This is a genomic window from Rhodococcus yunnanensis NBRC 103083 (assembly GCF_001895005.1).
Taxonomy (GTDB): Bacteria; Actinomycetota; Actinomycetes; order Mycobacteriales; family Mycobacteriaceae; genus Rhodococcoides; species Rhodococcoides yunnanense.
On record NZ_BCXH01000021.1, the window covers coordinates 57,672 to 113,505 of the forward strand.

52 protein-coding genes, 4 tRNA genes, 4 pseudogenes and 1 riboswitch (1 of these 61 running past the window's edge) are annotated in these 55,834 nt (G+C 62.2%); of the genes and pseudogenes, 30 read left to right on the top strand and 30 right to left on the bottom strand.

What is annotated here, in order from left to right; translation table 11 throughout:
* The 5 genes from mshD to pstB form a co-directional block, all read left to right on the top strand.
* Positions 1–309 carry the 3' portion of a mycothiol synthase gene (gene mshD, locus RY1_RS25240; protein ID WP_072806802.1) on the top strand. 609 nt of this gene lie to the left of the window's left edge, so only the last 309 of its 918 coding nucleotides appear in the window; its start codon lies beyond the left edge, outside the window; it ends in the stop codon at positions 307–309.
* A 197-nt stretch (positions 310–506) separates the two neighbouring features.
* Positions 507–1,604: a phosphate ABC transporter substrate-binding protein PstS gene (pstS, locus tag RY1_RS25245; protein WP_072806803.1), complete on the top strand. Its 1,098-nt coding sequence runs from the start codon at positions 507–509 to the stop codon at positions 1,602–1,604.
* Positions 1,605–1,698: 94 nt separating this feature from the next.
* A complete protein-coding gene (gene pstC, locus RY1_RS25250) occupies positions 1,699–2,742 on the top strand; it encodes a phosphate ABC transporter permease subunit PstC (protein WP_072806804.1) in 1,044 nt (347 codons plus the stop codon).
* Between the two features lie 3 nt (positions 2,743–2,745).
* Positions 2,746–3,654: a phosphate ABC transporter permease PstA gene (gene pstA, locus RY1_RS25255; RefSeq protein ID WP_072806805.1), complete on the top strand. Its 909-nt coding sequence runs from the start codon at positions 2,746–2,748 to the stop codon at positions 3,652–3,654.
* A gap of 31 nt (positions 3,655–3,685) precedes the next feature.
* A complete protein-coding gene (gene pstB / locus RY1_RS25260; RefSeq protein ID WP_072806806.1) occupies positions 3,686–4,462 on the top strand; it encodes a phosphate ABC transporter ATP-binding protein PstB in 777 nt (258 codons plus the stop codon).
* Positions 4,463–4,770: 308 nt separating this feature from the next.
* On the opposite strand, the gene phoU is transcribed toward pstB, so the two are convergent.
* From phoU to RY1_RS25290, 6 genes are all read right to left on the bottom strand, one after another.
* On the bottom strand, positions 4,771–5,451 hold the full coding sequence (gene phoU / locus RY1_RS25265) for a phosphate signaling complex protein PhoU (protein ID WP_072806807.1): 681 nt from the start codon (positions 5,449–5,451) through the stop codon (positions 4,771–4,773).
* Positions 5,452–5,524: 73 nt separating this feature from the next.
* Positions 5,525–7,495, bottom strand: coding sequence for an LCP family protein (locus RY1_RS25270; RefSeq protein WP_072806808.1), 1,971 nt, complete (start codon positions 7,493–7,495; stop codon positions 5,525–5,527).
* Positions 7,496–7,609: 114 nt separating this feature from the next.
* Positions 7,610–8,749: a tRNA dihydrouridine synthase DusB gene (gene dusB, locus RY1_RS25275; protein WP_072806809.1), complete on the bottom strand. Its 1,140-nt coding sequence runs from the start codon at positions 8,747–8,749 to the stop codon at positions 7,610–7,612.
* A gap of 93 nt (positions 8,750–8,842) precedes the next feature.
* A complete protein-coding gene (locus RY1_RS25280) occupies positions 8,843–9,799 on the bottom strand; it encodes an acyl-ACP desaturase (RefSeq protein WP_072806810.1) in 957 nt (318 codons plus the stop codon).
* A gap of 363 nt (positions 9,800–10,162) precedes the next feature.
* Positions 10,163–10,238 (bottom strand) — tRNA-Lys (locus RY1_RS25285).
* Positions 10,239–10,291: 53 nt separating this feature from the next.
* Positions 10,292–11,536: a lipase family protein gene (locus tag RY1_RS25290; RefSeq protein ID WP_072806811.1), complete on the bottom strand. Its 1,245-nt coding sequence runs from the start codon at positions 11,534–11,536 to the stop codon at positions 10,292–10,294.
* A gap of 801 nt (positions 11,537–12,337) precedes the next feature.
* Between RY1_RS25290 and RY1_RS25295 the strand changes: the two genes are divergently transcribed.
* The 4 genes from RY1_RS25295 to RY1_RS25310 all read left to right on the top strand — a co-directional run bounded on the left by RY1_RS25295 (position 12,338) and on the right by RY1_RS25310 (position 13,493).
* Positions 12,338–13,006 (top strand): TetR family transcriptional regulator, encoded by a 669-nt coding sequence (locus RY1_RS25295; protein ID WP_072806812.1) that lies wholly within the window; start codon positions 12,338–12,340, stop codon positions 13,004–13,006.
* A gap of 79 nt (positions 13,007–13,085) precedes the next feature.
* Positions 13,086–13,158, top strand: a tRNA-Glu gene (locus tag RY1_RS25300).
* Between the two features lie 118 nt (positions 13,159–13,276).
* A tRNA-Asp gene (locus RY1_RS25305) sits at positions 13,277–13,350 on the top strand.
* Positions 13,351–13,416: 66 nt separating this feature from the next.
* Positions 13,417–13,493 (top strand) — tRNA-Phe (locus RY1_RS25310).
* A gap of 120 nt (positions 13,494–13,613) precedes the next feature.
* Here RY1_RS25310 and RY1_RS25315 read toward each other — a convergent pair.
* From RY1_RS25315 to RY1_RS25335, 5 genes are all read right to left on the bottom strand, one after another.
* Positions 13,614–14,669 (bottom strand): site-specific integrase, encoded by a 1,056-nt coding sequence (locus RY1_RS25315; RefSeq protein WP_072806813.1) that lies wholly within the window; start codon positions 14,667–14,669, stop codon positions 13,614–13,616.
* A 3-nt stretch (positions 14,670–14,672) separates the two neighbouring features.
* The gene (locus tag RY1_RS25320) at positions 14,673–14,936 is read right to left on the bottom strand and encodes a helix-turn-helix transcriptional regulator (protein WP_245819947.1); all 264 of its coding nucleotides are present in this window, start codon (positions 14,934–14,936) and stop codon (positions 14,673–14,675) included.
* A gap of 137 nt (positions 14,937–15,073) precedes the next feature.
* Positions 15,074–15,481, bottom strand: coding sequence for a hypothetical protein (locus RY1_RS25325; protein WP_072806814.1), 408 nt, complete (start codon positions 15,479–15,481; stop codon positions 15,074–15,076).
* Positions 15,482–15,494: 13 nt separating this feature from the next.
* Positions 15,495–16,793, bottom strand: coding sequence for an FtsK/SpoIIIE domain-containing protein (locus RY1_RS25330; RefSeq protein WP_072806815.1), 1,299 nt, complete (start codon positions 16,791–16,793; stop codon positions 15,495–15,497).
* Between the two features lie 49 nt (positions 16,794–16,842).
* Complete coding sequence (locus tag RY1_RS25335) at positions 16,843–17,229, bottom strand: hypothetical protein (protein WP_072806816.1); 387 nt, start codon at positions 17,227–17,229, stop codon at positions 16,843–16,845.
* Between the two features lie 677 nt (positions 17,230–17,906).
* Here RY1_RS25335 and RY1_RS29475 point away from each other — a divergent pair.
* From RY1_RS29475 to RY1_RS25350, 3 genes and pseudogenes are all read left to right on the top strand, one after another.
* On the top strand, positions 17,907–18,494 hold the full coding sequence (locus tag RY1_RS29475) for an MbcA/ParS/Xre antitoxin family protein (protein WP_084727839.1): 588 nt from the start codon (positions 17,907–17,909) through the stop codon (positions 18,492–18,494).
* Positions 18,495–19,052: an RES domain-containing protein gene (locus tag RY1_RS25345; protein ID WP_072806817.1), complete on the top strand. Its 558-nt coding sequence runs from the start codon at positions 18,495–18,497 to the stop codon at positions 19,050–19,052.
* Between the two features lie 317 nt (positions 19,053–19,369).
* A pseudogene (locus tag RY1_RS25350) lies at positions 19,370–20,685 on the top strand (IS1380 family transposase); the annotation flags it as partial.
* A 364-nt stretch (positions 20,686–21,049) separates the two neighbouring features.
* Here RY1_RS25350 and RY1_RS25355 read toward each other — a convergent pair.
* The 4 genes from RY1_RS25355 to RY1_RS25370 all read right to left on the bottom strand — a co-directional run bounded on the left by RY1_RS25355 (position 21,050) and on the right by RY1_RS25370 (position 24,798).
* Positions 21,050–21,877, bottom strand: coding sequence for a class I SAM-dependent methyltransferase (locus tag RY1_RS25355; RefSeq protein ID WP_169914830.1), 828 nt, complete (start codon positions 21,875–21,877; stop codon positions 21,050–21,052).
* Positions 21,837–22,379 (bottom strand): hypothetical protein, encoded by a 543-nt coding sequence (locus RY1_RS29855; RefSeq protein WP_072806819.1) that lies wholly within the window; start codon positions 22,377–22,379, stop codon positions 21,837–21,839. Before RY1_RS29855 ends, RY1_RS25355 begins: the two co-directional genes overlap by 41 nt.
* Positions 22,380–22,555: 176 nt before the next feature.
* On the bottom strand, positions 22,556–23,266 hold the full coding sequence (locus tag RY1_RS25365; protein WP_072806820.1) for a tRNA-dependent cyclodipeptide synthase: 711 nt from the start codon (positions 23,264–23,266) through the stop codon (positions 22,556–22,558).
* A complete protein-coding gene (locus tag RY1_RS25370) occupies positions 23,257–24,798 on the bottom strand; it encodes an AMP-binding protein (protein ID WP_218019859.1) in 1,542 nt (513 codons plus the stop codon). Before RY1_RS25370 ends, RY1_RS25365 begins: the two co-directional genes overlap by 10 nt.
* A 657-nt stretch (positions 24,799–25,455) precedes the next feature.
* Here RY1_RS25370 and RY1_RS25375 point away from each other — a divergent pair.
* The 6 genes and pseudogenes from RY1_RS25375 (at position 25,456) to RY1_RS30025 (ending at position 29,782) form a co-directional block, all read left to right on the top strand.
* A complete protein-coding gene (locus RY1_RS25375; protein ID WP_084727843.1) occupies positions 25,456–26,052 on the top strand; it encodes a TIGR03086 family metal-binding protein in 597 nt (198 codons plus the stop codon).
* Positions 26,053–26,292: 240 nt separating this feature from the next.
* Positions 26,293–26,726, top strand: a pseudogene (locus RY1_RS29480) (IS1380 family transposase); the annotation flags it as partial.
* Between the two features lie 52 nt (positions 26,727–26,778).
* A pseudogene (locus RY1_RS29485) lies at positions 26,779–27,554 on the top strand (IS3 family transposase); the annotation flags it as partial.
* 286 nt (positions 27,555–27,840) lie between these two features.
* On the top strand, positions 27,841–29,073 hold the full coding sequence (locus RY1_RS25400; protein WP_072806823.1) for an IS110 family RNA-guided transposase: 1,233 nt from the start codon (positions 27,841–27,843) through the stop codon (positions 29,071–29,073).
* Between the two features lie 22 nt (positions 29,074–29,095).
* A pseudogene (locus RY1_RS25405) lies at positions 29,096–29,605 on the top strand (transposase); the annotation flags it as partial.
* A 36-nt stretch (positions 29,606–29,641) separates the two neighbouring features.
* Positions 29,642–29,782 carry a transposase gene (locus RY1_RS30025; RefSeq protein WP_072806824.1) on the top strand — a complete coding sequence of 47 codons (141 nt, stop codon included), beginning with the start codon at positions 29,642–29,644 and terminating at the stop codon, positions 29,780–29,782.
* Between the two features lie 225 nt (positions 29,783–30,007).
* Here the strand turns inward: RY1_RS30025 and RY1_RS25420 are convergent, their stop codons facing one another.
* On the bottom strand, positions 30,008–30,448 hold the full coding sequence (locus RY1_RS25420; protein WP_084727846.1) for a MarR family winged helix-turn-helix transcriptional regulator: 441 nt from the start codon (positions 30,446–30,448) through the stop codon (positions 30,008–30,010).
* Positions 30,449–30,621: 173 nt separating this feature from the next.
* Between RY1_RS25420 and RY1_RS25425 the strand changes: the two genes are divergently transcribed.
* Positions 30,622–31,164: a maleylpyruvate isomerase family mycothiol-dependent enzyme gene (locus tag RY1_RS25425; RefSeq protein ID WP_072806825.1), complete on the top strand. Its 543-nt coding sequence runs from the start codon at positions 30,622–30,624 to the stop codon at positions 31,162–31,164.
* Positions 31,165–31,359: 195 nt separating this feature from the next.
* Here the strand turns inward: RY1_RS25425 and RY1_RS30790 are convergent, their stop codons facing one another.
* Positions 31,360–31,713 (bottom strand): hypothetical protein, encoded by a 354-nt coding sequence (locus RY1_RS30790; RefSeq protein ID WP_245819949.1) that lies wholly within the window; start codon positions 31,711–31,713, stop codon positions 31,360–31,362.
* A gap of 964 nt (positions 31,714–32,677) precedes the next feature.
* Between RY1_RS30790 and RY1_RS25435 the strand changes: the two genes are divergently transcribed.
* Positions 32,678–33,235, top strand: coding sequence for a DUF6584 family protein (locus RY1_RS25435; protein ID WP_072806826.1), 558 nt, complete (start codon positions 32,678–32,680; stop codon positions 33,233–33,235).
* Between the two features lie 47 nt (positions 33,236–33,282).
* A complete protein-coding gene (locus tag RY1_RS25440) occupies positions 33,283–33,609 on the top strand; it encodes a hypothetical protein (RefSeq protein ID WP_072806827.1) in 327 nt (108 codons plus the stop codon).
* Here the strand turns inward: RY1_RS25440 and RY1_RS25445 are convergent.
* The 3 genes from RY1_RS25445 to RY1_RS25455 all read right to left on the bottom strand — a co-directional run bounded on the left by RY1_RS25445 (position 33,580) and on the right by RY1_RS25455 (position 35,024).
* Positions 33,580–33,876 (bottom strand): ANTAR domain-containing protein, encoded by a 297-nt coding sequence (locus RY1_RS25445; protein WP_072806828.1) that lies wholly within the window; start codon positions 33,874–33,876, stop codon positions 33,580–33,582. The genes RY1_RS25440 and RY1_RS25445 overlap by 30 nt on opposite strands.
* Positions 33,877–33,988: 112 nt before the next feature.
* Positions 33,989–34,570 (bottom strand): helix-turn-helix domain-containing protein, encoded by a 582-nt coding sequence (locus RY1_RS25450; protein ID WP_072806829.1) that lies wholly within the window; start codon positions 34,568–34,570, stop codon positions 33,989–33,991.
* 46 nt (positions 34,571–34,616) lie between these two features.
* Positions 34,617–35,024: a hypothetical protein gene (locus RY1_RS25455; RefSeq protein WP_139279986.1), complete on the bottom strand. Its 408-nt coding sequence runs from the start codon at positions 35,022–35,024 to the stop codon at positions 34,617–34,619.
* A gap of 172 nt (positions 35,025–35,196) precedes the next feature.
* Between RY1_RS25455 and RY1_RS25460 the strand changes: the two genes are divergently transcribed.
* Positions 35,197–36,210, top strand: coding sequence for a hypothetical protein (locus RY1_RS25460; RefSeq protein ID WP_371829509.1), 1,014 nt, complete (start codon positions 35,197–35,199; stop codon positions 36,208–36,210).
* Here RY1_RS25460 and RY1_RS25465 read toward each other — a convergent pair.
* A complete protein-coding gene (locus RY1_RS25465; RefSeq protein ID WP_072806831.1) occupies positions 36,197–37,102 on the bottom strand; it encodes a pseudouridine synthase in 906 nt (301 codons plus the stop codon). The genes RY1_RS25460 and RY1_RS25465 overlap by 14 nt on opposite strands.
* A 41-nt stretch (positions 37,103–37,143) precedes the next feature.
* Between RY1_RS25465 and RY1_RS25470 the strand changes: the two genes are divergently transcribed.
* On the top strand, positions 37,144–37,905 hold the full coding sequence (locus tag RY1_RS25470) for a DUF2127 domain-containing protein (protein WP_072806832.1): 762 nt from the start codon (positions 37,144–37,146) through the stop codon (positions 37,903–37,905).
* Here the strand turns inward: RY1_RS25470 and RY1_RS25475 are convergent, their stop codons facing one another.
* From RY1_RS25475 to RY1_RS25485, 3 genes are read right to left on the bottom strand one after another with little or no spacing between them, the layout of a single operon-like run.
* Positions 37,906–39,153 carry a lipase family protein gene (locus RY1_RS25475; protein ID WP_371829510.1) on the bottom strand — a complete coding sequence of 416 codons (1,248 nt, stop codon included), beginning with the start codon at positions 39,151–39,153 and terminating at the stop codon, positions 37,906–37,908.
* 21 nt (positions 39,154–39,174) lie between these two features.
* Positions 39,175–40,638: an MFS transporter gene (locus tag RY1_RS25480; protein ID WP_072806834.1), complete on the bottom strand. Its 1,464-nt coding sequence runs from the start codon at positions 40,636–40,638 to the stop codon at positions 39,175–39,177.
* A 5-nt stretch (positions 40,639–40,643) separates the two neighbouring features.
* Positions 40,644–42,071, bottom strand: a complete 1,428-nt coding sequence (locus RY1_RS25485) for a condensation domain-containing protein (protein WP_072806835.1) — start codon at positions 42,069–42,071, stop codon at positions 40,644–40,646.
* Positions 42,072–42,276: 205 nt separating this feature from the next.
* On the opposite strand from RY1_RS25485, the gene RY1_RS25490 reads away from it, so the two are divergent.
* Genes RY1_RS25490 through RY1_RS25500 form a run of 3 tightly spaced genes read left to right on the top strand, consistent with a single transcriptional unit; the run spans position 42,277 to position 45,135 of the window.
* The gene (locus RY1_RS25490) at positions 42,277–43,287 is read left to right on the top strand and encodes an alpha/beta hydrolase (RefSeq protein ID WP_072806836.1); all 1,011 of its coding nucleotides are present in this window, start codon (positions 42,277–42,279) and stop codon (positions 43,285–43,287) included.
* Positions 43,284–44,216, top strand: a complete 933-nt coding sequence (locus RY1_RS25495) for a glucosyl-3-phosphoglycerate synthase (protein WP_072806837.1) — start codon at positions 43,284–43,286, stop codon at positions 44,214–44,216. The genes RY1_RS25490 and RY1_RS25495 overlap by 4 nt, the downstream gene beginning before the upstream one ends.
* A 25-nt stretch (positions 44,217–44,241) precedes the next feature.
* Positions 44,242–45,135, top strand: coding sequence for an oxidoreductase (locus RY1_RS25500; protein ID WP_072806838.1), 894 nt, complete (start codon positions 44,242–44,244; stop codon positions 45,133–45,135).
* Between the two features lie 62 nt (positions 45,136–45,197).
* Here the strand turns inward: RY1_RS25500 and RY1_RS25505 are convergent, their stop codons facing one another.
* From RY1_RS25505 to metE, 5 genes are all read right to left on the bottom strand, one after another.
* Complete coding sequence (locus tag RY1_RS25505) at positions 45,198–46,193, bottom strand: NADP-dependent oxidoreductase (protein WP_072806839.1); 996 nt, start codon at positions 46,191–46,193, stop codon at positions 45,198–45,200.
* A gap of 16 nt (positions 46,194–46,209) precedes the next feature.
* On the bottom strand, positions 46,210–46,632 hold the full coding sequence (locus RY1_RS25510; protein WP_072806840.1) for an organic hydroperoxide resistance protein: 423 nt from the start codon (positions 46,630–46,632) through the stop codon (positions 46,210–46,212).
* Positions 46,629–47,075 carry a MarR family winged helix-turn-helix transcriptional regulator gene (locus RY1_RS25515; RefSeq protein ID WP_072806841.1) on the bottom strand — a complete coding sequence of 149 codons (447 nt, stop codon included), beginning with the start codon at positions 47,073–47,075 and terminating at the stop codon, positions 46,629–46,631. Before RY1_RS25515 ends, RY1_RS25510 begins: the two co-directional genes overlap by 4 nt.
* Before the next feature lie 105 nt (positions 47,076–47,180).
* Entirely contained in the window at positions 47,181–48,266 is a 1,086-nt protein-coding gene (locus RY1_RS25520) for an ABC transporter substrate-binding protein (protein ID WP_072806842.1), read from the bottom strand.
* A gap of 342 nt (positions 48,267–48,608) precedes the next feature.
* Positions 48,609–50,864: a 5-methyltetrahydropteroyltriglutamate--homocysteine S-methyltransferase gene (gene metE / locus RY1_RS25530; protein WP_072806856.1), complete on the bottom strand. Its 2,256-nt coding sequence runs from the start codon at positions 50,862–50,864 to the stop codon at positions 48,609–48,611.
* Between the two features lie 124 nt (positions 50,865–50,988).
* Positions 50,989–51,225, bottom strand: a riboswitch (cobalamin riboswitch).
* Between the two features lie 202 nt (positions 51,226–51,427).
* On the opposite strand from metE, the gene RY1_RS25535 reads away from it, so the two are divergent.
* Positions 51,428–52,510, top strand: coding sequence for a 3-deoxy-7-phosphoheptulonate synthase (locus tag RY1_RS25535; RefSeq protein ID WP_072806843.1), 1,083 nt, complete (start codon positions 51,428–51,430; stop codon positions 52,508–52,510).
* Here the strand turns inward: RY1_RS25535 and RY1_RS25540 are convergent.
* Complete coding sequence (locus tag RY1_RS25540) at positions 52,507–53,130, bottom strand: alpha-ketoglutarate-dependent dioxygenase AlkB (protein WP_072806857.1); 624 nt, start codon at positions 53,128–53,130, stop codon at positions 52,507–52,509. The genes RY1_RS25535 and RY1_RS25540 overlap by 4 nt on opposite strands.
* Positions 53,131–53,213: 83 nt before the next feature.
* Here RY1_RS25540 and RY1_RS25545 point away from each other — a divergent pair, with 83 nt between their 5' ends.
* The 3 genes from RY1_RS25545 (at position 53,214) to RY1_RS25555 (ending at position 55,701) form a co-directional block, all read left to right on the top strand.
* Positions 53,214–53,639 (top strand): VOC family protein, encoded by a 426-nt coding sequence (locus RY1_RS25545; protein WP_072806844.1) that lies wholly within the window; start codon positions 53,214–53,216, stop codon positions 53,637–53,639.
* A gap of 77 nt (positions 53,640–53,716) precedes the next feature.
* Entirely contained in the window at positions 53,717–54,010 is a 294-nt protein-coding gene (locus tag RY1_RS25550; RefSeq protein ID WP_072806845.1) for a hypothetical protein, read from the top strand.
* Entirely contained in the window at positions 54,007–55,701 is a 1,695-nt protein-coding gene (locus RY1_RS25555; protein WP_139279987.1) for a WXG100 family type VII secretion target, read from the top strand. The genes RY1_RS25550 and RY1_RS25555 overlap by 4 nt, the downstream gene beginning before the upstream one ends.
* Positions 55,702–55,834 lie beyond the last annotated feature (133 nt).

Here is a 55,834-nt window from a genome sequence, read left to right on the forward strand (position 1 = left end):
CCGGCAGGGGTGTTCCTCGCATTCGAAGAGGGAACCGACCACCTCCTGGGTTTCCACTGGACCAAGGTGCATGCGCCGGAGGCAGCCGAGAACGAGATCGGTGAGGTGTACGTCGTCGGTATCGACCCCGCTGCACAGGGGCGTGGCCTCGGCCGAGTTCTGACTCTCGCCGGTCTGCACTACTTGCACGGACGCGGGCTGGAGAACGTGCTGCTGTACGTCGAAGCAGACAATTCTGCCGCCGTACACACCTACGAACGACTCGCTTTCACGCGCTTCCACGTGGACGCCGCCTACGCGCGAGCGTAGAACCGGACATACAGCCCAGTCTGTTCATCTCCCGTTCACCGTTCCGGGGGTAGCCGTCAACCGGCCCCCCTTACCTTTTCTCCTGGGTGGCGCCGACGCTGCCCGGTGCGAGGGTCATCTCGAGGCCGGCACCTACACCTCGCCGCGCGAGCTTTCCTCGCACGGCGACACGGCACAAGATTCCTCGGAGGAAACAGGTGAAGCTCAAGCGCAGCGCGTCTCTCATCGGCGCAGTCGCGATCGGCGCGATGCTGCTGACCGCATGTGGCAGCGACGCGAATGTCGAGTCGACATCAGGCGCGGACTCGGCAGCGACATGCGAGGGTAAGTCCCCTCTGACCGGCGAAGGATCGTCGGCCCAGCAGAACGCGATGTCCAACTTCACATCCATCTACGCCGGTGTATGCGCAGGCAAGGCCGTCGAGTACACCACCAGCGGTTCCGGCAACGGCCGCACTCAGTTCGTCGCAGGACTCGTCGACTTCGCCGGCTCGGATTCGTCCATCAAGGACGAGCAGGCCGCCGCGGCAGCCGAGCGTTGCGAAGGCAACCCGGCATGGAACCTCCCGCTCGTCTTCGGACCTGTCGCAGTTGCGTACAACCTGGACGGCGTCGACAACCTCGTGGTGACGCCCGACGTCACAGCGCGCATCTTCAACGGCCAGATCACCACGTGGAACGACCCGGCCATCGCCGCTCTGAACGAGGGTGCAACACTGCCGTCGACCCCGATCACGCCGATCTACCGCTCCGACTCGTCGGGCACGAGCGACAACTTCCAGCGCTTCCTCGCGGCATCCGCTCCCGAGGCATGGACCCTGGACCACAGCTCCGACTGGGCAGGTGGCGTCGGTGAAGGTGCCAACGGCTCCTCCGGCGTCGCACAGGCAGTCGCGGCGACCCCGGGATCGATCACCTACGTCGAGAAGGGCTTCGCCGACCAGGAGAGCCTCGGCAAGGCGTCGGTCGACTTCGGTAACGGACCGGTCGAGCTCAGCAGCGAGACCGCAGGTGCTGCTATCGACAGCGCGGCGTTCAAGGGCGAGGGCAACGACCTCGTCATCGACATCGACGCCCTGTACGCCAGCAACACAGCGGACACCTACCCGCTGGTTCTCGCGACCTACGAAATCGTCTGCTCGAAGGGCTACGACGCGGACACCACCGCAGCGATCAAGTCCTTCCTGCTCAGCGCGGCGAACGAGGGCCAGCAGGGTCTGGAGGAAGCCGGCTACGTGCCGCTCCCCGACGCCTTCAAAGAGCGCCTCGTCACTGCGATCAACGCCATCGCCTGATTCAATGAGACGGGAGCTTGCTTCGACGCCACGGCCACGCGCCGTGGCGTCGGGGTAGGACCGTCGCAACCACGACACGAGAGACGTGAGCGGTATGAGCGACACCCACTCGATCACCGGCGTTACGTCCGCGGCGAATTCTCCCGCGGCCCGGTCGCCGCGGAACACGGAAGAACCCAAGCAATTGCCGGACAACAAGGCCAAGGGCGGCACCGTCACTCGCCCTGGTGACAGGATCTTCTCCACCCTTGCCAAGGGCTCGGGTGTCTTCATCATCGTGCTCATCGCCGCGATCGGGGTGTTCCTGCTCTGGCGGGCCATCCCGTCGCTGCAGAACAACACGGTCAACTTTCTGACCTACAACGGTCAGTGGAGTACCTCGGACACCGCGGCAATGGTGTTCGGAATCCGCGATCTGTTTCTCGTCACCGCCACGGTGTCGATCTTCGCGTTGATTCTCGCGATGCCTGTTGCCCTCGGAATTGCCATCTATCTGACCAACTACGCACCCAAGAAGGTCGCCGGTCCCCTCGGATACGTCATCGATCTTCTCGCCGCGGTGCCGTCGATCGTGTTCGGGCTCTGGGGCCTGTACGTTCTTGCGCCCGCCATCAGTCCGTTCGCCGAATGGCTCAACGAGAATCTGTCGTGGTTCCCGCTCTTCGCTACCGGGTCGGTATCCATCGCCGGTGGCGGCACGATCTTCACGGGCGGAATCGTGCTCGCCGTCATGATCCTTCCGATCATCGCAGCGGTCACCAGAGAGGTCTTCGTCCAGACGCCGAGGGGCCAGATCGAAGCGGCTCTCGCACTCGGGGCCACGCGCTGGGAGGTCGTGCGCACGACGGTCATCCCGTTCGGCAAGTCCGGTTTCGTGTCCGGCTCGATGCTCGGCCTCGGCCGCGCTCTCGGTGAGACGATCGCGCTCTACATCATCATCCGCAGCACACAGTCGACCTTCGGCTGGACGCTGTTCGACGGCGGATCGACCTTCGCAACGAAGATCGCTCTTGCGGCAGGCGAATTCAACAATCAGCTCCAGGCCGGTGCATACATCGCGGCGGGCCTCGTGCTCTTCGTGCTCACCTTCGTGGTCAACGCAGGCGCCCGCGCCGCGATCGCTGGAAAGAAGGACTAGGCCATGACCACAACCATGGATCGCCCGGTCAAGGAACCGACCTTCAAGGGCGTCAGTGCTCGTCGCAAATTCTCCAATGCGGCTGCCTCGGTGCTCGTCAGTCTTTCCGTGCTGGTCGCTCTCGTTCCACTGATCTGGGTGCTGTACACCGTTGTCTCGCGCGGTCTTTCGGCCGTCGTCGCACCGGCGTGGTGGCAGAACTCGCAGGCCGGAATCACACAGTTCATCGCAGGCGGCGGCGCCTATCACGCCATCGTCGGAACGCTGCTGCAAGGATTGTTCTGTGCTCTGATCTCGATTCCGATCGGAATCTTCGTCGCGATCTACCTCGTCGAATACGGTGCGGGCACACGGCTGGCCAAGCTGACGACGTTCATGGTCGACATTCTCACCGGTGTGCCGTCGATCGTTGCGGCGCTGTTCATCTACACACTGTGGATCGCGACATTCGGGTTCGACCGGTCCGGGCTCGCGGTATCGCTCGCGCTCGTGCTGCTGATGATTCCTGTCATCGTCCGATCCTCCGAAGAGATGTTGCGCATCGTTCCGCAGGATCTGCGTGAGGCGTCGTACGCCCTCGGTGTTCCCAAGTGGAAGACGATCGCCAAGATCGTCGTCCCGACGGCACTGTCCGGCATCGTCACCGGCATCATGCTTGCTCTGGCTCGCGTCATGGGTGAAACTGCACCGGTACTGATCCTGGTCGGATCTGCAACCGCGATCAACTTCAATCTGTTCGAAGGGCCGCAGACGTCACTGCCGCTCATGATGGTCGACCTGCAGAAAGCAGGAACCGGCGCGCTCACCTCCGAGCGCATGTGGGGAGCAGCACTGACGCTGATCCTGATCATTGCCCTGCTCAACATCGGCGCGAAGTTGGTCTCCAAGTTCTTCTCGCCCAAGAACTTCTGACCCTTTCCCCATAGAACTCCAGGAGCCGACCATGGCAAAGCGTCTCGACCTCAAAGACGTCAACATCTACTACGGCAAGTTCCATGCCGTCTCGAACGTCACCCTCGCCGTCCCGCCGCGCGGCGTGACAGCATTCATCGGACCGTCCGGCTGCGGAAAGTCCACCGTGCTCCGCTCGCTCAACCGCATGCACGAGGTGACGCCAGGAGCCCGCGTCGAAGGTTCCGTCCTGCTCGACGGAGAAGACATCTACGGTTCCGGCGTCGACCCAGTCGGTGTGCGACGCACCATCGGAATGGTCTTCCAGCGTCCGAACCCGTTCCCTACCATGTCGATCCGTGACAACGTGGTCGCCGGCCTCAAACTTCAGGGCGGCAAGAACAAGAAGGAACTCGACGAGATCGCCGAGCGCTCCCTCAAGGGAGCCAACCTCTGGAACGAGGTCAAGGATCGCCTCGAGAAGCCAGGCGGCGGACTGTCCGGCGGTCAGCAGCAGCGACTGTGCATCGCCAGGGCCATCGCGGTGCAGCCCGACGTCCTGCTCATGGACGAGCCTTGCTCGGCACTCGACCCCATCTCCACCCTTGCCATCGAAGACCTCATCGGCGAGCTGAAGAAGGACTTCACCATCGTCATCGTCACGCACAACATGCAGCAGGCTGCGCGCGTGAGCGACCAGACCGGCTTCTTCAACCTCGAAGCCACCGGTAAGCCCGGTCGTCTGATCGAAATCGACGACACGGAAAAAATCTTCTCCAACCCGGCCCAGAAGGCCACCGAGGACTACATCTCCGGACGCTTCGGATAGTTCGATTCCCTACGAAGAACCCCCGGCGCTCCCAGGAGTGTCGGGGGTCTTCCGTGTGCGCGGGGGTTGGGGTTCTCGGTTCTGGTGTGAGCGGATGTCACCTTCGGTCACCGTCGGAGGGTGTGAGCGGATGTCACATTTGGTAACTCTGAGTGGTCCAGGGCGCCATTCGCTCACTGAAAGAGCGCGAGGGTGACATTCGGTCACCCCAGCAGACGAGCGAATGTCACCCTCGGTCCACCCAGATGGGCAGACCAAAGGTGACATTCGCCCCCCACAACGGTGGACCGCCCAGCAGCCGCAGACCGTCAGGCGCTGGGGAGTTTCTTGGGGTTGGAGCTGAGCTCGGTGGGAAGTTCGCCGGTGACGAGGAAGATGACACGACGCCCGACCTCGACGGCGTGGTCGGCGAACCGCTCGTAGAAGCGGCCCAGAAGGGTGACGTCCACGGCTGCAGCTACGCCGTGCTTCCACTCGCGGTCCATCAGAACGGTGAACAGGTGGCGATGCAGATCGTCCATCGCCTCGTCCTCCTCGCGGAGCTTGGCTGCCCGCTCGGGGTCGCGTGTCTCGAGGACTTCGCGGGCGGACGCGCCGAGCTGGACGGCGATGCGGCCCATTTCGGCGAAGTAGCCGTTGACCTCTTCGGGGAGGGTGTGGTTGGGGTGACGACGACGGGTGATCTTCGCGACGTGCAGCGCGAGCGCCCCCATCCGATCGATGTCGGCGACGATCTGAATGCCGGATACGACAGATCGGAGATCGCCGGCTACCGGAGCCTGGAGGGCGAGCAGCGAGAACGCCTTCTCCTCGCAGACCGCGCTGAGGTCGGTGATCTTGTCGTGGTCGGAAATGACCTGCTCGGCCAGGACGAGATCGGCTTGCAGGAGGGATTGGGTGGCTTTGTCCATGGCGGACCCGGCCAAGGTGGCCATCTCACCGAGGAGATCGGCCAACTCGTTCATCTGTTCGTTGTAGGCGACGCGCATAGAAGCGAAGTTTAGTAGGTCACACCCAACCGGTCGTGGGCGCGAGGATGAACGGGGCATGAATGGATCGCGGTCAAGCGCAGGTATCGTCCGCTGCGTTGGTGAAGGCCAGGTCGGTGGGGAGTGCTGCGCCCTCGGTGCTGCCCTGAACCTGGGTCGCGTCGATCGGCTCCCCGAATGTCGTCGGCGCGTTCGTGTACCCGGGGTAGTCGGATCCGAGGACCACCTCGACCAAACTATCCAAGCCCTGGGACTGCTCGATGACGGCTCCAGGAATGGCCGACGCCACAGTCGCGGCTTCGGATTCCTGTCCCTCCGAGTAACGAACGACGGTCTGTGTCGCAGTTCCGACGAAGTTGCCGACGTTCACGATCTGGAACCCGTAGGTCGACAGTTCCTCGGACGCTGTCGCAGCCATGCCGGCGGTCTCGGACGCGTTGGAGACCTGGATCGACACCGTCGTCGGGTCGACGGCCAGCAACGGCGCAGTCTGTTGCGGAGGCGCCGGCGTCGTACTGGTCGTTTCCTCGCGTTCTTCACCGGGCAGCGGGTCGTCGTTGATGATGGCACTGAAGATCGCGGCGATGGCGTCGTCCATCGGGATTTCGTTGCCCCAGTCGTTGGTGCCCGCCGTCGGGAGGGTCAGGAACGTCACAGCGCCCGCGTCGACGTTCTGCAACGAGCGGCCGAGCGTCACCAGGTCCTGAGTCTTGACGTTCTCCACGAAGGTGTCGCTGGTGAAGGCATTGACGAAGCCGTTGAGCTTGCCGGGGTCGAGTAGGACTTTGTTCGACAACGCAGACCTGAGCAGGGAGGACAGGAATCGCTGCTGACGTTTGATGCGTCCGTAGTCGCCGTTGCCCTCGGAGTCCACGTGGCGTGCGCGAACGTAGTTCAGGGCCGTGCGGCCGTCGATACGTTGTTCGCCGGGCTGCGCGAGCACGGTCCCCAACTCGTAGTCGACGAGGGGCTGTGGAGTGCACACGTCGACGCCGCCGACCTCGTCGACCATCGACTCGAACCCCGCGAAGTCCATTCCGACGAAGTGTCCGATTTTCAGGCCCGATATCTTTTGGATCGTCTTCACCAGGCACTTCGGCCCGCCGAGCGCGTAGGTCGCGTTGAGCTTGTCGCCGTCGGCAGCCGGATACATCTCACCCGTGTACGTGTTGGTGTCGTTGTCGAACGCCTCGCATTCGGGCCTGGTGACATCAAGGTCGCGCGGGAAGGACACGGCGACGACGCGGCTGCGGTCGGCCGGAATGTTGACGAGCATGACTGTGTCCGAACGAGCACCTTCGGCGTCTTCGACAGTTCCTGCGCCGATTTCGCCGCTCGCGCCCGCTCGGGTGTCGGTGCCGACGATCAGGTAGGTCTCGTCGCCGTACTGGCCTGCCGCATCGACGACGTCGGTGGAATCGGGATCGAGCGCGGCGACCTGCGCGAATCCGCGGTCGGTGCTGCGCAGGTAACCCCACACCACACCGGTGAGTGCGACGGCCAGGATTGCGATGATGGAGACGAAGCCGCGCGCGACATTGCGGACCCGCTTGCGGCGGCGCACCTTGCTCATGGCAAGACGAGTGAGTGCGGGGCGGTCGTCGGCCGGGGCGCCGACGGCCTCGGGCTGCGCGGACACCGGAGGCGGGGTGTCGTCGGTGATCGGGTCGATCTTCTCGGTGGGGGCTTCGACATCCGGACCGGCGGCAGCGATGGGCGCGGGTGCAGGCGCCTCCGGCGCGCGTTTGTCGTCGTCGGCCATCTTGCCCACGAGCTCGGCCACGGAGACGGAGTCCGTCAGCTTCGGCGAGCGTTTTCCCAACCGGCTCAGCCTGCCACTGTCGCTCGGTGACCGTGGCTGCAACTCGTCGGGCTCGGACTGTCGCGGCGACTGCGGTGCAGCCGGAGGACGGGAAGAACTCGATCGAGGCGTGCTCGTAGACGGCGGTACATCGGAGGAGTGCTGTCGCACTCGGGAGATCGGGCGTTCCCATGGCGCCCGACCTTCGGGCGCAGGCGGGCCCGAATCTCGATCGTCACCCACGAATTCTTGGCCTTCCTGGCGGTGTCTTCACGCCGAGTCAGGCGATCCCAGCCATGATACTGAGGAAACGGTTCCGGTCCACTTCGGACGACCGGTCGAGGCCGTCCCCGCAGGTCAACCGCCGGAGTGCATCAGATCGGCGCCGACGGGAACGCGGTCGTCCTCCGGGTCGTCGAGCCATCCTTCGGGCAACGAGACCGCCCCCGGCGACCCCTGCCGTCCGCGCGGTCCCTCGGCGTCCTTCGGAAACGGAACCGACGGATCGAGACGTCCGAGCAGGTCGTCGAGCTCGGTCAAGGTTTTGACCAGTGCCATCGAGACCCGCAGGTCGGAACCTGCTGGGAAGCCGCGCAGGTACCACGCGACGTGCTTGCGCAGCTCACGAAGGCCCTTGTCCTCGCCATGGTGGTCGGCGAGCAGTTCGGCATGACGACGAATGATGGTTGCGACCTCGCCCAGTGACGGAGGGGTTGGCTCGGGGCGCCCCGCGAACCGTGCACTGAGCTCGGCGAACAACCACGGCCGTCCGAGGCAGCCTCGACCGACGACGACGCCGTCGCACCCCGTCTCGGCCATCATCCGCACTGCATCGGATGCCGAGAAGATGTCGCCGTTGCCGAGCACGGGCACGTCGGTCACGTGCTCCTTGAGGCGGGCGATCTCGTTCCAGTCGGCAGTGCCGGAGTATCGCTGCGATGCAGTTCGGGCGTGCAGCGCGACCGCGGCAGCACCCTCGGCCGCGGCGATGCGTCCGGCGTCGAGGTGCGTGTGATGTTCGGCGTCGATGCCGATACGAAACTTCACGGTGACGGGTACCGAGGTGCCCTCGGTTGCCTTGACGGCCGCAGCGACAATTCGTCGGAAGAGATTTCGCTTGTACGGCAGAGCAGCTCCGCCGCCCTTCTTGGTGACCTTCGGCACCGGGCAGCCGAAGTTCATGTCGATGTGATCGGCGAGGTTGTCGTCGACGATCATCTTGGCGGCGGCATACGTCGTGTCCGGGTCGACGGTGTAGAGCTGGAGCGAGCGAGGCGTTTCGGTAGGACCGAAGGTCGTCATGTGCATGGTCGCCGGTTGGCGCTCGACGAGCGCACGAGCGGTGACCATTTCGCAGACGTACAGGCCGGACGTGCTCCCGGCACGGGCGATCTCCTGCTCGCGGCACAGCGTGCGAAACGCGACGTTGGTCACGCCCGCCATGGGTGCCAGAACGACCGGACTGTGCAGTTCGAGCGAACCGATCCGCAGTGTCATCGAAAAGCCTCGTAATTTCTTGTGGTCGGTACTACAACGATCGAAGCCCGGCACCGACGTCGGTACCGGGCACGATCAGGATATGTCGACAGCTCAGGAAGCCTGACGCTCCGCCTTGGCAGCCTCGCGTGCGAGGGAGCGATCACGCATCTCCTCGAACTTGGTTGCCTGACGCTCCAGGTCCTCGAGGAACACGGCCAGTTCCTCGCGCCGGTTCTCGCCGCGGCCGGTGAAATCCTCGCGCTCGAAGATCCTCCACTTCCGCAGGACCGGCCAGACGACGTCTTCGAGGTGCTGACGCAGGTCGTAGATGCCGTGCTTGGCCATCAGAACACCGTTGCGACGGAAATTCGGCATGCCCGCACCGGGCATCTGGAAGTTCATGACGATGTCCGAGATGGCCTCGAGCGTCTGATCCGGGGCGATGTCGATCGCCGCACCGCAGATGTTGCGGTAGAAGATCATGTGCAGGTTCTCGTCGGCGGCGATGCGCTGGAGCATGCGGTCGGCGATCGGGTCGTCGCAGACCTTGCCGGTGTTGCGGTGCGACACACGCGTCGCGAGTTCCTGGAATGTCACGTACGACACCGAATGCAACAGACCGGTCGTCGAGCCTGCGGGTGATGCGAAACCGTTGGTCATGTGGATCATGCGCGCCTCTTCGAGGGCGACCGGATCTACGCCTCGGGTGACGACGAGGTAGTCGCGCATCACGATGCCGTGACGGTTCTCCTCGGCGGTCCACCGGCCGACCCATGTGCCCCAGGCGCCGTCCTGCGAGAAATTCTCCGCGATCTCGCGGTGATACGACGGCAGGTTGTCCTCGGTGAGCAGGTTGGTGATCATCGCTGCCCGCGCGACCTCGGAGAGCTGACTCTGCTCCGGGTCGTAATCCGTACCACCCAGCGCGGCGAAGTTGCGGCCGGAATCCCACGGGACGTAGTCGTGTGGGTGCCACTCCTTCGCCATGGACATGTGGCGGTTCACGTTGTCTTCCGCAACTGGAACCAGCTCTTGTAGCAGCTCCAGCTGTGTCAGATCCCTCGCCATTACATTGCCTCCATACATTGCGGATAACCGGACCCAGCTTACGGCACCGTAACTTGGCTGCGCACTCTCCTCGAGAGGCACGCCAGGCTCTGGTGATCAGCTGGTACTTCGGAGTATTTCCCCCGTGTCAGTTCGCTCCCCGTTGTCGAACCGTTACCGAGTGTACGACTGCGCCCTCGAAAAGTGGGTGCCCCATAGCTGCCGATCTGCTGTGCATTCGATCGCAGGCTTCCCGGGGAATGCGGCCGACACACCGCGTTGCGACATCTTCGACACACGATCGAGGCGAAACCGTCACCTGGGAAAAATCATTACAGGGTGTCCGATGCCGGGTGCGTGAATGGAACCCTCGAGACGACGACGTGGTGCCCCCAGTAGGACTCGAACCTACGACCTGCGGATTAAAAGTCCGTAGCTCTACCAACTGAGCTATAGGGGCGCGGATCGAAAGTGTAATGGTGCACATTCGGGGTGAGGGGAGGCACCCCCCAGCTATCTTCCGAAGCTGCTGCAGCCGTCGGGGGCGGGGACTCCTGCGAGCCGGTCGTCGATCCAGTCGTGGGAGGCGGGAAGACCCGACACCGCGACGATGACGTGTTCGCCGAGGTATTCCTCCAGCCGTACGTCGGCTCCGTGGGCGCACCACTCGTCGTACAACGTCTCGGCGCCCTGTCTCGGAATCCAGAACTCCTGCTGACCCTGATAGATGAACACCGGTGTCGTCGGGGCGAGGTCCCCGCCCATCCGGGTGTCGGCGATGATGGACTCCGCGATGGGCGAGCGGTCGACGTCGGGAATGTCCGAGAGTGCCTGAGTGGGAATCGGCGCCACCAGGCCCCCCGGTGCAAGTAGGTAGACGCACATGTCCTTAGCGATCTGGGCGAGTCTGAGGCCGTTCGCGTTCATGAGTTGGAACATTTCGGGATATTCGCGGGCAACGCCCATGGCGGCCGACAGGAACAGAGTGGACGACGCATTGCGACCGTTCATGGAGCCGAGCAGTATTCGATAGTCGATCGGGGCGCCGCCGAACGCGGTTCCGACGAGGTTGACTTCCGGCGCGTAAGTGGGGGCGAGTTGGGCGGCCCAGCCGGAGGCGATGGCGCCGCCGGAGTAACCCGTGATCGCGATCGGCGATTCTGCCGGTAGACCCAGCTGTGGGACCCCGACCATTGCTCGTAGTGCATCGAGGACGGCGTGTCCCGCCATGCGGCCGGCAGCGTATGCCTGCCTCGGGCCCTGATGATCGGTGACGACGACGGCATAGTTCTTCGCCAGAAATAGTTGTACCGCAACAATTTCCGGAGCGATTCCGCGCGGAAGCGTCCACGAGGGAGCGCACGTGTTGCCCAGCGAGTCGATCGCCATGTTGTAGGCAACCACCGGGCGAGTTCCATGGCCGGTCCACGGTGAGTTCGGAACTATCACGGTGGTGGCCGCAGCGACCGGCCGATTCTTGGAATCGGTGCTGCGATAGAGAATCTGGGTAGATGTCGTCGGTGTGAGGAGTGGGCCCACCTGTACCGAGCGGGTATTGAGAACACTTCCGGGAGGCAAGGATTCGTATCCGTCGGGCGGGTCGAACCATGGTTCGCCCAGGGGTGTCGCAGCCGCGAGAGCAGGGTCTTGGGCTGGAGTGATGAAATCGGTGACCGGGTCTGCGCCTGCCGTCCACGGTGCAGTCACGATCAGCGTGAGCGCGAGAAGTGTTCCTGCCGAACGAGTGAAGAGTGTCATGCTCTCACCTGGATTCGTAGTCGTGGTCGACCCGATGTGTTCTAGGCCACGTTAGAACTGTGGCGACGCGGATGTATGCAACGTGCTCACGTCGAGTTCGAAACGTTACGAGAGTGCAATGCGAGAATCCGTCGGCAGCAATGGCATAGCGAGCGCGATTCTCCAAGCGGCTCGAAAATCGTTGTAGTGCCGCGAGTTTGAACAGGTATTCAGTCGGACATGATCGGAGCGTCGGGATTCGACGAAAAGTGCTACCTCAGAGAATGATTCGCGGTTCAACTACATATGGATACCGCGTGATGGGATAACGGGAGGGCTATCCGAGGCTTCCACCTCGGATCCGGACCGAATTCGGGCGAACATCCGCTTTGCGTACCGGCAGATGCGGGCGAGTTCGTCGGTGGTGTCATGCGCGGCTCGGAAGGTCGCGAGATTGTGCCCGGGCGTGCGGGGGTGAGTACCCAGCCGTCGTATCGTGAGTACTCAGCCGTCGTATGTCGACGAGTACACCGTGCCGACTGTGATCGCCCGGTACTGTCAGTGGCGAACGATACGACATTCGGATGAAGGTCCCAGATAGCAGGCGACCCGAGTGCGCACCCCCTGCAGCGCACTCGAGCCGTGACGGAGCATACCACTCGGATTGTTTGTTGTGGCGCGTCGAATTGTCCGATTGCTGGTTTTCCCAGCTGTTTCCAAGTCGGAGGACGGTCATTTCGGGCCGAGGTGAAGTAGGCTCGAATAGCGGTATTGCCTGCAGATAGAAGCGGGTCGCGTGGGTTCGGAAGGCACGGAATAGCAATGGCACAACAAGAGCGCGCACGTAGGACCCGAGCAGCGATCGTGGAGGCCGCGGCGTCCGAGTTCGCTCGGCGTGGTTACGCGGCGGCATCGGTCAACACGATCCTCGAGGGCTCCAACGCCACCAAAGGAGCGATGTATTTTCACTTCCAGTCGAAGGAAGACCTGGCCAGGGCGGTGCTCACGTCGGCTCTGGACAAGTATGTCGCGATCACCGAACGCTGGAAGAACTCGACGCTGCATCCGTTCCATGTGATCCACGGCATCATCGACGACATCGCACGTGGGTTCCAGAACGACGTGATCATTCGGGCCGAGTTCCGTCTCATCGTCGAGCCCGAGTTCTACAGCGAAGTGCAGACCGGTGGCGGTCGGGTATGGGGAATGACGGGTCTCGGGCTCGCGCGGAGGGCTCAGGACATGGGCGACCTTCAGCCCGAGTTCGGCCCCGAGAAGTTCATTCGGGTGCTGGTCGCGTCGTTGGCTGGCCAGCGCTACATGGCCGACCTCGTATCGGACAGCAAAGATCTCCGATCGATGTTCGAAGAATCCCTCGAAGTGGTGCTGTTCGCGATGGCGACACCGAAGTGGCTCGATGCCTGGCGCGTCGAAGGATGGCCCTCCGAGTCCGTCGCGGCCGTAGAAAACGCCTCTGACCTGCCGGTTTGAGTTTTTCTCGAAAAGTGTCCTAAGCTATCCCAGCTCCCAACGGAACGCCGTTGAGGGTAACGTCGGAGCAGTTCGGCGGGCCCCCTTCGTCTAGCGGCCTAGGACGCCGCCCTTTCAAGGCGGTAGCGCGGGTTCGAATCCCGTAGGGGGTACGTAGGACAAGGTCGGAATTGACAAACCGACCTGCAGTACAGCAGTCTCTTGCAGGCCGCCGCGGTTCGAAGCAGGGTGATCACCTGCTAGGGTTTGTGTCGGTTGAAATACAAGCAAGGCCCTGTGGCGCAGTTGGTTAGCGCGCCGCCCTGTCACGGCGGAGGTCGCGGGTTCGAGTCCCGTCAGGGTCGCAAATTCGGTACGAAGGTGCCGGCTTGCGAGTGACATCGAGTTGAAATTTGATACCGGTGCCGCCCGGCCAGGTAGCTCAGTTGGTACGAGCGTCCGCCTGAAAAGCGGAAGGTCGCCGGTTCGATCCCGGCCCTGGCCACCACATCTTTGCCCAGTACAAAGGGCCACCGGCCCGGTTTCAGCTATCTGGTCAATCACGGTTCTACTTCTCGGTGGGCCAAAAGTGGGCCAACCGCCTGTTCTACACGGCTACTGTGGCCCTCTAGAGCGAATCCAGAGCCTCGGCCACGGCGTCCAGTTCCCCGTCGTACAGATCCGCGTACGTATGTGCTGTCACTGTGATCGACGCGTGGCCCATCGTCTTCTGCAGCAGTCGTAGATCGGCACCAGCAGAGCGAGCAAGACTGGCGTAGGTATGGCGCAGATCGTGGATTCGAAGTGTCGGTCGACCGATTTCGACAGTTTGAGCCCGCCACGACACGGTTCGAACCCAATTTTCCCGTCCCAGCCGGAAGCCTTTCGGAGACGCTATTGCCGGTTGCGTTCGCGGACGTCCACCGATTCGTGCCTCCAAGATCGGGTCGAGTTTGCGGGGGATCGGGATCGATCTCTTGCCTGCTTTGGACTTGGGAGCACCAACAACCAGCTTGCCACCCACCTGAGTGATCGATCGCCGGACTCGAATCCTCCGAGCGACAAGGTCGACATCCTCAACGTTGAGGCCCATCAGCTCGCCGAAGCGCATACCGGTGTAGGCCAGGATCGTCACGACATCACCCTGAGCTCCACACAGCCCTGCCAAAGCGTCTACTTCGGTGGGAGTGAGGTACACATGTTGCTGGTCGACGAGTGGTGGGAAGATCGTCTTTGCTGCGGGATTCTTGGCGATCCATCCCTCGCTGACCGCGTGATCGAGAACCATCTTGAGGACGCTGTGTCGCCACCTCTGAGTGCGAGGACCAACGTCGGTCATGGCGTTCACGAAGTCTTGGATGCTGCCTCGATCCAACTTGCTGACCGGCCAGCTGGCGAATGTCGACACCGAAAGTCGCCAACAGTCCTCGTAACCGCGTCGCACCTTCGGAGTCAGATCCTGCCGCGTCGCAAACCATGAGGTGTAGGCGTGGGCCAATGTGATCGAGTTTCCGCGTCGAGGGTCGAAGTAGACGCCCTTGCTGTGAGCGGTGAGCTGCTCAGCCTGAAACAGCCGCGCCTCACGCTCAGTCTGGAACGTTCGACGTCGCTTCACTCGGCCTGGCAACCTCCACTCGACAACCCATCTTGTGCCGTTGGTCGTCTGCTTCTTCGTGATGGACACGCGCTACCCCGTCACACGGCGCGAGTTCAAGAAGTCGGATACGTCCGACAGCAACCAACGCCTCCGTCTCGGGCCGAGCCTGACGTGAACCGGGCCGTCGCTGGGAAGAGACGGGTACGCCTCTCTCCGCACTGCAAGGTCATGCAGCGTGCTGACCGGTATCGACGTCATGTGGCTAACTTCCTGCGCAGTCAGCAACGGGTTGTCGGTCCAGTCACCGTTGGGGCGCGGTCCTCCGGCCGACACCGAATCTGCGGTGGTTTTCATTTCGCACTCCTTCTCTTGTGGGCGTTTCGACAGTTCGAGCAGATGACTGGAACTGGTGGAGCTGGTGGGTGAACCGAACCCAGTGGTGTCCCGCATCGGCCGCATTTGATCTTGACGCGAACCTCGCTCCCCATCGACTAACCCGATGGGCACTGAGCGGTTGTCGGGAACTCGCCGTTGTAGATCAGCATCAGAGCCATAGGGCCGCCGTCCAAGTCCCGGATTCCACGAGCGTTGCCCTGGTTGAACCAGCAGTAACCGCGCTCCCAGAATGTTCCCGTCGGACGAGGTAGAGCTGTTGTAGCCCCTGTCTGGGCTTCGATATCGGATGGTGCAGTCGCGAAGAACGGCATAGACGCGCTTTGACTCGCGTCACGGTGGCCGCCGCATGCTGTCAGCACCAGTACCGCGAAGAACGCCACTGCAGCCAGCGCGAGCGCGGTCCGGCGTGCCTTCGCCCGAGCTTGCTCCGCTGCACGAGCTGCGTCGATGCGGATGGTAACGGGCCAACGACCACGCTCGAATACGTTCTCTCCTTGGTGCATTCGCTGAACCTCCCTAGTTCGAAGTAGATATGAGCTGTGGATCGCGAGACTTCTTCGATACGATCGAGGCACTCGCATGTTCCTCGGACATGAACGAGCATCGGACCCGAGCGAAGCCGTTCGCGCCGAGGTCGGTGACGCAAACCCCCCGATCGGTTGGCAGCCGCAGCTCCCACGGCACAGTCCGCGAAGACCTGATCGAATCACCCAGAGCTGCCACGCCTGCATCGTCGGTCGACACGGCGAAACACATTCGGAAACCACAGTTTTCGCGGATTGCACTGGGGATGGAGTCGGTGGTTGGCTTTTGGGTGACAAGCACCGTCAGGTGACCGACGGATCGACCTCGCCGAATGAGATCTGTGACCATTGCGATGATCACTTCGCGGGACTTCTTCTCTGCAGCTCTGGTCGACATCTTCTGGTCGAACAAGAACTGGCACTCGTCGATGAAAGTGACGACCAATGGAAAAGCCTCTGTCGGTGTCGAACCCGCACCCCAAACGTTGGATCTACCCACTCGCTCGCGAATAGTTTGGAGCCGATGCAACATGATCGAGTGAACGTGCTCGATCGACAATCGGATGTCTTCCAAATTCGACTCCTGTGAATCGAATCTGAATGCCCTGTCGCGCAGCCAGTCCCATTCGCTGCCGCCCTTGCCGTCGACTACAGCAAGCTCGACCGACGACGATGCACAGAGTGTTGCCATGATGGCTTGCAGGGAGCCCGACTTTCCGGAGCCTGGGGCACCGGCGATCAACCAGCCGCTACGCTCGCGAAGGTCGAATAGCGCATGTCCGGTATCAGTGACCCCGATTGGCAACATGAAGTCTTCCATCCGATCAGGTGTAACGACCTCGCGGTGAACACCCAACGGATCAGTGGGACTGAGAATCTCGATCCCTACGTGAACAGGGTCGATCGCAACAATCCGAACACCGCGCGGAGCGGCGAGCATGACTGCCAATTCACTTGCCTTACGGGCGTAGCTATCGTGCGTCTGGCCCCGTACGAGGCTGACGATTGCGATCGCACCGCCGGAGGGGGTGGAGAACGCGTCTGAGGGAGTGGGGCAATCGATCACCCCATCCCGAGGATCGAGATGCACCAGCCCGACGCGATTCCAAAAATCGATCCACTCGCCGGACGAGCGAGACGCTTGTAGCAGCGGCTGCAGAAGCATTTCCTGCTCTGGGCGCAACCGGTCACGAATCCGGTGCTCAGCGTCATCGATGGTCGAGTCGATTCCATCGGCCATGCGGACGTAAACCACGGTGGCAACTAAAAGTGCCACCCAGAACGCGAGCATCACCGCTCGACTCGATCGATCTTGCGCACAGTTGGTCCTGAAAGGGCCATCACGCTGCCGCTCCAGTCTTTTTCGGTGCAGCGGTTCCGTCGAGAGGCTCTACGCCCTGCACCTCGTACCAGAATCCGCCGCGCGCACCTCCCTTGCCAGCCGTAGCCCACGGATGAATGACCAACGCGTCCCCGACGAGCCGAATCGGTGCGAAGTCTGGCAAGGCAGGAGTTGCGTGGTCCCAAACAGTGAACTTCATCAGCTTCTTGCCCTCAGGGGTGCTAGCGATGGCCTTGATTTCCCATCCTGGTAGCCCCTCCCTGTTGACCTTGGGAACTGCGTCCTGGCCCATTCCATCCAACTTCTGCGCAGTCTCGATGTGAATCAGGGTCCAGCCCGCCGGCCAGCGTGCCGGAAACGTGTCGAGCTCACCGATGGTTGCCATGAATTTTCTCCTCTGGTTCGACTTGATTCATTGCGATCTACGGAGGTCAAGGCGCTTTGCCCACAGTCGTCGAAAACCACTACTGCAGACTGGGTTTAGTCGTCTGCGACCTTGCATCCAAGGCCCTGCGAGCCTCCTGGTCCAACGGGACTAGCTCGTTGGCCCTCCGCAACCGTAGAGCACAAATATAGATGCTGGCAAGACCAAATATGTTGTGCAGCAACGGATAATGGTGACTCCCCGGCGGAATGGCCACGGGCATCCCACCCTGCTTGCAGGAGTGCCCAGCCGCGGTTGCCCCTCCGTGTAGCCGCGGTGGTTTCCAGTCGTCGGTCCCTGTAGGTTCCCACAGGTCACCCCCCATGGATTCCCCACGTCGCGCCCGGTGGGTTCCCGCACGTCACCCCCGTGATTTCCCCACGTTGTCCCCGGTGGGTTACCCGCACGAATTCCGCGTCCACCTCACCGACCACAACACCCTCCGCCCCCGAGCACTGGCGAATACGCGGCGCGCTGATCGACAGTCGCCAGGACGGTTGCGATGTCCGGTTCCCCAGGTTCCGGCGGTGTCTACGTTGCGGCCGGTTCGATCGGAGTGTGGACACCCTCCATGTCGCGCACGCTCTGCTCACGCGTCGTGTGCCAATGTTGCCCAACGAAAAGATTGGGTAAGATAGATGAATGAACACACCGACACCTCGCGGAGGGCGGGCTACACCGTGACTTCTCGCATCGATCAGACGGGCAGTGACGACGTCGTTACGGGCAAGCCCCCGGTCAGCGGGGCGATCCGAAGCAAGCCTGATGGAGAAACCAAGAAGCGGGTCAAGACCGAGGCCAAGAAGGCGAAGCGTGTCGTTCGGTCGCCTACGAAAGCTGGGTCACGCAGACACACGCCCACTCACTCTCGACAGGGCCTGAAGACTCCTGCGGACGACCCGTTGTCGGTCGATCGTGTGACCTATCTTCTGACCGTATTCACCAGCAAACGACTGGCAGGGTGGCTCGGGGTAAGCCCGTCTCAGACCTCCCGTTGGTCACAAGGGTATGAGCGTCCAGGTCCCGCTGTGGCTCCGGCGCTGATAGACCTCGAGCATGTGTACGCACGAGCTCGGCTTGTGTGGGGGGAAGAAGCTGCTGGGATCTGGTTGGACAGCCCGAACTCATTTCTCGACGGGGCTCGACCGTTGGACGTGCTGTACATCGACGGCCCCGGTCGGGTTCTGGAAAGCCTGGACGCTGAGATATGGGGCGGGGCAGCCTGAGTGCTCGTCCGCCGCATCTTTCCGTACCTCGCATCAGCCAAGGCCGGACAGCCGGGGCATCCTGAGTACGAACACCATCCTCAACGAGGTGGCCGTGTCGATCACCCCGACTACTACACCTGGTACGTCGCACGACAGCCCGAAGCGGCGTGCGGTGAGTCGTTCGGAAACCTCGCACGGTGGGTCGACTCGATGTTCGACTTCCCGATGATTCCGGGTGCACGCCGCGTCCTGGGAACGTACGAGCTTCCGAACGACCTACGGATCTGCGACCTGGACGACCCCCAACGCTTGATCGAACAGAACCTGCGCCCCACCCAAGTGGTGGCGAGAAATCTTTCTGTCACCTCGACGTGGGGCCATCAGATCTGGTCGCAAACGACACCGGCTATCGCCGGTAGGCAGTGGCAAGCGGTGCAGTGGTATTCTTTTCATCGCCCCGCCTGGACGGTGATCGCGAGCTGGCATCGGCCTCGATTCGTGCGCCAGGAGGTCCTCGCTCTCGATCATCCTGCGATTATGGAGGCCGCGTCGGCGCTGTATCGGCCGCTTCCGTAGCTGACCTGCATTTCGGCGACGATCAGGCGGCCGTGCCGTCAGCTGTTCCACCGTGGATGGCTCGCCGCGCAATCTCCGCGTAGGGTTTTTACGAAATACTGGAGGTCTCGAAGCCTGAATGCACCGATTCAGCGACGGTCGGCCGCACGCTGTAAACACGAAATGCCCTGCCGTAGTGAGAGAATTGTTCTTGTCTAAGGAACATTTCAACCACAACGAAGGGCATCTGGCAGATGTAACTATCCCATACCCGACCCGTCGCTGCCGCATCCTTCGACGACCCCATTCTGGTATCCGCGGCCGGATTGGTGCCGGTGATGGCGTTGGCGCAGCGATCAGGCCTGCTCACGCTCTCCGACGACCATCTGTCGGTTCCGGGCGACACGGGATCCAACGCAGGCCGCGAGATCGGATCCCTGGTCGCGGGTGTGGACAGTATCTCCGACATGGCGATCCTGCGGCACGGTGCGATGCACATTCTGTTTCGAGCGGTTTTACGCACCCTCGACCCTGGGATCGTTTCTGCGGCAGTTCCGGTTCGGTCGCGTCCGCCAGCTCGATGCCGTCGCCTCCCGGCTACTGCTGGCACTGACAGATCGCACACCCGCTGCTGGCGGGGATCGACACCAGCCGAGTGATGGTCGACATCGACGATTCCATCATCGAAGTCCACGGCCACAGCAAACAAGGATCCGGCTACGGTTACTCCGGCGTCCGAGGCCTGAACTCGGTGATCACCACCGTCACCACCAGCACGACCGGGCCGGCCATCACCGCCCAACGCCTCCGCGAAGGTGCCTGCGGATCCTCCCGTGGTGCCGCACGCATGATCGCCGACACTCTCACCACCGTCGACCGACTCCGCGACGCAGTCTCGAAAACCGACATAGACACCGTCACCGTGGACGCATCACCGAAGCCGTTGGTGCGGGCAGATTCGGCGTTCTTCGGATACCCCAGCATCGGTGCCGCGCTGCGCGGCGGCGCGGACGTCCCGATCACCACCAGCCTGAACTCGGTGACCAAGACCGCGATCAGCTCGATCGCGGACGACGCCTGGACGCCGATCCGATACACCAACGCCCTCTACGACCACGACACCGAGCAATGGATCTCGGTGGCCGAAGTCGCCGAAATCCCGTTCACCGCGTTCGCGTCCGAGAAGAAGGCCACCACGTCCCCGGCCGGCTGGTCGTGCGCCGCATCCCGGACCTACGACCGAAGAAAGACCAAGGCCAGGGCCAGTTGTTCGACGTCTGGCGCTTCCACGCCTTCTCAACCACCACCGACCCCGGCGTCCTCGACACCGTGACCGCCGATCGAATCCACCGCCGCCACGCGATCATCGAACAAGTCCACGCCGACCTGAAGAACTCCGCCCTCGCACACCTGCCCTCCGGGCATTTCTGCGCCAACGCAGCTCGGCTGGTTTGTGCGGTCATGGCCTTTCAACATCACCCGCGCCGCCGAGACACTCACCAGCGAGCCGACACTCGCGAAGGCCACGACCGGAACCATCCGGCGGACTCTAATCTCGGTCCCGACGCGGATCGCCTACTCCGCGCGAAAACTCACCGTGCACCTACCACAGAAGTGGCCATGGGAGAGAGCCTGGATCACACTGTTCGACAACATGTTCAGACGAAACGCTTACATCGCGACCTTACACCGCGATCCCCGCCCGCCCACAATGCGAAAGACCCAGTGGAACAACCCGATATCCCGCTCGGGCACTCAACCACGCCCACACCTGCGCTGGGACCACACAATTCACCGCCACCGACTCAACCCATCGGTGCATTCAGGCTTAAGCGGCCGAGACCTACCGATCGCCTTGATGCTCTGCAACCATTTCAGTTAGAGCGAGGTCACGAACGCTTTCAATGCCGAGAGCAGTGCTTTCTGCTCCAAGGAGATCTTCCGAGCCGAGTCGACAGACGAGCTAGTCCGACCGCACGAGTAGGGTCCTTACACGCGATGCCAACAACCGGATGCCGCTATGCTTTCAATGCGGTTATTATCAGGCTCGTGGGATTTTCAGCGCAACGCTGGGCTCGATCCATGTCCTCATCTGTCACGAAGTTTGCCACTTTCACTTGCTCCCAAACGACATTTGCGAAGCCGGCCTCTTCAAGTATTCCGACAATCGTCGAGGTTGGCCAATGGTGCACCTCGATTTCCGTTGGCGGGTCAGTCAGCACGGCAACCTTGAACTTATCGCCCTCACGTGGGTTCTCTGGGCGACTAGTTTTGAACCCTGCGGCCGCTTCTGAGCGCGCACTTGAGTCCGCGTTCGCGCTCAAGGCGACCAGACGGCCGCCTGAGACCAGATTGGCGAACATAGTGGCCGCCATCGCAGACATCGACTCTCGGCTGTCGGCGTAGTGCAGGACATGCACAGCAGTAACGACGTCGAACTCCGCAAGCTTTGGCATCGCTCCAAGATCGTGGACGTGATACTTCACTCCCAGAGGATTTGCAGCCTCGGATTGCTCCGCGAGTGCGATCATGCCGGGCGATAGATCCATTCCCACAACGTCTTTGGCTCCCAGCTGCGCGATTCGTCGAGTGAAACTACCCTCGCCGCAACCCACATCGAGCACTCTAAGACCTTCGAGTTGCCCAAGCGCAGCCTCGAACGACGGCCATTCGAGATTCTCTCTGACAAACCGAATAATCGCTTCGACTTCATCGAAACTGGCAGCAATTTGGTCGTACTGGTCGGTGTCATCGGCCATTTCACGTCCCCCGTTGTCGATCATCATGACGCTTGACTGAATATTCTCAGCTTTTGGATTGAGCAAGAATTTTGTCGATGACTTCACTATCAGCATCCGACAAGGTAGCCCCACCATTATCTTTGAGGGCAGCCGTCGCCTCCACCGGTGGTGAGTAATCGTAAAGGCCAAGAGCCTGAGTCACGTCCCATGTAGCGACAAGGGTCTTCTGAAGTTGAATTCTTATCAGGTCTTGAATCTTGACCGTCTGGGCAGTCCCTGGAATCGCCACATTGCGTGAATCTTCCACCGACTCGTATGCCGCCTCCAGCGCGCGGGCAGTCGTACGGTACGCACTCTCGAAACCTCCGCCAGCCAGATTCGCCGACTTAACTAGGTCCGCTTTGGTCGGAGTATCCGACGTTGAGCTTTCTACAGACGATCCTTTAATTCCGGCCGTTACTTGTGTGTTCCACTTCAGTATGTCTGCGAGCAGGTCTCCGATGTCCACCGACTCTTGGTGGGTCGGCCTGCTCAGGTCTCCAACGGTCAGTTCGGAGATGTATCCGGCGAGGTCTTCGTTTGCGGCATACAATGTTGCAATCTCCACAGCTGGTCCTCACTTTTGATCACGGTGTCATTCCGCACCTTACCGGGATGGCGGTAGACATGGGCGTTTCCTTACCAAGTCAAGCACTACCTGTTGCTCCTCAAGCTAACAACATGAATCGATCCCCCGCAAGGGTGTATACGGATACGTTTAGCGTCGCGATGTCACAGAGCGTCTCAGGAAATTCCGGCTGAATTTATTGTGGCATACCCCTGTCCGCGATCAGGCTTCAGCGAAGTCTTGCCAGAAAATATGGCATTCGCCAGTGGTAGTGGCTGGTGGTAGAAGTTGAGCGAGGGACCGACGTCGAAGATTTTCGATGAGGAGATGAAGAACGGTAGTTCCGCAATTAGATACTTCTCTGCTAGTGAGATCTGCTCATCGGATGGGCGTCCGGCCAGCCCTTTCGATGCAAGAATCTCCTTTGTCATGGTTTCGCTCGCTTCACGAAGAACCGGATCTAGCGAAATTTCCCGTGCACAATGCCCCACGCTATTCAAGTAGGTCGCGTTCGTGGACAATTGCGATATCCCATGAAGGCCATCGTTAGCTCGCGGACCCCCAATTTCTTGCCAGGCACGATGGACGCGATTCTTAAGAACGTTTGTCTCAGCGCGAGCCTTCTTCGCTGCTTTCTGCGCGTCATATCCCAAGGCGCGAAATGTGTAGTGAAGTGAGTTGTCAGGAATGACCACGTCTATTTGTCGAAACTCTGAGCGCAGCCAGCCAAGAATCTGCGCGATACGACGTACGTTGAAATAGCTGTTACCTGGACTGACTCCGAACACGGCGTGCTGGCGCGACTCCCATACACTTTCGCATTCTGGAGTAAGTGGCTGAACGCTAAATTCTACGCTTCCGATACTTCTGACCTCATTCACGTCCATCGGCCTGATCCAAGCGCAGTGGATGAACCGAGGTACGTGTCGCGGAGCTTTTCGCGAACGATTTTGCCCGTGGCGGTCCTCGGCATCTGATCACCTTGAATTATTATAGGATTGGCCAACTCAGGCAGACCCGTAATGACACGTGACCAATCGTCGCTGTCCAAGTTGCCATCAAACGTGGCGACCACCGGTAGTGGCGGCCCATCGACCCTAGGAAGAATGGCGACGTCTGATCCTTCTGCAAGCCTATCTACGATGGTGTCCTCGAATTCTAGGTAACCCATCCCTGCCGTGTAATTGACTTCGCGATCAACTATCCTGAGCGCTCCGGTCCGCGTCAGAATTCCAATATCTCCCGTGTTCCACCAATCGCCAACAACTTTCTCCTTCCACCGGTCCAGCTCGCCGTAGTAGCCGGCGCATCGTGCCCTGGTCTTCGCAAGTACCAACCCGGCTCGGCCTCTACCTACGGACTGGAACGTGTCGGGGTCGACGACCATCAGCTTTACAAATCCCGGCATAGGGCGGCCGACGACGCGAGGTCCTGGCTTGTGGTCCCGGGGGCGATTGGCTGCTCGACGCGAGATGACCGTCATCCCCATGCCACCCGTTTCAGACTGACCGTAGCCCTCGCGCCAGAGAGGGTATCTGTGACTCGTCGCATTCATGTAGCGCCTAATGACTGGCCACCGAACCGCATCGAAATTGCATACGAAGACCCGGACCTTTGAGAACGGGTTGTCGGCTCCAGTGCGTAGAAGTGGCTCCATAGCGGAGTAGTCAATGGGGAGGGCTTCGACAAAGGTTGGCTTGTGCTGCCTGAACATCTCCTGCACCCGGTCCAGATCAGGCTTGTCCATCACTAGGACAGTTGCGGGTGACAGTGTCAGAACTGAGTAGATCCATGTGAACGCCCGTGCATGTACGTAGGGGGTGAACATTGCAACGATGTCGTGTCTACGAAACGTGAGCGGATGGAGGTTTCGGCACTCCAGCCGAGCCATCTGCTTCTGAATAGTTGAGGGGGGGAATACGACAAGTTTTGGAATGCCGGTTGTCCCGGATGTGTGGGTTAGCATGAGCAGCTCGTCGTCACTCCGTCGTACTACATCCAAGAACGGCGGTGCTTCGATATCCGAGAAATCACGCGCGGCCACTGCATTGCCATCAACGGCGAATATACGATTTGTCAGGGCAGGGAATACCGCTGCAGTGATCTCCATCTTCCCGATACGTGTCGTGTCGCTAATAACAGCCGTGGGCTCAACTCGCTCAATGAGACTGTGCACGGCTTCCTTCTGCAGTAACCCAGATAGCATTACCGGGATTGCACCGATACGCACAATTGCCGAAGCGAACAGTATGCAATCGAAATGGTTTGCCTTATAGACGACGACCCTGTCGCCGGGGTTTACGCCGATTTCGTTCAAGATTCCCGCGGTAGTTCTCACTATTGAAGCGAGATCAGGGAGGTCCAACACATCTCGTTTCTCCCGATCAATATCGAGCGGGCGAGAGAGATGAAAAGTCATAGGTTTGCCTGACGTGCTTCGGTGATCAAAAAGTTCACCCAAGCTGAAAGTCCAGTTTGGTTCCATTTACGATCTACTCCTCATCTAGAACCCGCGAACACATTTGGTGTACATCCACTTGAACAGCTCGTAGCGTTTAGGTAAACAGTGCGTCGTGGCCGCGGCATGAAGATGTGGCTCGCTAGTCGCGGATTGTTTAAAGTTGAATAAAACACCGTAAGTCTGTTCAAATCTGCATGCTGCATGGGTCTGCCTTCGGCCCCCCCTGACCGCTGTATCGACATGCGCTCTATACGCTTCGACAAAGCTATACCTGGACGGGTTCTGCGTGTCAATGTTCCGGCGATTTGCTCTTTGCCGTCAGAAAACATGAACAAACGCCTGTTCACTGCTCTCGCGCCACTTCAAGATTTATCGGACTCGCTGCGACACATTGTCCATCCGCAGGTCAAGCGTTATTTTGTCGCCAGGCCGAAGAGGTGCGTCAACTCGCGTACGGGAGATGCTCAATCATTCTTCTTGTCATTCAGCCGACCGACAATTTCGCCCCCATGGGGGTTAAGTCACCTTGCGGCAACGGAAATCGGTTGATACTTGAAGCAAGTCGGTGCTGCGTTGAACCACAACCATCGGACACACTCATGTACGGTAATTGCTATGGATACCCTGAGAGAAGTCCATGCCCGCGCGGTTCAGCTGACAGTTGATGCAGTGAGTCCAATCTCGGTCGGTAGTTTGTCCGCACCCACGCCCTGCAGTGAATGGGACTTAGCGCAGTTGTTAGACCATATGACCGTTCAGAATTTCGGTTTTGCAGCTGCGGCAGGAGGTAGTCGCGATGAGGATGTTTGGAACACCGGAATGCATCTAGATAATCTTGTAGTCGATTATCTGGAATCAGCGGAACGTGTCATCGAGGCATTTTCCGCAAGCGACGTTGTAGACCGCCAGTTCTACCTGCCAGAGCTGTCAAGAGAGCAGCAGTTCATTGGATCGCAGGCAGTCACGATGCATGCGATTGATTCGATGATTCACTCGTGGGATGTCGCTCGTGCAGTTGGAAGTATAGTTGAGCCAGATTTCGATTTGGTTGAGATGACAATAGAGATCGTCGAGCAGATTCCAGATAATGAAGAGAGACGGAAGCCCGGAGCACACTTTGGCCCCCGCGCTAGTATCGGTGACACCACCGGATCAAGGTTTGACACTGCGCTGGCGTTGCTCGGCCGTTCTCCTCGCTGGCCGCAGAACTAATGACCTCTTCGTCGTTCACCTTAAGCGGACAACCACGTCGATCCATGAAAGCTGATGACACGAAATGCATTCTGCGCGACCGACGAGTTGCCTACCTTAGCCTGAATGCACCGATTCAGCGACGGTCGGCCGCACGCTGTAAACATGAAATGCCCTGCCGTAGTGAGAGAATTGTTCTTGTCTAGGGAACATTTCAACCACAACGAAGGGCATCTGGCAGATGCAACTATCCCATACCCGTTCTTCGGGTACCCCAGCATCGGTGCCGCGCTGCGCGGCGGCGCGGACGTCCCGATCACCACCAGCCTGAACTCGGTGACCAAGACCGCGATCAGCACGATCGCGGACGACGCCTGGACGCCGATCCGATACACCAACGCCCTCTACGACCACGACACCGAGCAATGGATCTCGGTGGCCGAAATCCCGTTCACCGCGTTCGCGTCCGAGAAGAAGGCCACCACGTCCCCGGCCGGCTGGTCGTGCGCCGCATCCCGGACCTACGACCGAAGAAAGACCAAGGCCAGGGCCAGTTGTTCGACGTCTGGCGCTTCCACGCCTTCTCAACCACCACCGACCCCGGCGTCCTCGACACCGTGACCGCCTGTCGAATCCACCGCCGCCACGCGATCATCGAACAAGTCCACGCCGACCTGAAGAACTCCGCCCTCGCACTGAACTGTCCTGGGACTGGTGGAGACTGTGATCTCACCAGGAAATGCAGATATGGGTGCACCAAGGAAGTTCGATACCGAGACGCGTGATCGGGCGGTTCGGATGTATCGGGACCGTCTGGCCGAGGCAGGCGACACCAAGATCGCCGCTCGAAAGCACGTCGGAGCGCTGCTCGATATCAATCCCGCGACGATCCGGAATTGGGTCGAGAAGGATGAGCCGGTAACTGGCGCGGAACAGTCAGAGGCAGCGGTCGATCGCGATGCCGAATTGAAGGCGTTGTGGTGCGAGAACTCCGAATTACGAAGAGCCAATGAGATTCTCAAGACGGTGTCAGCGTTTTTCGCAGCGGCGGAGGTCGTCCCCCGCAAGCGGGAGGTGCCCCATGCCGACTTCGGTGATCGTCGACTACATCGACGAATACCGGCACCGTTTCGCCGGTCGTCCCGATCTGCACCGTGCTCCGCGAGCACGGCATCATGATCGCCCCGTCCACCAATTACGCCGCCAAGAAACGCGGCGCCGTCTCCGCAGCCGCTCTCGAGGAGGCGTACGCCGCGAACACAGTCCACCGGTTGTACGTGGCCAACAGGAGGCTCTACGGGATGCGGAAAATGTGGCATGCGATGAAACGCGCAGGCCATGAGATGGGTCGCGATCAAGTCGGTCGGTTGATGGCGATCTGTGGCGCGGTCGGCGTCGTCCGCGGACGCCGGCGCACGGTGACCACCCAGTCGGATGATCGTGCACCTCGACACCCGGATCTGATCGACCGTCAGTGGGATGCGCCGACCCGTCCGGATCGGTGGTGGGTTGCTGACTTCACGTAATGGGGTGGTCGGCACCGTATGCGACACGAAAAGACGACTGGCAGGTGGTCACTGAGATTTTACCGACCGGGGCGCAGTCTGAGGTGGTGAGCTGCTGGAAGGTGATCACTACCCTAGATCGCACGGACTGCACCCGAGGTCTGACCGTAGACGGTGGCCCTGCCAGTCGTTCGAGGTACGTGATCGGCTTGTGAGATGCCGCGCCACCGAGCGCTGTCCATTAGGTCGCCGCACCACCTCGAGCTCACAGGAAGGAGCATCAGCCAGCGAAAGGACACCGAACATGGCACTGACCGTCGGGATCGACTGGGCCGAGATCCACCACGACGTCGCCATCATGAACGCCGAAGGAACCGTGATCGCACGAGCCAGAATCGACACCGGTGCAACCGGATTCATCGAACTGCTCGACCTCGTTGCATCGCACGGCGGCACCGCGGACAACACCCCGGTCGCCATCGAAACCGACAAGAACTTGCTCGTCGTCGCACTCGCCGACGCCGGCTTCACCATCTACCTGATCAACCCACGGGCGGTCGCCCGCTACCGCGAACGCCACGGTCAAGCAGGGGGCAAGTCCGATCCCGGAGACGCCGCGATCCTGGCGAACATTCTGCGCACCGACCGCGACGCGCATCGAACCCTCCCGGCGACCAGCGAACACGCCCGCGCCGTCAAAGCCCTCGCCCGCCAGCACCAAGAAGCATTATGGGCACTGCATCAGACACTGAGCCGGCTGCGGTCGGTCCTCCTCGAATTCTATCCCGCAGCGCTGCAAGCATTTCCGAATCAGAAACACAAAGCAGCCCTGACAGTGTTGGCAGCGGTACCCACACCGACCGCCGGCCGCGCCCTCACCAAACGCAAGCTCGTCGCCTTGCTTCACCGCGCAGGACGCCGCAACGACGAAAAGTTGGTCGACCAGATTCTGGCAGACCTGCACGCCCCGGCACTGACACAACCATCCGAAGTCGAGGACGCGCTCGGACACGCGGTGACCGGACTGCTCGGCATCGTCGCCGCCATGCACACCGCGGTGGAGACACTGGAAAAGCAGCTCGCCGAGGTCTTCGACACGCATCCACTCGCCCCGATCCTCAAGTCCGCACCCGGACTCGGGACCGTGCTCGGCGGACGGATCCTCGCCGAAATCGGCGACGATCCACAACGTTTCGTAAGCCCCGCCGGATTGCGTGCCTTCGCCGGCACCGCACCGATCACCCGTGCCTCCGGTCGATCGCACTACGTCAAGGCCCGCAAAGTCCGCAACAAGAGACTCGGCGACGCCTGCCACTGGTGGGCCTTTTCCATGCTGACCAAGTCGACAGGTGCTCGCGTGCACTACGGCAAACGCCGCGCTCTCGGTGAGCATCACAACGCGGCCCTGCGCAATCTCGCGAACAAACTCCTCGGCCGATTGTGGTGGTGCCTCAAACACAACGAACCCTGGGACGACCACCGCGCCTGGACGACCAATCCTCTGCCGGATGCGGGTGTGTACATCGCTGCCGCTTGACATCTGACAGGCGTGGGATGTCTATTGCTGGACGTTGGCTGGATTCGTCTACACATCGTTTGTGGTCGACGTGTTCTCCCGCCGGATTCTCGGGTGGCGGGTGATGACGACTAAGGCGACACCGTTGGTTTCAGGGGTACTGGAGCAAGCCCTGTTCACTCGTAGACGCTCCGATTGTGCTTTCACTGCAACAGGTTTGGTGCACCACTCCGGTGCCGGCTCGCAATATACCTCGCTTGCCTTCACCGAAGCGTTGATCGAATCGGGGTTGGCCGGATCGATCGGAAGCGTCGGCGATGCGCTCGACAACGCGTTGATGGAATCAACGATCGGCCTGTACAAAACCGAGCTGATCGACCGGCAGAAGTCGTGGACCGGTCGGGCCGAGATCGAACGGGAAGCCGCGTCGTGGGTGCATTGGTTCAACACCAGTCGCCTGCACTCCTCGATTGGCTACGTTTCGCCCGTCGACTATGAAAACGAGTACCGTCAGCAATGCTCGATCGCCACTTCCGATTGCGAAGTGGCTTGAACCAGGTCTCCATCACTTCCAGGACAGTTCAATCCGGTGCTCGACGCCGACGCGCAGCGGCTGTCGGCGTTTATCCGCGCCCACATCGGTATCGACGGTCACTACGCCTTCCGCCTGCCCGACCTCGGCGGAACACACCGGCCGCTGCGCGATCCCGATACCCGCGACAGCGATTAACGGTGCGACCCGCGCGCGGGCGAAGTTCCGCCCGCGGTGAGTGTGTGCGAGTCTGCTGCATGGCGACAAGGTTTCGGCGGTGCGTGATCTCGAAGCAGCCGGGGAGCGGGTAACCATGGTCGGAGACGGCATCAACGACGCGCCCACACACCGGGCTCGCCGGGGACTGACATTTTGGTAAGGCAAGGAATGGGATTCCGGTGTGCCGACGAGGTGCGCCTGGTGTCATTCACAGGCAGTGGCGAGCCGAGCGAGCATGTCGCGCAGGATTGCGGCATCGCTCTCTGTCAACGCTGCGTGGAGTAGCTCGTCCTCTACCTCCCTGATTCTCCCGCGGACCGTATCGAGCAGGACTTGCCCACTGGAAGTTATGCCGACGGTGCGCTGACGTTGGTCGCGCGATCGTTCTCGACTGACGAGTCCCTGCGAGACCAACGCGTCCAGATGCCGACCCAACCGAGTGGGATCACGGCGTGTCCGGCGGGACAGCTCCACCTGGGACATGGCGGAACTCGAGGCGACCTCGGTCAGGATCGCGTATTCCCACATCGAGAGTCCGGCATCGCGCAGGAGAGGTTCCTCCAGGGCGGCCAAGCGCGGCAGTACCCGAAACATGAGCGCAGTCAGGTCTGCCTCGTCGCGCAACGGGTTTTCAGAACCTGTCATGGACGGCCTTCCAATTATCGTCTACCGTAGTAGAGGATCAGTTCATCTACCGAGGTAGACGATCGCGTTTAGTTTTTCCGCACATTTGACGTTAATTCACACCCTGCCAGTCTCGGCACCTCGACCACAGTGTTTGAGTGCGATGTGCCGGCCATGCCCGAAGGGGGCGCGCTATGGACGTATCCACCTTGCACACCGTTACCGAAAATCTCGCGGAATGGCTCTCCGAGGTCACCCAAGGCGATCTCAGACAACCAACGCCGGTACCTGCACAGGACGTCGGCGACCTGTACTTACACCTCATCGACCGCAATATCGTCATCGCTGCAGGTCTCACGCATGAGGCAGTGCCCAAGCGCCTGCAGTCCGACCCGATCCGCAGATCGGCCCTCGATACCCCGATATATCTGCACGGCGGCGGGTTAGAGGAGCGATACCGTCAGACGGCACGGCGGATGGAGAGTGCGTTCGCATCCGTTTCCTCTGCCGAATTGCGCTACTGCATTGACGGGGTTGACCTCGAGGCCGGCGCTGTATACGAAAAACAGATCAGCGAAACAGTCATCCACACTTGGGACTTGGGGCAAGCGATGGGATTTGACTATCGCCCGGATGACGAGGTCGCGCGTCGGATCCTGACGACACTGCAGGAACCGCCGCTCGCCGATGCCGATGCGGTATGGGCGTGTGCGCTCAGAATCTCGGGTCGGATGTAACAGGCGAACGATCGCTACATCCGCCCGGTGGGCAGAATCGTTGTTTTCAAAGGGATGCCGGAGATGCGCAGCATCGACGTGTGCGAAGTTTTAGGGCAGTGGCGTTTCACCGTCGGTGCACGATATCCGATCTGAGGGCACTGACAGGGGCAGATAAGACACAGAGGTTCCACCGTCGTCGTCGGACTCAATGGGCTACGCCTGTTGCGCTCGGCGCGTCTGCGCGTTGCAATAGGCCCCGTCCCTGAATTCGGTCCCGATCACCGACCCGGCCGACGACGCGCCGCCGGATTGCTGTCGGCCTGAAAGCGCCGTAGCCCCCCCGTCGGAGATTCTCGCGTACTTGGCGAGGCTTCGCACCGACATCTGACCCGACAGCTCCATCAACACCGGCGTCGACGCGCCCTCCTCGGCCGCGTGCGTCAGTAGCTGGTGCAGCGTGTACGGGCCGTCGTCGTAGTGCACGGTGTGGCCTTCGAACATCTCGGCCGCGCGCCGGTAAGACAGCCGTGCCCGACCCGTCGACGAGTCGACATCGTTTGTGGCCACCGAGGGTCGGGCTTTGCGGTCGGTGAGGAACAGCGGTCCGCTTTTGCGGCCGGCCTGCATCCGCGGCAACAACCGCGCGGTAGCGGTCTACCACGCGATGAGGTCGCGTGCCCGCCCTTGCGGGTCACCACCGCGCACCGGTTCGCGGTGTCGAGGTCGGGCACATCCAACATCAACACCTCCTCGGCACGCGTCGAGGATTCGTAGAGCATGTGCCATAGCACCCGTTCCCGCAGTGCCGCATCCGATCCCAGGATCTTGGTGACCCGAACCCTGCTCAGCGCCCTGCTGGTATCCGGCGGCGCGGACCTCGCCCGCAGCCGGACCAACGGATCGCCGGCCAACCACTGCTGCTCGCGCCAATAGGTGCGCGCCGACCCCAGCGCGGTCAACCGAATGTTGAACGTCTTCGCCGACTTGCCACCCCACGCGAAGGTGAACTAGCCACTGACCCGATCCGGCTCCGAGCCCAGCAACGCCACATTCCGTGTCCGCGCCGAGGTCGGCCACCAACCGATCCAGCGCCGCCGCGTAGGTCGCGCGAGTGTTGGGCACCGTGATCGTCGCCAAGTAGATCCGCACCGCATCGGCCAGTCGCACATCACTCACCGACGTCGACAACCTGTGAACCCGCCCCATCTCACCGACCGCCGACTACTACCGCACATAGTTTCCCGAGTCGCCTCATCTGAAAGGCGCATCGAGCCAGGACGGTTCAGACGTTACCGTGCATAGCATCACACTATTTGCGGTAAATCGTTAGCTCCGGATTGGGCGGATTTTCTCCTCGACCCCCAGTTCAAGCTCGGAGTAGTGCAGTTTCGGCGTAATATAACTTCGGCGTAGTGCAATGTCGGAGCGAAGCCCCTTTCGGTTTACCGATGGGGGCTTTTTCATGCGTGCACACAGCCAGGAGCGCAGCAGCCGACGGCGCCGTTCGGTCGGGGGCCGTTGGGCTTGACCGGTGGATGCGATCGATCAGGCACAGCAAGATTTGACGCGAGGCGAGAACGCGCAAGCCAGGGATCGGCTCTACGCTGCACTGCGCACGGCTCCGGCGTCGCAGTCCATTCTCGAACTACTCGCGTACACGCATCTGCTGATGGGCGATCGCGCGGCGGCAGGTGCCGCCTGGTTTCTCACGTCGAAGGCCGACGACGATCCCACCGCGTCGGCGGCGTTCGAGGCCCTGGAGGCCCGTCACAGGTCTCCGATCGCGCTCGCACGAGTCCTACCGATCAATGCCCCGTCCGAGTACTACCCGGCCCAGGCGCAGGAACGGCTCGCTCGATTGTCCGCAGCGATCCGAAGCAACGGACAGCAGTGGGTCCCGCCGCGGGACACGGTGTACTTCGACGAGGTGGGTGTCGACTCGGACGACTTCCTCGACGACGAATTTCCGACGCCCACCACCGACGGAAGGTCGCGTCGCCCGATTCGTCAGCGCGTCGTCGCGACGCTGATCATCGTTGCGATCGCGGCGACGTCGGCGTCGGTGGTTCTGGCGATCGTGTTCTCCTAGGGCGCCCGGAAACCGGCTGTGCCGCCGGGTAATCTCCTCCCAGAACGATGCAGCCTTCAACCGAGCTTCTCTGCCTACCAAGGACCTCTCTCATCGACCCCATTCGACGTGACTACAACTACGAGGTCAACCTCGCCCAAGCGCGGGTATTCGCTGCAGGGTTGGCACAACACATCGAGAGGTGCACTGCATCGATCGAGATAGCGCAGTCCAGGGCATTCCGCGCGCGTGCGGACAAAGCGCTGACACGCGCGCGGGACCTGGAGGCGCAGGCGAGTTCGCTTCGCAAGGAGCTCTACGAGATGTATCGCCAGATCGACAAGATGTCCGAGCGTTTTCCCGAACTACGCGGGGACAGCGTTTTCGGAGACTGATCCGGTCCCGAGAACCGAGCCCCATCGAGCGAGCGCGATACGGCGGGTCTCCGCGTCGCCGCGCTCCTTGCCCTCGGCCAACGTGATCACCGTCCGCGACAGTTCGAACAGGCTGACTCGGTTGTCCCGCGCGGTGGCGAACAGATCGTCGACGGCCGAGGCGACGCTACCGCCGCACAGGCCGACGAGTACCCCTGTCGCGATGTCGAGATCGGTACGTGAAGCGGGTCCCCGAGACGCCGTTGTGTCGGGACTTCTGTCTGTCATGGACGTTCCTCGCCGTGTTGGTTGGCCATGGTTCCCGGTGCAGCACATCTCTGCTCGGAGGCGCTCACTCTGCCATACGACACCGACGGGAAAGTAGCCGAGGCGCAAAGACTCAGGTCGGTTTCGCACGAACATGCATCCGTTCCCCCTGCGGACCGAACAAACTGAGAATTTCGACGGGACGATCGTCGACGGCTCCGAACCAATGTGGCACGCGCGTATCGAATTCCGCTGCTTCTCCAGGCTTCATCAGAATGTCGTGTTCACCCAGAACCAGCCGTAGCGTGCCGCTGAGGACGTACAGCCATTCGTATCCCTCGTGGACGCGAGGGTTGGGTTCCCGACGACCTGGATCGACGACGAGTTTGTAGGCCTGCATGCCGCCGGGGCGACGCGTCAGCGGCTGGAACGTGACGTGCTCGCGACGGACAGGGGTTCCCTTCACGCGTGGGTCTTCCACCGGTGGTTCGCTGACGAGTTCGTCCAGGGGGATCTGGTGCGCTCTCGCGATCGGAAGGAGCAATTCCAGGCTCGGCTTGCGGTCGCCGGATTCGAGCCGGGACAGCGTGCTCAGCGATATTCCGGTCGTCTCGGCCAGCGCGGTCAGCGTTGTACCCCGTTCGGTTCGTAGCCGACGGAGGCGGGGGCCGACTCCAGCGATGACGTCGTCGAGATCCCGGTCCTGAGCACTCATTCCTACATTGCAGTTTCAGCAAGCCATTTTGTCAAATATAGCTCATTCAGTTGCAGGCCAGTTTGGCTTGGTCGTAGATGCGCTGCGCCTGCTCGGTGGACGGTTTCGCATCGTCCGACGCGGCCTCGATCTCCAATTGGGCGACGACGGCAGATTCGTCGGTTCCGCCGGCGATCTCGGTGCAGGTGCTGGTCAACAGGGACTTGATGGCGTTGTCGTCGCGGTTCTCGGCGAGCGCGCCGAACTGAGCGCGGAACGCCACGACGAACGCCGTGACCTTGGCGTCGTCGAACAGATTGCCCGCCTGCTCGCCGACGCTCGCTGCGACACTGCTGGCGGAGCTGGCCGCGTTGTCGAGCGACTGGTTCGCATCCGACTGGTCGTCGGAACTGCATCCGGCAAGCACCAGCGCGAGTGACAGAGTCGACGTGACGGCGATCTTTCGGAGCATCATGGAGGAGATCGTAGCTTTCACGATCGACCCGAGTCACCGCAATCGGCGTCGCCCCAGCCGTCGCGCCGGACATAATTGTGTGGTGACCACCGAAATTGCGTCGTCGAAGGTTCGAGTACGGCGCTCGCGAGTACTGCGCAACGCCTACGGAAGCACTACGGCCGAGGCGTTCATGATCATTGCCATCGTGACGATTCTCGTCACCCGTCTCTATCTGGAGCTCACCAACTACCCACAGGTCGGCGGCGGAAGTCTGCACATCGCTCACGCCCTGTACGGCGGCGCCGCGATGATGCTGGCACTTCTGGTCGGGTGGATGTTCATCGGGTTCGGGGTTCGTGTCGTCGCGGTGATCCTCGGCGGCATCGGGTTCGGCCTCTTCCTCGACGAGGTCGGCAAGTTCGTGACGAAGGACAACGACTACTTCTACGGTCCGTCGTCGGAGATCATGTACGTCCTGGTGGTTCTGGTTCTCGTCGGGAACCGGATCGTTCGCGACGCACGGAGGCCGTCGCACGAGGAAACACTGGCCAATGCTGCTCTCATCGCAGCGCAGGGAGTAGCGCACGGTCTGCCCGAGCACCGGCGAGAATGGGCGCTGCGGATGGTCGATCGGGCGGAGGCAGAAGGTGCCGAAGTGCAGACCGTCACCGGCCTCAGATTGCTGTTGGAGAACAGCAAGCAGGGTAGTTCTCGTCTCTACGACGCCCAGCGGTTCGCGCCGCGGCTGATCCCCGGATTCTTCAAGAGTCCCCGGTGGGTGCCGGTGGTCTCGTGGGCCATGACGGCGGCGGCGTTTCTGGGGGTTGTGTTCGGGATCGTGGAACTGGTGCTCGGCGACCTGCATTTCGATTCGAAGGACACATCGCTCGATATCGACAAGATGGGGATCGCGAGCGGAATTCTGTTCGTGTCCTCGTGCGTGACGTTCGCCCTGGCATTGCCGTCGGTGATCGCGCTCCGCAATCGGAAGTTGTGGCCGCTACGGATGCTGCGCATCGGAGCGCTCGTCTTCACCTTGCTCAACGCTCTCGTCGATTTTGCGCAGGAGGGATTCGCGGCGCTCTTCAACGTCGCGATAGGCCTGTTCACCATGGCTGTGCTCTCGCATCGCATCAACGTGCGCACCGCCGAGATCGCCGAGAGCAACGCATCCCGCGGCGACGTTCTGTCTATGCCCGACTAGGCAATTCGAGTACCCGGCGGCTGGTGAAGGTCCGTATCAGGCCGGTCGACGGGTCTCTGAATTCGATGGATCGCGCGAGTAGCTGCAGCGGTGCGGAATAGTCGTCGCCTGCAACCTCGTAGAAATCCGGATAGAAGTTGTCACCGAGAATCGGAACTCCGATCGAGCTCATGTGCAACCGAAGTTGATGGGTGCGGCCGGTTTTCGGGCGAAGTGAGTACACCGCGTCGACCCCGTCGTGTTCGAGTAGCTCGACGGCTGTCTCGGCGTTGGGCTCGCCGGGCACTTCCTCGGCGCGAAGAACACCGCGCTGCTTGATCATTCGACTGTGCACCGTGCGTGGCAGTTCGAGATCCCGGTCGTATCGCGCGACGGCGTGATACTCCTTGGTGACGGCCCGCTGCGCGAACAGTTCCTGATACGGACGGCGCGCCTCGGGCCGAATCGTGAAGATCAGGACCCCGGCGGTGAGGCGGTCGAGTCGATGCGCGGGGCTGAGCTCGGGAAGGTCGAGTTCGCGGCGAAGAACCACCAGCGCGGACCGGGCAATGTAGGCACCACGAGGAGTCGTGGCCAGAAAGTGCGGTTTGTCCACCACGAGCAGGTTCTCGTCGCGATGCAGGATCTCGATCGGAAACGGTACGACGGGCTCGTCCGGTGGGTCGCGGTACAGATAGATGTCGCTGCGGGGAACCAGCGGTGTGTCCCAGGCAATCGGGACGCCTCGCGCGTCGACCACCTCGCAGGCGGACACCTTCTCCCGGAGACGCGACGCATCCTGGGGGAACCGGTCCAGCAGATACGCGAGGACCGTCGGGAGCGTCTCGGTCTCGGGCATGCGAATGCGTGTGGGTCCGAGCCCGTTGCGGATGGGGAGGGGAGCGCGGGCCATAGGCGCCACTGTATCGGCAGGACATCTATACAGTTCGTGGCGTGGACTGGGCACTTCGATCATGTAGTTGGCACGGGCACGAGACCTATGCACCCGACGAACCGGAGTTGCGGGACCGGCTGTGCGTCGACACGGCGGTGGGTGAGTCCTGGCGATGCCTGCGCTGCGGCAACTTCGTGCCGGGGCCCGCGTCGGGATCGGGGCCCGCCGACCATGCACCCGAGGTACCGCGCGGCCGACTGCTCAGAGATCGCATCGTTATGCGAGCTCTCGCCGTCGAGCGTCTGCTGCGTGCTCTCGTTCTGTTCGCCGGTGCGTTCGTGATAATCCGATTCCGCGACGATCGCGGTTCGATCCGAGGGCGTGTCGACGCCGAACTGCCACTGTTGCGGCCGTTGGCCGATCAGATCGGCTGGAACATCGACGACTCCAAGGCGGTGCAATGGCTCGACAAGGCATTCGTGCTGTCCGAGACCACCCTGATGTGGATCGCCGTGGCCGTCACCGTCTACGGACTGTCTCAAGTGATCGAGGCGGTAGGCCTGTGGGCCATGAAACGGTGGGGTGAGTACTTCGCCGTCGTGGCCACGAGCGCGTTCCTGCCGCTCGAGATCTACGAGCTGACCGAACGAGTGACAGTGCTGCGGGTGGGGCTGCTGGCCATCAACCTTGCCGCCGTCGTCTGGCTGATCTGGAGCAAGCGGCTGTTCGGTGTCCGCGGCGGGGCCGCGGCCTATCACGCCGAACACAGCGCCGAGTCCCTGTTGACCGTGGAACGCGCTGCTGTGTCCGGCGCCCGGTAGTCAGCAGTTGCTCGGCGCGGGCTCACCCCGCAATCGAGCATCCAGCCACAGGTACGCCTCGGGTAGACCGAGCACGGTCGCCGAGAAGTGCTCGGCTGCTGGATATCCGCGGAACTGCACCGACGCGCCTGCCGCGCAGTAGCGGCCGACCATGTCTGCGACCGGCTGATACGGTGCGATGAAATCGTTGACTCCCTGCCACACGAACAGCGGGGCGGTGGGGACGCCGTCGTAGAAGGTCACGCTGTTCTCGCGCAACACTTCCTGGGCGCTCGGCGTCTCGGCGAGAGATGCTGCCGTCGTCAGGTCTCGGGCGCTGTGGAACGCACCGTCGATGAGGATGGACCGTCGGCACTCGTTGAACATCTTGTTGCGCAGTGCAATACCTTGATCGTTGAGGTTCTCGGTGATCGGGAACCTGTCCGGGTACTCACGTTCGAGGCCGAGTGCGACGGCCATCGCCATACCGAAGCCGGGGTGCGGCAACGGGCTGTAGGCGAGATTCTGCGCGATCTGGGCGAGGTCGGACGGTATGCCGCCCTCTGCTACGCCCGCGATCTTCAGCTCGGGCGCGTAGGTCGGCGCCAGCGCAGCGGCGAACGATGTCGCCAGACCGCCACCCGAGTAGCCGAGCAGCCCGACCGGTGAGTTCGCCAGCGGAAGCTGGTCGAATCGTTGCACGGCTCTGATGCCGTCGAGCGTGACACGCCCTTCCATCTTCGCCGCACCGTACGCCCCCGTCGGGCCGAGGTAATCGGGAACTGCGACGGCCCAACCGCGGGCGACCATTCCGAGATAGACCGCGGGAGCCTCGATCAGCTCGTCGGAGAACAAACCATGGGACGGTGCACATTTGGTGCCGAGCGCATTGACGACGGCCTGATAGGAGACCAGGGGCGTGCCCACCGTCCGGCCGCGTGGCATCAGAACCGTCGTGACCGCCGCGATCGGATCGTCCGCAGAGTTGTTCGATCGATACTTGATCTGCCAGATGTCGGTGTTCGGGTAGGTGAGCGCGTCGATGCGTCGACTGCCCAGAACGTCACCGGGCGCCGCGTCGCCGATATCTGCAGGTGCGGCGTAGAACGGATCCGGGTCGGGACGGAGGGGGACTGGATCGGTTGCGGGTGCACTCGATCCGGCCGACGACCCGGTGGGCTCTGCTCCGGCAAGGGTAGGAGTGCCCAGGAGAAGGCCGCTCAGAGCCGCGAGAGTGACGAGGAGTGAAGTGAGACGAGTACGCACGATGGTCCTTCTCGGGGTGGTCGGTCAGACAGGTGTCGGTATGCGAGGCGGCTGCCGGACCCGCGATGGCAGAGCCAGAGCGAGCACCGCGGCACCGGCGACGACAGCGGACAGAACGAAGAAGACGTGCCGCTGCGCGACGATGTACGGCTGGGCCGCTTCCCATCCGACGCTGTCGGTGGGCACTGCCGCGGAGATTCGCGACAGCTCGTGAAAGAACAGCAATCCGACGAGAGCGAGTCCGACTGCCTGGCCGACCTGCTGCACTGTCGGAATGAGTCCGGACGCCGATCCGACTGTGTCCGCATCGGTTTCCGAGACGATCGTTGTCTGCAGCGGTGCTACGAACATCCCGATCCCAGCCCCACCGACGAAGAGTGGGCCGGTGAGTGCGAGCAGATTGTTCGCCGTCGACTCGCTGTATGTCAACCCGGCGAAACACATCATCGACACCCCGAACAGTACGAATCCCAGTGCGAGCATTCGTGTTCCGATGAGGGCGAACAACTTCGGTGAGATCACGGAGAACACCGCGGCACCGAGTGCGAACGGAACGGTGACGACGCCGGTGCGCATCGGCGACAGTTCCAGGCCGAACTGAAGGCTGAGCGACACCGTGAAGAAGAACCCGGTGAACGAACCGAACATCAGGATCGACAACACACACCCGATGCCGAAGGTGCGGTGGCGGAACAGGTCCAGCCGCAGCATCGGTTCGTGGCCCGCGCGCGTCCATCGTGATTCGTGATGGACGAAAAGTCCGAGGATCACGGCCGAGGCGACCAGCGCTGCAGCGGTAGGGATGCTCCACCCCTGCTGGTAACTGTGTGCCAGTGGATAGATCAACAGCACGAGTCCGAGTGTCGACAACGTCACGCCGAACAGGTCGAGACGGGGCAGGGGCCTCGGTACGGTGTTCGACAGACTGAACGCCGCGATCACCAGCGCAAGTAGTCCGAGCGGCACGTTGACGAGGAAGATCGTCCGCCAGCCTGCCCCTGCCACGTCGAGAGAGACGAGGACGCCGCCGATCGACGGTCCGAGTATCGCCGCCCCTCCCGCGGTGGCGCCGTAGGCCGCGAACACCACGCTGTGCCGCTCACGCGGGAAGGACGACGCGATGACCGCGACGCTCTGTGCCGACACCAGACCGCCCGCAATTCCCTGCACAACCCGTGCGGCAATCAGCAATTCGGGCGATCCGGCCGAACCGCACAGTGCGGAGGCGAGAACGAAGGCCGCCATGCCACCGACGAATACCGTTCTCCGTCCCAGCAGTCCACCGAGCCACGCGCCGGTGAGCAACGTGCACGCGAACGCGAGTGTGTACGACGAGACGATCAGGGTCTGTGCGGTCGAGCCTGCGCCGATGTCCACCGCGATGGACGGTAATGCGACATTGACGATCGTGACGTCGATCATCAGCATGAACACAGCGAGAAGGCACGCGGACAGTCTGCGGCGGGCGAGGTGTCCGGTCGGGGTCATACGAGTTACGCAGTCTTCCCCGCGAAGGACTCGGCGAACGAGTACTCGCCCGTCGTGGCGACTGCCAGAAAGATCTCGCTGATCTTGGCGAAGTAGCGTTCGATGGACTCGCGCGCGACATCGGTACCCGGATACATGAAGGTGGCGCCCGTCTGGTCCTCGAATCGGTTGATCCACATGTACACCTCGTTCGAACTTCCTTGGTTCCCGAACAATCCACCGTTGACGCTGGAGACGATGTCGGCACCCGGAAGTTTGCGTACGTCGACGTACGAGATCATCGGCGCAGACCATCCGGGCTCGGTCCTGATTCCAGTGTCGGGAGTGATCAACTCCAAGACACGGTGGTAGGACACATCGGAGAGTAGTTTGCCGGATTCGAAGGCGCGCTGTGCGCTTGCTGCCACGTGAGAGAACGACAGAGCGCCGGACACGGTGAAGTGGACAGGTATGAGGCTGGAGAACCAGCCGATCGCTCCGAATTCGCCAGGTGTGGTTCGTGTGCTCTTCGGGGTGAGGCCCAAATAGCTTTCCTTACCGATTAATTCGTACTCGGCGATGGCCGCGGCAGCGAAGATGCCGCCGGTGATCTTGGCATTCACACGCTCGCACGCTTCGTCGAATCTGTCCGCGAGCTCCCGGTCGAACAGTGGGTACATCCGAACCTCGGAACGAGTGTATTGCTCGTTGTCCGCGTCCAGCGGCAGCGCGAACGCGGGAAGGTCTCCGCCGTTGGCGACCACGAGGTCGATCCACTCCCGCACTTCCCGAGACTCGAGGGTCAGCAGCGCGCTCGCCTCACGCTCACGAGTGCAGTATTCGAGGTAGCTGCCCAGGCATGGCTGAACCTCCAAAGTGCCTGCTACTGCGTCGATGTAGAGCGATCGAAGCTCGAAGAACGTCAACGCCTGCGAGATTCCGTCGGTGTCCAGGTGGTCGACGGCGGCGTAGACGGTGAACTCGTGACCGCGGTCGACGACGCCGAACGAAAAGCAATCCCAACTCGTCGGACCCGGAGTGGTGTCCTGAACGTGCTCGCGGAGCAGTTCCTGACTGTCGAAGTGCCCATGATCGGTCGGGACCAACTCGATGTCCCCAGGATCGGCCACGTGGCGCACGACCCCGTGGTCATCGGTGCTGAACCAGCTGGCGAAAGTATCGTGTCGGCGGACGAATCCGTTGATCGCCTTGGTCATCGCATCGACGTCGAGTGCCTCGTAGATGTCGAAGGTGACAAGACACAGACGTGAGAAGCGAAATCCCGAGTCGCGGTTTCGATGCGCGGATTTCAGATACTCCTCCTGAATGTGCGACGCGGGTACCGGATGCGGAGGTGCTGCGTGCACCCGTGCGATCGATTCTGCAGTGGGCTTCCAGGAAGTCACCTTTCCTGGGCTGGGCTTCCAATCACCGATGAGACCGAAGCTGACCACGTGAAACCTTCTTCCATGAGCGGGTGCAGAGCTGTGCGCAGACCGAATCGCCGCCGCGCCGTCAATCATTGCGGTCGTGCGGCCGGAACCGCGAGACTTTCGCGCTTGTGAATCCGCCCAAACATGGCCTGCCGGTACGTTCATTTTTGACAGACTTGGAATCCGACGCATGCTCTGCTGCGGCGGCGGACATAACATTCCGCAAATGCCGTCTCGTCCAACCGTCAGGGCACTTGCTGCTGCCGTCTTCGTGTTCGTGACGCTGTGCTGTTCTGTGTCCGGCTCTGCTGCAGAGCCTTCCGAGGCGGCGTACGTCACTGCCGTAGTGCCACTTGCCGATCGGCTCACGCGAATCGATGTGTTCTCACCCTCGATGAACCGCTCGATCGAGCTCACCGTCTACCGGGCCGCCGATCCTGCGCGGCCCGCACCTACGCTGTATCTGCTCAACGGCGCCGCAGGAGGCGACGGCGGAAGCAGCTGGTTCGATCGCACCGACATACCGGAGTTCTTTCGGGACCAGCAGGTCAACGTCGTGGTTCCGTTCGGAGGAGCTGCCAGCTACTACACCGATTGGTACCGCGACGATCCGGTGCTCGGACGAAACAGATGGTCGACCTTCCTCGGACGCGAACTACCCCCTGTCATCGATGCCGAATTCGGCGGCAACGGCAAGAACGCGATCGCCGGGATTTCGATGGCAGGAACGTCCGTACTGCAGTTGGCGATCGCCAACCCCGGGGTCTACCGAGGGGTCGCGTCGTACAGCGGATGCGCGTCGACGTCGGACCCACTGGGCCGCGCGTACGTCAAATCCGTCGTCGACATGCGCGGCGGCGGAAACACGGTGAACATGTGGGGCCCCGACTCGGATCCTGCGTGGGTGGCCAACGACGCCTTCGTCAACGCCGAGAAATTACGCGGCGTCGACATCTACATCTCGAGTGGATCCGGGATCGCGGGGCCTCTCGACACGCTCGACGGCCCCGACGTCGCAGGGAGCCCACGCAAACTCGCGGAGCAACTTGCCGTCGGTGCGCTCATCGAATCCGCAACCGACGAGTGCTCGCACCGGATGCGGACTCGACTCGACGACCTCGGTATCCCGGCCACCTACAACTTCCGGGAAACCGGGACGCACTCGTGGGGCTACTGGCAGGGCGATCTGCACGATTCGTGGCCGTTGCTGGCATCGTCGTTGGGAGTGAGTGAATGATCGCGCTGAAGTCAGGTGTTCTGCCCAACTCGTGGCGCGGCGGCGCCCCGGCGATCTCCGAGCTGGTGGCGGCCAAGGAAGGCAGAACCGTCTCGGTGGTGCTTCCCGCTTTGAACGAGGAGGCGACCGTCGCAGGCGTCGTACATTCGATCGCACCACATGTGGGAGGGCTGGTCGACGAACTGATCGTGCTCGATTCCGGGTCGGTCGATGCCACCGCATCGGAGGCGCGCCGCGCAGGCGCTCGCGTGGTCGGACGAGAAGAAGCAGTGCCCGAGCTAGTGCCGCGACCGGGGAAGGGCGAGGTGCTCTGGAGATCACTTGCCGTCACCACGGGTGACTTCGTGGTGTTCGTGGATTCGGATCTACTCGAACCGAGCCCGGAATTCGTGCCGTCTCTGCTCGGGCCGCTCCTGCTCGAATCGAACATTCGCCTCGTGAAGGGCTGCTATCGGCGTCCGCTGCGAGCCGACGGCGTCGCGTCGAGAGGCGGCGGGGGACGGGTCACCGAGCTCGTCGCGCGCCCGCTGCTGAGTGCGCTGCGGCCTGAACTCGCCGGAGTTCTGCAACCACTGGGCGGAGAATATGCGGCGACGCGGGAACTGCTCACCTCGATTCCGTTCGCGCCCGGCTATGGGGTCGAGATCGGTATTCTGCTCGATACGTACCATCGCCACGGAACCGAGGGCATCGGTCAGGTGGACCTCGGAGTGCGGGAGCATCGAAACCGTCCCACCTCCGAGTTGGCGGTGATGAGCAGGCAGATCGTGGCGACGATGTTCGACAGGCTCGGCATCTCCGATTCGGGTGCGAGCCTGACCCTCTTCGGCGGAGGAGAGGATCCGTTCGAGCCGACCGTCTCGGAATTGATGACGGGCGATCGGCCACCGATGCGGGAGATCCGGCCGTCCGTTATCGGGTCACGATAGGCGACGTCGGCGCTAGGCTCGGACGATGAGCGCCGATCGCCACTGGACCGCATCCGACATCGCCGATCAGACCGGACGTCGGTTCATCGTGACGGGGGCGAACAGTGGCCTCGGCGAGGTGACCGCACGCGCACTGGGGGCGGCTGGAGCCGACGTCGTTCTGGCCTGTCGAGATACCAACAAGGGCGACGCGGTCGCGCGGAGCATCGGTCCCCGAGCTCACGCTCGGCAATTGGATCTCGCGGATCTGGAATCGGTTCGTGCCTTCGCGCACACGGTGGACACCGTGGACGTGCTGATCAACAACGCCGGGGTGATGGCCGTGCCGCACCGGCGGACGGTCGACGGTTTCGAGATGCAACTCGGCACGAACCATCTCGGACATTTTGCACTCACCAATTTGCTGCTGCCGAAAGTCACCGACAGGGTGGTCACGATGTCCAGCGGACTGCATCGCATCGGTCGGATTCATCTCGACGACCTCGATTACGAGCGACGACGGTACCGCCGATGGCCCGCTTACGGGCAGTCCAAACTCGCGAATCTGATGTTCGCATTCGAACTCGACCGTCGTCTGGCCGCGGCGAATTCGTCGCTGAAATCGCTTGCAGCGCATCCCGGTTACGCCCGAACGAATCTGCAGGGGCATACGGAAACGATGCAGGATTCGCTGATGTCGCTGTCGGGCGGTGTCCTCGGGCAGAGTGCCGAGATGGGTGCACTGCCGGAGTTGTACGCAGCGACGTCACCGGAGGTGACCGGGGGGTTGTACATCGGGCCCGACGGGCCATTCGAGCAGCGGGGGTATCCGAAGATCGTGGGCTGCAGCGCACGTGCCCGCGATCGTGCGGTGGCCGCAGCGCTGTGGGACAAGTCGGAAAAGCTGACGGGAGTGCGCTACCCGCTCGTGCGCGAGTAGTCACCACAGAAGGTAACTACTCGCGCACGAGCAGCCGGTTGGCTTCGTGCACGGTCGCCACGTCAGATCGCGACGATCATCTTCCCGGTGTTCTCGCCCCGCAACAATCCGATGAACGCCTGCGGCGCATTCTCGAGACCGTCGACGACGGTTTCGTCCCACTCGACGTCGCCGTCGGCGATCCACTGCGTCATCTTCTCGGAGAACTCTTCGGTGAGATGACCGTAGGAACCGACGATGAACCCCTTCAACGTCAGTTCCTTGCCGATGGCAAGCGCAAGGTTGCGAGGCGCCGACGACGGTTCGGTCGAGTTGTACTGAGAGATGGCTCCGCACAGAGCAAAGCGGCCGTACTTGTTGGCCGACGTGATTGCAGCCTCCAGATGGTCACCTCCGACGTTGTCGAAGTACACATCGATACCATCCGGAGCAGCGTGTGCCAGTTGCTTTTTGACAGATCCGTCGTGGTAGTCGAAGGCTGCATCGAAGCCGAGTTCGAGTAGACGCGCCACCTTCGCCGGCGAACCAGCACTGCCGATGACACGCTCGGCACCCAGCTTCCGTGCGATCTGGCCGACGAGCGACCCGACGGCACCGGCAGCACCCGAGACGAAGACGGTATCGCCCGGCTTGAACTGTGCGACCGCGGTGAGGCCGGAATACGCTGTGAGCCCCGTCATTCCGAGGGCTCCGAGGTACGACGACGCCTGTGCCTGCGTGAGATCGACCGTGCGCGCGCCCTTACCGTCGACGATCGCGATGTCGCGCCAACCCTTGCCGTGACTGACTGCGTCTCCGACCGAGAAGGCGTCGTTCCGCGTCTCGATGACTTCACCGACGGCTCCGCCGTCGAGAACTGTATCGAGTCGGAACGGCGGTACGTAGGATTTGACGTCGTTCATCCGGCCACGCATGTAGGGGTCGACCGACATGACGATGTTGCGGACCAGTATCTGGCCGTCCTCCAGCGGTGGGAGTTCGGTCGTGACGGTACGGAAGTTGTCCGGTACCGGTTCGCCGGTCGGGCGGGATGCGAGATGTATTTCCTTGGCGTGCACTGAAATTACCTGATTTCTAGTCGTCGGTGACCGTAACCGTTACGTCGATGTTGCCACGCGTGGCGTTCGAGTACGGGCACACCTGGTGGGCCTTGTCGGCGATCGCCTGGGCCTCGTCGTGGCCGAGACTCGGCAGTGTGACCTCCAGCGTGACCGAGAGCTGGAATCCGCCTGCATCGTTGGCTCCGATCCCCACGCGTGCGCCGACGCTGGAGTCGGTGATGTCGGCCTTCTCCTGACGGGCGATCATCTGCAGAGCCGAGTGGAAACATGCGGCGTAACCAGCTGCGAACAGCTGCTCGGGGTTGGTGCCCTGGCCGTTGCCACCCATGGCCTCGGGGATTGCCAGGTCGAGGTCGAGTAGACCGTCCGAGGAGCGAGCGTGGCCGTTGCGGCCTTCACCGGTTGCGAGGGCTTCGGCGGTGTAGATGGTCTTCATGAATGACTACTTTCCGTTGTATGGAGTGCGCCGGCCAGCTTGACCAGCGCGCTGTGTAGATATTCCATTTCTTTCGCGGTCATGCCCGTCATGCAACCCAGCTGCCTGGGAATGTCGACGGCTTCGGTGCGCTTGGCGTCACCGATGTCCGTCAGGTGGACTTCGACGCGACGCTCGTCGGTGGTGAGCCGTCGGCGCTCGATGAATCCGAGTTTCTCGAGCCTTTTGAGCAGCGGCGACAGCGTGCCGGTGTCCAGATCGAGTTCGTCGCAGATCTCACGCACTCCCCGGCCGTCCTTCTCCCACAGCACCAACAGAACCAGGTACTGCGGGTATGTGACACCGAGGCGCTCGAGCATCGGCCGGTACGCCGCGGTGGTCGCCCGCGATGCGGAGTACAGCGCGAAGCACAACTGGCGATCGAGTGCGAGTTCGACGTTCACCCGCGTAACGGTAGTGCACGGTTATGTTGTGCGCAACCTATCTAGGACGGCGTCGCCGGTGCGTGCGGAGTTACCCGTCGGTCCGACCCCGCACGCACGAAGGCGTCAGCCCACCAATGCTTCGGTCAGTCCGTCCAGCACGATGGTCGCTGCTGTCGGACCTGCGTTGAGGTACCAGGGATCGTCCTCGACGGTCACGATGTGGTTCTCGGACGACGCACTCATACCGGTCCACAACGGATTGGTCGTGTACGTCTCGGCGCGAGACCCCGTGCCGGACTCCTGACTGCCGACGAAAACCCAATCGGCATTGGCCAATTGGATCTCTTCTTCGCTGAAATCCTGAGATGTCTTGTCGAACTGCTGACTTTCCGGACGGGATAGGTTCGCATCCCATGCGATGTAACCGGCGAACGATGGAACGCCGAAGACCCGCGCGCGGTCGGCGGTGAATCGGACGAACGATACTGTCGGCGACCCCGCGGCCGAGCTTCCCAGATCTTCTGCGCGTGAGACGAAGTCGTCGATGAACGACTGTGCCTGCTCCGTCCGACCCAACGCGTCGGCGAGAAGGAGGAAGTCCTGCTTCCAGTTGACGCCGGTACCTTCGGTCAGCACGGTCGGTGCAATGGCGGACAATGTTCCGTAATTCCCTTCGGACGCAGCCTTGTTCGCGAGAATCAAGTCGGGCTCCAGCGCTGCGATCGCCTCCAGGTTGGGCGATTGCCTGTGACCGACGTCGACGAATCCCGCCATCTGAGTGCCGAACTGCGGGAACTCGCGTGCGATGTACTCGGGGACGAGGGCGGCGCCGTCGCCGTACGCGACACCGGTGGGCGCCACGCCCAGCGTCAGAACGGCGTCCAGCTGTCCGGTCGCGATCACCACGATGCGCTTGGGCTCCGCCGCGATTTCGGTAGTCCCTCCGAAGTGGCCGACAGTTCGCGGAAATACGCCGTCGCCGACACCGGGGGAGCCCATGCCGTCCGGGACGCCGGTCGGGCCGGGCGGGTCGGCCGCTGCGTTCGTGGGTGACGTTGCGTTCGTGGGTGACGCTGCGTTCGTGGGCGAGGCCTCGGTCGTCGGAGTGGCTGAGATCTCGGCCGGACTCTCGGCTGTGTCGGTGGTGCCGCAGGCGGTAAGCAACACGGCCGCAGTGGCGAGGGACAGAAAGGTGGTAGCGCGTTTCACAGGGGCCTCTTCGAGCAGAATTGTACGGTAGATGAGGTAACGCTATCCTGACTTCAGATGCTGAAACAACGTCTGACTCGGATATAGCCTCTGAAGCTGAGGCCGAACACGGGCAGCACGATGGTCCGCATCCTCGCCGACAAAGGATTGCTCGATCGCGGCCCCGACCCGGCCGACGGCCGAGCCGTCGTCCTGCGAGTGAACGACGAACGGTCGGCCCGGCGTGAGCGCCGAACCGACCGTCGCGTGGAGGTGCTGTCCGCGGAGATCTCGACACTGTCGGCCGCCGAACGTAGAGCCGTCGAGAAAGCCTTGCCGACAGTGACGAAGGTGAACGAAGCCCTAACGGACCGCGCGTGCAGCCTCCACCAGATTTCGCAGCGATGCCTCGACCTCGGCAGTTCCGCGGGTCTTGAGACCGCAGTCAGGATTGACCCAGAGTCGTTCGGCAGGAACGGCTTTCAGTGCAGATCGCAAGGACTCGGTGATCTCGTCGACACTCGGGACGCGAGGGGAGTGGATGTCGTAGACGCCAGGTCCGACGCCGAGATCGAAACCGACGGCGTTGAGGTCACCCAGTACCTCCATGTGCGAACGTGCCGCCTCGATCGAGGTGACATCTGCGTCGAGTGCGACGATCGCGTCGATCACCTCGCCGAACTCCGAGTAGCACAGGTGGGTGTGGATCTGCGTCGAATCCGATACGCCCGACGTCGACAACTTGAACGCCCGCACCGCCCAGGTCAAATACTGTTCTTTGTCCTTGGCGCGCAACGGAAGAAGCTCGCGCAGCGCAGGCTCGTCGACCTGGACGATGCGGATCCCTGCCGACTGCAGATCGACCGTTTCGTCTCGGATCGCCAACGCGACCTGGTCAGCGCTGTCCGCCAACGGTTGATCGTCCCGCACGAACGACCACGCCAGAATCGTCACCGGACCGGTCAGCATGCCCTTGACCGGCTTGTCGGTGAGGGACTGTGCGTAGGTGATCCAATCGACCGTCATCGCACCGTGTCGGCTGACGTCGCCGAACAGAATCGGCGGACGTACGCAGCGCGATCCGTAGGACTGAACCCACCCGTTGGCCGTCGCTGCGAAGCCGTTCAGCTGTTCGGCGAAGTACTGCACCATGTCGTTCCGCTCGGGCTCCCCGTGCACGAGTACGTCGAGACCGATCTTCTCCTGCAGCGCAACCACATCGGCGATCTCGGACCGCATCCGGCGTACGTAGTCGGCGTCGTCGATCTCGCCCCTCCGCAGTGCCGCACGGGCGAGACGAATCTGCGTGGTCTGTGGGTACGAGCCGATGGTGGTGGTCGGCAGCGCAGGCAAGTCCAGTCGCGCGGCCTGGGCCTGACGCCGGTCCTCGGCCGGGCTGCGGTCGACGGTGACACCCGACTCGAGGCGGGTACGAATGGCCGCGTCGTGCAGGCGGGAATCTGTCCGGCGTGTCCCCAGAGCTGCACGGGCGGTGCTCAACTCCTCCGACACCGATTCGGTGCCGTCTTGCAGGGCCGTCGCGAGCACCGTCACTTCAGTGACCTTCTCGGAGCCGAACGCCAGCCACGAACGTAGCGGATCGACGATGTCGGTCTCTCCGTCGAGCGTGTACGGAACATGCAGCAGTGAGCACGAGGTCGAGACGGCAAGTGCACCTGCGCTTCCCAACAGACTTGCCAGCGTCGCCAGTGCCTTGTCCAGATCGGTGCGCCAGATGTTGCGGCCGTCTACGATTCCGGCGACGATCCTCTTGTTCGCCAGGGCCGGAACCGCGGCAACCTGTTCGACGGTTCCCGGGGCGGTCAGATCGATCGACAGCCCTTCGATGCCGGTCGAAGCCAGGCTCGGCAGAGCCGCACCGAGGTCACCGAAGTACGACGCCAGCAGGATGGCCGGCCTGGTTTCCAGCGCGCTCAGGTAGTCGTATGCCTTCTGTGCGGATGCGATTTCGGGATGCGTGCGGTCGGCGACCAGCGCCGGCTCGTCGAGCTGCACCCATTCGGCACCTGCGTCGGCCAGCTGTGTCAGCAGGTCGGCGTACAGCGGCAGGATCTCGTCGAGCCGATCCAGCAGGGGAGCATCGCTGCCGACTGCCTTGGACACCAGTAGGAACGTCACCGGCCCGATGAGAACGGGGCGAGCCGGAACGTCGAGTGCGCGAGCTTCTTCGAGTTCTGCCAACACCTTCTCCGGATGCAACGAGAAGGAGGTGGTGGGCGAGATCTCCGGGACCAGGTAGTGATAATTGGTGTCGAACCACTTCGTCATCTCGAGCGGTGCGACGGTGTCGTTTCCCCGGGCGGCGGCGAAGTACCGGTCGAGGTCGTTCTCGATGCCCTGCACTCGCTCGGGCAGTGCACCGAGCAGCACCGCGGTGTCGAGTACATGGTCGTAGTACGAGAACGTGCCGACGGGAATCGAGTCGAGGCCGGCGTCCACCAACGCCTTCAGGCTGTCCTTGCGGAGATCCTTGGCCACCGATTCGAGTGTGGCAGCATCGATCTTGCCGGCCCAGTAGGACTCGACGGACTTCTTGAGCTCGCGTTTCGGTCCGATTCGAGGCGTGCCGAGAATTGTGGCGGTGAATTCGAATGTCACTTCGTGTGTCTCCATGTATGTCACATGTGGGTGGATCACCACCGAGCGCGCGAATCCGCCTGAGCCCATGACGAGACTGCAGGTCGACTCGCCCATTCCACGGGGCGGTGAACCGTTGCGCACGGCGTGCACAACACAGAAGGCAGGTATTCGGACTCGCAGGCGCGCGATCGAGACAAGCGATCACATCTACTGGCCGTCGCTTCCCGGAGAGGCTTCTCCAGTGCTCATTGACGGCGGTCGTTCCTGCATACCGCTGCGGGACAGTCCCGGATTCCCACCGGGTTCCCTCTTGCGTCACCGTTCGCGGTCTTCGGGGCTCCTCACGACCGCAGGGCGAACCAACTGCACGCACGAGCATAGGTGCATACCGCCGGTCAGCGGAAGGCGTGCTACCGTCTTGCTCATGCAGCGCACGTATTTTTGGTTTAGCAGGCCGGCCCCGGGTGGGCCAGCCAGCGACACCATGCGCTGAGACCCCACCCCACGAGCCGGATTCAGACCGGCTCTTTCGTGTGCGTGGAGCTCTCCGAGAGCCGGTCCGAGGAACAGAAAGTTCTCTCATGACTATCGATATCACCCCCGCTGACAGTGCGTTGGACGATCAGCGGACCATCTCCATCAGCCCACTTGTCGCCCCGTCGTTGCTGCGCCGCGAACACGCGGCCGACGATGCCGTGTCGGCGACGGTTCGCCGTGGTCGCGACGGCGTCGTCGACATCCTCGACGGACGGGACGACCGGCTGATCGTCGTTGTCGGACCGTGCTCGGTGCACGACACGGCAGCTGCCATGGACTACGCACGCCGATTGGCCGAGAAGGCCACCGAGCTGGGCGACCGACTCCACATCGTCATGCGCGTCTACTTCGAGAAGCCGCGTACGACGCTGGGCTGGAAGGGCCTGATCAACGACCCGCATCTCGACGGCTCCTTCGACATCAACTCCGGTCTGCGCGTGGGGCGTCAACTGCTGGTGGACATCTCTGCTCTCGGTTTGCCCGTCGGCTGCGAGTTCCTCGATCCGATCACTCCGCAGTACATCGCGGACCTGGTCAGCTACGGAGCCATCGGTGCACGCACCGCGGCGAGCCAGGTGCACCGCCAGCTGTGCAGCGCGCTGTCGATGCCGGTCGGAATCAAGAACTCCACGGAGGGCGACATCCAGGTCGCCGTGGACGGAACCCGTGCGGCGGCGTCGAGCCATGTCTTCCCCGGCACCGATCTGGACGGCCAGGCCGCGTTGATCCGCACCACGGGTAACCCGGACTGCCACGTCATTCTTCGCGGCGGTACCGACGGACCGAACTACGACGCGGAATCGGTGGCCGATACCGTTGCCCGCCTGCGCAAGTCCAACTTGCCCGAGCGCGTGGTCATCGATGCGAGCCACGGCAACAGCAGAAAAGACCACAACAAGCAGGTCGACGTCGTCACCGATGTTGCCCGACGCGTCGGCGAGGGTGAACACGGCATTGTCGGCCTCATGCTCGAGAGCTTCATCGAGGCGGGCCGTCAGGACCTGACGCTCGGACACAAAGATGAGCTCACCTACGGCCAGTCGATCACCGACGCGTGCCTCGATTGGGACACCACGGCAACACAATTGGATGTGCTCGCCGAGGCCGTTACGCGTAGGAGAGGCTAGCGAACCCCGCGCGGCCGGAATTGCACGCTCACGCGTGGACCGGTCGCGCGGGTGCTCTTGGGTATCGCGTGCTCCCACGTGCGTTGACATGATCCCCCCATCACGATCAGATCTCCGTGTCCGAGAGTGAATTTGAGCGAAGCTCCGCCGCCTCGGGGCCGGAGCATCAGTTGACGCGTCGCACCGAGGGACAGGATGGCGACCATCGTGTCCTCGGTCGCGCTGCGGCCGATGTTGTCGCCGTGCCATGCGACACTGTCGGATCCGTCTCGGTAATAACACAATCCGGCAGTCGCAAAACTCTCACCCAGTTCGTGGCGGTAGTGCGTGTCGAGTGCCTTCTTCGCTTCGGCCATGGCAGGCGCGGGCCACGGTTCGGTCTCCGAGTAGAACCTGACGAGGCGCGGGACGTCGACAACTCGGTCGTACATCTGCCTGCGTTCGGCGCGCCAGTCGACGCCGTCGACAAGACGGTCGAACAGGTCCACCGAGCTCGCCCAACCTGCGCGGACGTCCACCCACGCACCGCGCGTCAACATACGCCGCGTCACCGAAGATCCAAGTGGCCCGAACTCCTCGTCGATATCGGTGAAGAGTGAACCCTGTAGTTCCACGCTCATGTCCGACAGCATAGCGCCGTTCGAACGTATGTTCCAGTAATGGAAGCCGCGAATTTGTCGGGACCGCGTTCTATCGTGTGCCCATGGGATACGAATTTCAGGTCACGGTCGACAGTGAAAAGCCTCATGAGCAGGCGAAGTGGTGGGCGCGCACACTCGGCTGGCAGGTAGAGCCGTCCGACGGCGATTTCATCCGCGGATTGGTCGAGGCTGGCCACGCGAAGCAGGAAGACACCGAGGTCTTCGAGGGGAATCTCGTGTGGAAGATCGGTGCGGCAATCGTCGATCCCGAGAAGCCGGGAAGTCCGCGCGTACTCTTCCAGCTCGTCCCCGAGTCCAAGACCGTGAAGAACCGCCTGCATTTCGATATTCGTGTGGGCGACCAGCGGGAGACCGTGGCGCAGGAACTCGTCGCCGCAGGCGCGTCGATTTCGTACCGCGGACAAGTCGGTCCGAGCACGTGGATCACCATGGCAGACCCCGAGGGCAACGAGTTCTGCGTGTCCTAGGTCGGAACCGTTCGGTCGGTTCCGTGGGTTAGGCTCTGGTCGATTGTCGGTGTGTTGGCCTCGGGGGAGGGCACTTCGTGTTGAATGTGGATCCGGACATGCTTCGGGGGATTGCTCGGCGTTACCGAAATGCGGCATCCGAGATGGCAGCGATCGATGGCCGAGGTGTTGCGGCACTGCTGGACGGTGCGTTGCCGGGTTCTTCGACGGCGGTGGTGGCGTCGGCGATCGGGGGTATGGCCACCACGGCGTACGACTCTGCGGCCGGGCGGCTGCATTCACTTGCCGCGGCCGCGAACGCCTGCGCGGACGAGTACGACCGCACCGAGCAGAGCAACGCCGCACTTCTTGCGGTGCTGGGGTTCGAGTGACCTATCGGGTGTCCGACGTGCGGGTATGGGCACCGCACCGAATCACGGAAGCAAGCGATCGGCTTCGTGGTCTGAATTCGGATTTCGGCAGTCAGATCGATCTGATGGTCCGCGCTGCGGACGAAGGTTCCATGGTGTGGGTCGGTGAGGGCGGTTCTGCCGCGTACGCCGCCGCCGAACACGAAGCCGAATTGGGTCGCCGCATCCGATCTGCGCTGGATCAGGTGGTCGACGTCCTTGCTGCGTCGGCGGGCCGGCTGCAGTCGGTGCGGGACAACCTCATCGGAAAGGTCGATGCCGCGGTGCTGCAGGGCTTTTCAGTCGGCGACGAGGATTGGGTCGTCACCGACACCAGCGAGGCACCTGGCAGCGAGCGCGGTCGCGAGATACGTGCGCAATCCTTGATCGACATCCAGGCCGCGGTCTCGGGTGCTCTCGAACAGCTGGCCGACGAAGACGAAGCCGTTGCATTCGAGCTGGACAGGGCACGCGATGAAGCCGAGGCCCTCGGTGCCGACGTGGTTGTGGGGCAGGACTACTCGCCGCCCTCCACGGCGGGCCTGAGCAGCGACGAAGTCCGATCGATCATCGACGACGCGGAGTTCCGCGATTGGGTCGACAGGCATCCCGACGCGGCCAAGGCGTATCTCGACGGCATTGTCGATGCGGGTCAATTGAATGGCGACGACGAGTTCTACAGCCAGTTCTTGGGGCAGTACTGGTTGGCGGAGTCCTACGAACAAGCCGGAATCGACCCAACGACGTGGGATCCGACACAGGGGACCGAGTTCAACGCTGCGAACATCACGAAGGTGTACGAGTACTACGGCCAGCTGTTCCTCGACCATCCGGAATTGGAGTGGGCGGGAATGGCGAACATGATCGGCCCGTCGTTCGCAGGTGGCTTCTACGATCTGGCGATGATGCGTGATGTCGCGCAGAACATGGTGCCCGACGGAAAGCCTGTGCTGATGCCGGATTCATTGTGGGGCACCGTGGAAACCCTTGCGCGGATGCCTGACTCCGAGTTGAAGTTCTACGAATCGACCTTCCTGAGTATGCAGAAGGAGATCTTCGAGGACCAGGCGCCGATGCACGAGGCTTACTTACACGGTGGGCCAGAGGAGTTTCAGCGGATGCGCCACGCAGGTTTGATCGATCGAAATGCGGAAGGGGCTTGGAACGCTGTTGTGGCAGGCGTCAGCGCGGGTGATTCGGATCGGATCGCATTCGGTAACGGCAGGTTGTTGTATCGCGAGCAATACCAGATCATTGCCGACGACTACGACGCAATGCGTGCGAGACCTGGTACTGGAGAGGTCGTAACGTGGGGTTTGACCACGGTCGGCACACCGTCGATTCCGGGTGCGCAAGCATATCCGGAGGTGTTCCCGGAGACTGTGCCACTTCAGGTTCCGCTGCCTGGCGCGCCGTTCGTATTCGTGCCCACGCCATTCGACGTCGAGACGCCGTTTCCTGACGGGAACATCGCTGACCGTGATCAACGGTGGGGTCTGATCACCGAGGACACACTTCCTGCCTACCGTGAGGCTTTGTCTTCGGACACGGCAGCCGCGCGTCAGCTGATCGCGTCCGAGTTCGGCCCGCGGCTCGAGGAGCGTCGGATTGCGCATCAGGCTCCCGTGCTGTTGGAAAGGATTCTGACCGATTGGAGTGTGGGCCTGAGATGACGCTGTATCGAGGCGCTGTGGTGACTGCAGTGTGCATCATGGCTTCATGTGTACTGCTGTCGTGTGCAACGTATTTCGGAGGATCAGAGGTGACAAGTGGTACCGACGCAGCATCGGAGTTCTCGACTCTCGA

What these genes read in the sequence shown, in the direction of transcription:
- RY1_RS29475 (WP_084727839.1), top strand. Translation starts at nt 17,907, where the DNA reads ATGAATGAACACACCGACACCTCGCGGAGGGCGGGCTACACCGTGACT.
- RY1_RS25295 (WP_072806812.1), top strand. Translation starts at nt 12,338, where the DNA reads ATGGCACAACAAGAGCGCGCACGTAGGACCCGAGCAGCGATCGTGGAG.
- RY1_RS25365 (WP_072806820.1), bottom strand. Translation starts at nt 23,266, where the DNA reads ATGGACGTGAATGAGGTCAGAAGTATCGGAAGCGTAGAATTTAGCGTT.
- RY1_RS25375 (WP_084727843.1), top strand. Translation starts at nt 25,456, where the DNA reads ATGGATACCCTGAGAGAAGTCCATGCCCGCGCGGTTCAGCTGACAGTT.
- RY1_RS25440 (WP_072806827.1), top strand. Translation starts at nt 33,283, where the DNA reads ATGCAGCCTTCAACCGAGCTTCTCTGCCTACCAAGGACCTCTCTCATC.
- pstC (WP_072806804.1), top strand. Translation starts at nt 1,699, where the DNA reads ATGAGCGACACCCACTCGATCACCGGCGTTACGTCCGCGGCGAATTCT.
- RY1_RS25480 (WP_072806834.1), bottom strand. Translation starts at nt 40,638, where the DNA reads ATGACCCCGACCGGACACCTCGCCCGCCGCAGACTGTCCGCGTGCCTT.
- RY1_RS25540 (WP_072806857.1), bottom strand. Translation starts at nt 53,130, where the DNA reads ATGAGCGTGGAACTACAGGGTTCACTCTTCACCGATATCGACGAGGAG.
- RY1_RS25535 (WP_072806843.1), top strand. Translation starts at nt 51,428, where the DNA reads ATGACTATCGATATCACCCCCGCTGACAGTGCGTTGGACGATCAGCGG.
- RY1_RS25545 (WP_072806844.1), top strand. Translation starts at nt 53,214, where the DNA reads ATGGGATACGAATTTCAGGTCACGGTCGACAGTGAAAAGCCTCATGAG.
- RY1_RS25290 (WP_072806811.1), bottom strand. Translation starts at nt 11,536, where the DNA reads ATGACACTCTTCACTCGTTCGGCAGGAACACTTCTCGCGCTCACGCTG.
- RY1_RS25400 (WP_072806823.1), top strand. Translation starts at nt 27,841, where the DNA reads ATGGCACTGACCGTCGGGATCGACTGGGCCGAGATCCACCACGACGTC.
- RY1_RS25370 (WP_218019859.1), bottom strand. Translation starts at nt 24,798, where the DNA reads ATGACTTTTCATCTCTCTCGCCCGCTCGATATTGATCGGGAGAAACGA.
- RY1_RS25425 (WP_072806825.1), top strand. Translation starts at nt 30,622, where the DNA reads ATGGACGTATCCACCTTGCACACCGTTACCGAAAATCTCGCGGAATGG.
- RY1_RS25280 (WP_072806810.1), bottom strand. Translation starts at nt 9,799, where the DNA reads ATGGCGAGGGATCTGACACAGCTGGAGCTGCTACAAGAGCTGGTTCCA.
- RY1_RS25325 (WP_072806814.1), bottom strand. Translation starts at nt 15,481, where the DNA reads ATGCACCAAGGAGAGAACGTATTCGAGCGTGGTCGTTGGCCCGTTACC.
- RY1_RS25450 (WP_072806829.1), bottom strand. Translation starts at nt 34,570, where the DNA reads ATGAGTGCTCAGGACCGGGATCTCGACGACGTCATCGCTGGAGTCGGC.
- RY1_RS25420 (WP_084727846.1), bottom strand. Translation starts at nt 30,448, where the DNA reads ATGACAGGTTCTGAAAACCCGTTGCGCGACGAGGCAGACCTGACTGCG.
- RY1_RS25320 (WP_245819947.1), bottom strand. Translation starts at nt 14,936, where the DNA reads ATGAAAACCACCGCAGATTCGGTGTCGGCCGGAGGACCGCGCCCCAAC.
- RY1_RS25460 (WP_371829509.1), top strand. Translation starts at nt 35,197, where the DNA reads ATGATCATTGCCATCGTGACGATTCTCGTCACCCGTCTCTATCTGGAG.
- pstB (WP_072806806.1), top strand. Translation starts at nt 3,686, where the DNA reads ATGGCAAAGCGTCTCGACCTCAAAGACGTCAACATCTACTACGGCAAG.
- RY1_RS25490 (WP_072806836.1), top strand. Translation starts at nt 42,277, where the DNA reads ATGCCGTCTCGTCCAACCGTCAGGGCACTTGCTGCTGCCGTCTTCGTG.
- RY1_RS25465 (WP_072806831.1), bottom strand. Translation starts at nt 37,102, where the DNA reads ATGGCCCGCGCTCCCCTCCCCATCCGCAACGGGCTCGGACCCACACGC.
- RY1_RS25335 (WP_072806816.1), bottom strand. Translation starts at nt 17,229, where the DNA reads ATGGCAACCATCGGTGAGCTCGACACGTTTCCGGCACGCTGGCCGGCG.
- RY1_RS25500 (WP_072806838.1), top strand. Translation starts at nt 44,242, where the DNA reads ATGAGCGCCGATCGCCACTGGACCGCATCCGACATCGCCGATCAGACC.
- RY1_RS25495 (WP_072806837.1), top strand. Translation starts at nt 43,284, where the DNA reads ATGATCGCGCTGAAGTCAGGTGTTCTGCCCAACTCGTGGCGCGGCGGC.
- RY1_RS25455 (WP_139279986.1), bottom strand. Translation starts at nt 35,024, where the DNA reads ATGATGCTCCGAAAGATCGCCGTCACGTCGACTCTGTCACTCGCGCTG.
- RY1_RS25510 (WP_072806840.1), bottom strand. Translation starts at nt 46,632, where the DNA reads ATGAAGACCATCTACACCGCCGAAGCCCTCGCAACCGGTGAAGGCCGC.
- pstA (WP_072806805.1), top strand. Translation starts at nt 2,746, where the DNA reads ATGACCACAACCATGGATCGCCCGGTCAAGGAACCGACCTTCAAGGGC.
- dusB (WP_072806809.1), bottom strand. Translation starts at nt 8,749, where the DNA reads ATGACACTGCGGATCGGTTCGCTCGAACTGCACAGTCCGGTCGTTCTG.
- phoU (WP_072806807.1), bottom strand. Translation starts at nt 5,451, where the DNA reads ATGCGCGTCGCCTACAACGAACAGATGAACGAGTTGGCCGATCTCCTC.
- RY1_RS25445 (WP_072806828.1), bottom strand. Translation starts at nt 33,876, where the DNA reads ATGACAGACAGAAGTCCCGACACAACGGCGTCTCGGGGACCCGCTTCA.
- RY1_RS25330 (WP_072806815.1), bottom strand. Translation starts at nt 16,793, where the DNA reads ATGCTCGCGTTCTGGGTGGCACTTTTAGTTGCCACCGTGGTTTACGTC.